The sequence below is a fragment of the Umezawaea sp. genome, from assembly GCF_057122925.1.
The window spans coordinates 1-55951 of record NZ_DBNGPQ010000010.1; the positions used below are offsets into that span (position 1 = coordinate 1).

57 protein-coding genes (1 of these 57 cut by a window edge) are annotated in these 55951 nt (G+C 74.3%); 20 read left to right on the plus strand and 37 right to left on the minus strand.

Annotation, left to right across the window (positions count from 1 at the left end; translation table 11 throughout):
* Positions 1-9 precede the first annotated feature (9 nt).
* The gene (locus AC156L_RS01205; protein ID WP_414719846.1) at positions 10-1599 is read right to left on the minus strand and encodes an outer membrane protein assembly factor BamB family protein; all 1590 of its coding nucleotides are present in this window, start codon (positions 1597-1599) and stop codon (positions 10-12) included.
* A 168-nt stretch (positions 1600-1767) separates the two neighbouring features.
* Between AC156L_RS01205 and AC156L_RS01210 the strand changes: the two genes are divergently transcribed.
* Positions 1768-2211 (plus strand): protein-tyrosine phosphatase family protein, encoded by a 444-nt coding sequence (locus AC156L_RS01210; RefSeq protein ID WP_330875422.1) that lies wholly within the window; start codon positions 1768-1770, stop codon positions 2209-2211.
* On the opposite strand, the gene AC156L_RS01215 is transcribed toward AC156L_RS01210, so the two are convergent.
* The gene (locus tag AC156L_RS01215) at positions 2192-3085 is read right to left on the minus strand and encodes a helix-turn-helix domain-containing protein (protein WP_330875421.1); all 894 of its coding nucleotides are present in this window, start codon (positions 3083-3085) and stop codon (positions 2192-2194) included. The two genes, AC156L_RS01210 and AC156L_RS01215, sit on opposite strands and share 20 nt — an antisense overlap.
* Before the next feature lie 134 nt (positions 3086-3219).
* On the opposite strand from AC156L_RS01215, the gene AC156L_RS01220 reads away from it, so the two are divergent.
* Positions 3220-3708, plus strand: a complete 489-nt coding sequence (locus tag AC156L_RS01220) for an SRPBCC family protein (protein WP_330875420.1) — start codon at positions 3220-3222, stop codon at positions 3706-3708.
* Positions 3709-4019: 311 nt separating this feature from the next.
* Positions 4020-5306 (plus strand): aspartate--tRNA(Asn) ligase, encoded by a 1287-nt coding sequence (aspS, locus tag AC156L_RS01225; protein WP_330875419.1) that lies wholly within the window; start codon positions 4020-4022, stop codon positions 5304-5306.
* A gap of 19 nt (positions 5307-5325) precedes the next feature.
* Here aspS and AC156L_RS01230 read toward each other — a convergent pair whose 3' ends face one another.
* Positions 5326-6195, minus strand: a complete 870-nt coding sequence (locus AC156L_RS01230; protein WP_330875418.1) for a helix-turn-helix transcriptional regulator — start codon at positions 6193-6195, stop codon at positions 5326-5328.
* A gap of 102 nt (positions 6196-6297) precedes the next feature.
* On the opposite strand from AC156L_RS01230, the gene AC156L_RS01235 reads away from it, so the two are divergent.
* Entirely contained in the window at positions 6298-6996 is a 699-nt protein-coding gene (locus tag AC156L_RS01235; protein ID WP_330875417.1) for an SDR family NAD(P)-dependent oxidoreductase, read from the plus strand.
* 45 nt (positions 6997-7041) lie between these two features.
* On the opposite strand, the gene AC156L_RS01240 is transcribed toward AC156L_RS01235, so the two are convergent.
* The 4 genes from AC156L_RS01240 to AC156L_RS01255 form a co-directional block, all read right to left on the minus strand.
* On the minus strand, positions 7042-8253 hold the full coding sequence (locus AC156L_RS01240) for an acyl-CoA dehydrogenase family protein (protein ID WP_330875416.1): 1212 nt from the start codon (positions 8251-8253) through the stop codon (positions 7042-7044).
* 3 nt (positions 8254-8256) lie between these two features.
* Entirely contained in the window at positions 8257-9258 is a 1002-nt protein-coding gene (locus tag AC156L_RS01245; RefSeq protein ID WP_330875415.1) for a phosphotransferase family protein, read from the minus strand.
* Positions 9255-9902, minus strand: coding sequence for an HAD family hydrolase (locus AC156L_RS01250; protein WP_330875414.1), 648 nt, complete (start codon positions 9900-9902; stop codon positions 9255-9257). The genes AC156L_RS01245 and AC156L_RS01250 overlap by 4 nt, the downstream gene beginning before the upstream one ends.
* A 313-nt stretch (positions 9903-10215) precedes the next feature.
* A complete protein-coding gene (locus AC156L_RS01255) occupies positions 10216-13005 on the minus strand; it encodes an AfsR/SARP family transcriptional regulator (protein ID WP_330875413.1) in 2790 nt (929 codons plus the stop codon).
* Between the two features lie 172 nt (positions 13006-13177).
* Between AC156L_RS01255 and AC156L_RS01260 the strand changes: the two genes are divergently transcribed.
* A complete protein-coding gene (locus AC156L_RS01260) occupies positions 13178-13582 on the plus strand; it encodes a hypothetical protein (RefSeq protein ID WP_330875412.1) in 405 nt (134 codons plus the stop codon).
* A gap of 49 nt (positions 13583-13631) precedes the next feature.
* Here the strand turns inward: AC156L_RS01260 and AC156L_RS01265 are convergent, their stop codons facing one another.
* The 6 genes from AC156L_RS01265 to AC156L_RS01290 all read right to left on the minus strand — a co-directional run bounded on the left by AC156L_RS01265 (position 13632) and on the right by AC156L_RS01290 (position 20998).
* The gene (locus AC156L_RS01265) at positions 13632-13844 is read right to left on the minus strand and encodes a hypothetical protein (RefSeq protein ID WP_330875411.1); all 213 of its coding nucleotides are present in this window, start codon (positions 13842-13844) and stop codon (positions 13632-13634) included.
* A 113-nt stretch (positions 13845-13957) separates the two neighbouring features.
* On the minus strand, positions 13958-15724 hold the full coding sequence (locus AC156L_RS01270; RefSeq protein ID WP_330875410.1) for an IucA/IucC family protein: 1767 nt from the start codon (positions 15722-15724) through the stop codon (positions 13958-13960).
* Positions 15725-15787: 63 nt separating this feature from the next.
* A complete protein-coding gene (locus AC156L_RS01275) occupies positions 15788-17356 on the minus strand; it encodes an ABC transporter ATP-binding protein (RefSeq protein WP_330875409.1) in 1569 nt (522 codons plus the stop codon).
* Positions 17353-18237: an ABC transporter permease gene (locus AC156L_RS01280; RefSeq protein ID WP_330875408.1), complete on the minus strand. Its 885-nt coding sequence runs from the start codon at positions 18235-18237 to the stop codon at positions 17353-17355. Before AC156L_RS01280 ends, AC156L_RS01275 begins: the two co-directional genes overlap by 4 nt.
* Positions 18234-19238 (minus strand): ABC transporter permease, encoded by a 1005-nt coding sequence (locus AC156L_RS01285; protein WP_330875407.1) that lies wholly within the window; start codon positions 19236-19238, stop codon positions 18234-18236. Before AC156L_RS01285 ends, AC156L_RS01280 begins: the two co-directional genes overlap by 4 nt.
* Entirely contained in the window at positions 19235-20998 is a 1764-nt protein-coding gene (locus AC156L_RS01290; RefSeq protein WP_330875406.1) for an ABC transporter substrate-binding protein, read from the minus strand. The genes AC156L_RS01285 and AC156L_RS01290 overlap by 4 nt, the downstream gene beginning before the upstream one ends.
* Before the next feature lie 110 nt (positions 20999-21108).
* Between AC156L_RS01290 and AC156L_RS01295 the strand changes: the two genes are divergently transcribed.
* Entirely contained in the window at positions 21109-21924 is an 816-nt protein-coding gene (locus AC156L_RS01295) for a M55 family metallopeptidase (RefSeq protein WP_330875405.1), read from the plus strand.
* The gene (locus tag AC156L_RS01300) at positions 21917-23203 is read left to right on the plus strand and encodes a M20/M25/M40 family metallo-hydrolase (RefSeq protein ID WP_330875404.1); all 1287 of its coding nucleotides are present in this window, start codon (positions 21917-21919) and stop codon (positions 23201-23203) included. Before AC156L_RS01295 ends, AC156L_RS01300 begins: the two co-directional genes overlap by 8 nt.
* Here AC156L_RS01300 and AC156L_RS01305 read toward each other — a convergent pair.
* Positions 23195-23389 (minus strand): carboxylesterase family protein, encoded by a 195-nt coding sequence (locus AC156L_RS01305; protein WP_330875403.1) that lies wholly within the window; start codon positions 23387-23389, stop codon positions 23195-23197. The two genes, AC156L_RS01300 and AC156L_RS01305, sit on opposite strands and share 9 nt — an antisense overlap.
* A gap of 137 nt (positions 23390-23526) precedes the next feature.
* Here AC156L_RS01305 and AC156L_RS01310 point away from each other — a divergent pair, with 137 nt between their 5' ends.
* Positions 23527-24057, plus strand: coding sequence for a hypothetical protein (locus AC156L_RS01310; protein WP_330875402.1), 531 nt, complete (start codon positions 23527-23529; stop codon positions 24055-24057).
* Here the strand turns inward: AC156L_RS01310 and AC156L_RS01315 are convergent.
* Positions 24050-25105 carry an aldo/keto reductase gene (locus AC156L_RS01315; RefSeq protein ID WP_330875401.1) on the minus strand — a complete coding sequence of 352 codons (1056 nt, stop codon included), beginning with the start codon at positions 25103-25105 and terminating at the stop codon, positions 24050-24052. The two genes, AC156L_RS01310 and AC156L_RS01315, sit on opposite strands and share 8 nt — an antisense overlap.
* Before the next feature lie 150 nt (positions 25106-25255).
* On the opposite strand from AC156L_RS01315, the gene AC156L_RS01320 reads away from it, so the two are divergent.
* From AC156L_RS01320 to AC156L_RS01330, 3 genes are all read left to right on the plus strand, one after another.
* Positions 25256-26128, plus strand: a complete 873-nt coding sequence (locus AC156L_RS01320) for an AraC family transcriptional regulator (RefSeq protein ID WP_330875400.1) — start codon at positions 25256-25258, stop codon at positions 26126-26128.
* Between the two features lie 114 nt (positions 26129-26242).
* Positions 26243-27187: an SDR family NAD(P)-dependent oxidoreductase gene (locus AC156L_RS01325; RefSeq protein WP_330875399.1), complete on the plus strand. Its 945-nt coding sequence runs from the start codon at positions 26243-26245 to the stop codon at positions 27185-27187.
* A 76-nt stretch (positions 27188-27263) separates the two neighbouring features.
* Entirely contained in the window at positions 27264-28754 is a 1491-nt protein-coding gene (locus AC156L_RS01330; RefSeq protein WP_330875398.1) for a BTAD domain-containing putative transcriptional regulator, read from the plus strand.
* An 8-nt stretch (positions 28755-28762) separates the two neighbouring features.
* Here the strand turns inward: AC156L_RS01330 and AC156L_RS01335 are convergent, their stop codons facing one another.
* The 4 genes from AC156L_RS01335 to AC156L_RS01350 all read right to left on the minus strand — a co-directional run bounded on the left by AC156L_RS01335 (position 28763) and on the right by AC156L_RS01350 (position 33284).
* On the minus strand, positions 28763-30196 hold the full coding sequence (locus AC156L_RS01335; protein WP_330875397.1) for an aminotransferase class V-fold PLP-dependent enzyme: 1434 nt from the start codon (positions 30194-30196) through the stop codon (positions 28763-28765).
* Positions 30193-31818, minus strand: a complete 1626-nt coding sequence (locus AC156L_RS01340; protein WP_484406513.1) for an ABC transporter ATP-binding protein/permease — start codon at positions 31816-31818, stop codon at positions 30193-30195. Before AC156L_RS01340 ends, AC156L_RS01335 begins: the two co-directional genes overlap by 4 nt.
* A gap of 167 nt (positions 31819-31985) precedes the next feature.
* Positions 31986-32696, minus strand: coding sequence for a helix-turn-helix domain-containing protein (locus AC156L_RS01345; RefSeq protein ID WP_330875395.1), 711 nt, complete (start codon positions 32694-32696; stop codon positions 31986-31988).
* 69 nt (positions 32697-32765) lie between these two features.
* Positions 32766-33284: a hypothetical protein gene (locus tag AC156L_RS01350; RefSeq protein ID WP_330875394.1), complete on the minus strand. Its 519-nt coding sequence runs from the start codon at positions 33282-33284 to the stop codon at positions 32766-32768.
* A 485-nt stretch (positions 33285-33769) separates the two neighbouring features.
* Here AC156L_RS01350 and AC156L_RS01355 point away from each other — a divergent pair, with 485 nt between their 5' ends.
* Complete coding sequence (locus AC156L_RS01355) at positions 33770-36205, plus strand: helix-turn-helix transcriptional regulator (protein ID WP_484406514.1); 2436 nt, start codon at positions 33770-33772, stop codon at positions 36203-36205.
* Here AC156L_RS01355 and AC156L_RS01360 read toward each other — a convergent pair.
* From AC156L_RS01360 to AC156L_RS01385, 6 genes are all read right to left on the minus strand, one after another.
* On the minus strand, positions 36135-37613 hold the full coding sequence (locus tag AC156L_RS01360) for an FAD-binding protein (RefSeq protein WP_330875392.1): 1479 nt from the start codon (positions 37611-37613) through the stop codon (positions 36135-36137). The genes AC156L_RS01355 and AC156L_RS01360 overlap by 71 nt on opposite strands.
* A gap of 90 nt (positions 37614-37703) precedes the next feature.
* Positions 37704-38081: a hypothetical protein gene (locus AC156L_RS01365; RefSeq protein WP_330875391.1), complete on the minus strand. Its 378-nt coding sequence runs from the start codon at positions 38079-38081 to the stop codon at positions 37704-37706.
* The gene (locus AC156L_RS01370; protein WP_330875390.1) at positions 38078-38854 is read right to left on the minus strand and encodes an FHA domain-containing protein; all 777 of its coding nucleotides are present in this window, start codon (positions 38852-38854) and stop codon (positions 38078-38080) included. Before AC156L_RS01370 ends, AC156L_RS01365 begins: the two co-directional genes overlap by 4 nt.
* Positions 38855-39117: 263 nt before the next feature.
* The gene (locus AC156L_RS01375) at positions 39118-40398 is read right to left on the minus strand and encodes a hypothetical protein (protein ID WP_330875389.1); all 1281 of its coding nucleotides are present in this window, start codon (positions 40396-40398) and stop codon (positions 39118-39120) included.
* Positions 40391-41008 carry an RNA polymerase sigma factor gene (locus AC156L_RS01380; protein ID WP_330875388.1) on the minus strand — a complete coding sequence of 206 codons (618 nt, stop codon included), beginning with the start codon at positions 41006-41008 and terminating at the stop codon, positions 40391-40393. Before AC156L_RS01380 ends, AC156L_RS01375 begins: the two co-directional genes overlap by 8 nt.
* A 55-nt stretch (positions 41009-41063) precedes the next feature.
* The gene (locus AC156L_RS01385; RefSeq protein WP_330875387.1) at positions 41064-41405 is read right to left on the minus strand and encodes a nuclear transport factor 2 family protein; all 342 of its coding nucleotides are present in this window, start codon (positions 41403-41405) and stop codon (positions 41064-41066) included.
* 225 nt (positions 41406-41630) lie between these two features.
* Between AC156L_RS01385 and AC156L_RS01390 the strand changes: the two genes are divergently transcribed.
* Positions 41631-41897, plus strand: a complete 267-nt coding sequence (locus AC156L_RS01390) for a hypothetical protein (RefSeq protein ID WP_330875386.1) — start codon at positions 41631-41633, stop codon at positions 41895-41897.
* Positions 41898-41936: 39 nt separating this feature from the next.
* Here the strand turns inward: AC156L_RS01390 and AC156L_RS01395 are convergent, their stop codons facing one another.
* Both AC156L_RS01395 and AC156L_RS01400 read right to left on the minus strand, forming a co-directional pair.
* On the minus strand, positions 41937-42749 hold the full coding sequence (locus AC156L_RS01395; RefSeq protein ID WP_330875385.1) for a nitroreductase/quinone reductase family protein: 813 nt from the start codon (positions 42747-42749) through the stop codon (positions 41937-41939).
* Positions 42750-42972: 223 nt separating this feature from the next.
* A complete protein-coding gene (locus tag AC156L_RS01400; RefSeq protein ID WP_330875384.1) occupies positions 42973-43821 on the minus strand; it encodes an EamA family transporter in 849 nt (282 codons plus the stop codon).
* A gap of 69 nt (positions 43822-43890) precedes the next feature.
* Here AC156L_RS01400 and AC156L_RS01405 point away from each other — a divergent pair, with 69 nt between their 5' ends.
* Together AC156L_RS01405 and AC156L_RS01410 are read left to right on the plus strand one after the other, a co-directional pair.
* Positions 43891-44736 (plus strand): LysR family transcriptional regulator, encoded by an 846-nt coding sequence (locus AC156L_RS01405; RefSeq protein WP_330875383.1) that lies wholly within the window; start codon positions 43891-43893, stop codon positions 44734-44736.
* Positions 44737-44779: 43 nt separating this feature from the next.
* Positions 44780-45532 carry a GNAT family N-acetyltransferase gene (locus AC156L_RS01410; RefSeq protein WP_330875382.1) on the plus strand — a complete coding sequence of 251 codons (753 nt, stop codon included), beginning with the start codon at positions 44780-44782 and terminating at the stop codon, positions 45530-45532.
* Positions 45533-45535: 3 nt separating this feature from the next.
* Here the strand turns inward: AC156L_RS01410 and AC156L_RS01415 are convergent, their stop codons facing one another.
* From AC156L_RS01415 to AC156L_RS01430, 4 genes are read right to left on the minus strand one after another with little or no spacing between them, the layout of a single operon-like run.
* On the minus strand, positions 45536-46198 hold the full coding sequence (locus AC156L_RS01415; protein ID WP_330875381.1) for an RraA family protein: 663 nt from the start codon (positions 46196-46198) through the stop codon (positions 45536-45538).
* Between the two features lie 9 nt (positions 46199-46207).
* Positions 46208-47266 (minus strand): TetR family transcriptional regulator, encoded by a 1059-nt coding sequence (locus AC156L_RS01420; protein WP_330875380.1) that lies wholly within the window; start codon positions 47264-47266, stop codon positions 46208-46210.
* 51 nt (positions 47267-47317) lie between these two features.
* Positions 47318-47452 (minus strand): hypothetical protein, encoded by a 135-nt coding sequence (locus tag AC156L_RS01425; RefSeq protein WP_330875379.1) that lies wholly within the window; start codon positions 47450-47452, stop codon positions 47318-47320.
* Positions 47453-47461: 9 nt separating this feature from the next.
* Positions 47462-47926: a GNAT family N-acetyltransferase gene (locus AC156L_RS01430; protein WP_330875378.1), complete on the minus strand. Its 465-nt coding sequence runs from the start codon at positions 47924-47926 to the stop codon at positions 47462-47464.
* A gap of 96 nt (positions 47927-48022) precedes the next feature.
* On the opposite strand from AC156L_RS01430, the gene AC156L_RS01435 reads away from it, so the two are divergent.
* Genes AC156L_RS01435 through AC156L_RS01450 form a run of 4 tightly spaced genes read left to right on the plus strand, consistent with a single transcriptional unit; the run spans position 48023 to position 50790 of the window.
* On the plus strand, positions 48023-48448 hold the full coding sequence (locus tag AC156L_RS01435) for a helix-turn-helix domain-containing protein (protein WP_330875377.1): 426 nt from the start codon (positions 48023-48025) through the stop codon (positions 48446-48448).
* Positions 48445-49269: an alpha/beta fold hydrolase gene (locus AC156L_RS01440; protein ID WP_330875376.1), complete on the plus strand. Its 825-nt coding sequence runs from the start codon at positions 48445-48447 to the stop codon at positions 49267-49269. Before AC156L_RS01435 ends, AC156L_RS01440 begins: the two co-directional genes overlap by 4 nt.
* Entirely contained in the window at positions 49266-49583 is a 318-nt protein-coding gene (locus AC156L_RS01445; RefSeq protein ID WP_330875375.1) for a DUF4180 domain-containing protein, read from the plus strand. The genes AC156L_RS01440 and AC156L_RS01445 overlap by 4 nt, the downstream gene beginning before the upstream one ends.
* A gap of 40 nt (positions 49584-49623) precedes the next feature.
* The gene (locus AC156L_RS01450; protein WP_330875374.1) at positions 49624-50790 is read left to right on the plus strand and encodes a glycosyltransferase; all 1167 of its coding nucleotides are present in this window, start codon (positions 49624-49626) and stop codon (positions 50788-50790) included.
* Here the strand turns inward: AC156L_RS01450 and AC156L_RS01455 are convergent.
* The 5 genes from AC156L_RS01455 to AC156L_RS01475 form a co-directional block, all read right to left on the minus strand.
* Entirely contained in the window at positions 50779-51039 is a 261-nt protein-coding gene (locus tag AC156L_RS01455; protein WP_330875373.1) for a hypothetical protein, read from the minus strand. The genes AC156L_RS01450 and AC156L_RS01455 overlap by 12 nt on opposite strands.
* Positions 51040-51055: 16 nt before the next feature.
* The gene (locus tag AC156L_RS01460; protein WP_330875372.1) at positions 51056-51268 is read right to left on the minus strand and encodes a hypothetical protein; all 213 of its coding nucleotides are present in this window, start codon (positions 51266-51268) and stop codon (positions 51056-51058) included.
* A gap of 19 nt (positions 51269-51287) precedes the next feature.
* Entirely contained in the window at positions 51288-52997 is a 1710-nt protein-coding gene (locus AC156L_RS01465) for a M6 family metalloprotease domain-containing protein (protein WP_330875371.1), read from the minus strand.
* 223 nt (positions 52998-53220) lie between these two features.
* The gene (locus AC156L_RS01470) at positions 53221-53589 is read right to left on the minus strand and encodes a hypothetical protein (RefSeq protein ID WP_330875370.1); all 369 of its coding nucleotides are present in this window, start codon (positions 53587-53589) and stop codon (positions 53221-53223) included.
* Between the two features lie 264 nt (positions 53590-53853).
* Complete coding sequence (locus AC156L_RS01475; RefSeq protein ID WP_330875369.1) at positions 53854-54579, minus strand: SDR family oxidoreductase; 726 nt, start codon at positions 54577-54579, stop codon at positions 53854-53856.
* 95 nt (positions 54580-54674) lie between these two features.
* Here AC156L_RS01475 and AC156L_RS01480 point away from each other — a divergent pair, with 95 nt between their 5' ends.
* A complete protein-coding gene (locus AC156L_RS01480; RefSeq protein ID WP_330875368.1) occupies positions 54675-55511 on the plus strand; it encodes a LysR family transcriptional regulator in 837 nt (278 codons plus the stop codon).
* Between the two features lie 4 nt (positions 55512-55515).
* Here AC156L_RS01480 and AC156L_RS01485 read toward each other — a convergent pair whose 3' ends face one another.
* A protein-coding gene (locus tag AC156L_RS01485) for an adenosylcobinamide amidohydrolase (protein ID WP_330875367.1) crosses the window boundary here: on the minus strand, positions 55516-55951 show its 3' portion. The gene runs 206 nt beyond the window's last position; only the last 436 of its 642 coding nucleotides appear in the window; its start codon lies beyond the right edge, outside the window; it ends in the stop codon at positions 55516-55518.

A 55951-nucleotide genomic window follows, 5' to 3' on the forward strand; every position in this document is an offset into this window, starting at 1 on the left:
ACCCGGTGTTCACAGGCCGAAGGCGAGCAGGACGTGGCCGCGGTCGGGGTTCGGGTAGGCGGGGGCGTAGCCCGAGTGCACGTAGACCATCCCGTGGGAGATGACCGCTCCCCCGCCGCCGCCCGAGATGGCGCCGCCGCGGCCCGGCAGGCCGTTGACGCCGGTGACGTCGCGGACGGTGTCGTAGGTCCAGAGCACCCGGCCGGTCTTGGCGGAGTAGGCGCGCAGCTTGCCGTCGTTGCCGCCCTCGTAGACGACGCCGGGGCTGCTGCTGACCGCGGGGCCGTGGCCGAGGGTGCAGATGTCGGGGTGGGCGGCGGCGCCGCCGGTGGTGCAGCCGTCCGCGGGGTTGGGGGTCTGCCAGAGGACGGTGCCGGTGGCGGGGTCCACGGCGAAGACCTTGCCCGGGTCGGCGAAGTACGTGGCGATGTAGAGCCGCTCGCCGTCGTAGCTCGAACCCCACTGGATGCCGGAGACGCCGCCGCTGGGCAGCGGGACGCCGAGCTGCCTGCGCCAGACGACCTCACCGGTGCGGGCGTCGAACACGTGGTAGACGCCGAGCTTCTGGCCGACGCCGACCAGGGTGCGGCCGCCGACGGTGAAGATGTTGGGCGTGGCGCCGATGTCGTAGTCCAGCGCCGAACCGTCCTTGAGGCCGGGGCAGTAGCCCTCCGGGTCGGGGTCGTTGCACAGCGAGCGCCACGTGTCGGCCTTCGTGACCTGGTTGCGCCACTTGACCGCGCCGCTGCGCGGGTCGAGGGCGAGCAGCGTGTCGAAGTCGCCCGCGCTGCCGGTGTAGTTCTGGCCGGTGCCGACGTAGAGCGTGCGGGTCCTCGGGTCGATCACCGGTGAACTCCACACCCCGGCGCCCGACGGCTCGTACCTGGTCGCGCCGCTGGGCCACGTGCCGACCGCCTTCGGCTCCGGCACCGTGTGGTGCCGCCACGCCAGCGCGCCGGTGTCGGCGTCCAGGGCGTCGATGTGGCCGCGGAAGGTGCAGCACGGGTAGTCGCGGCCCGCGGTGTTCTCGCCGCTGGACGTCCCGACGTACACGCGGCCCTCGAACACGATCGGCGAGCTGGTCACCGTGGCCGCCGGGTGCGCGTCGACCTGCTTGGCCCACACCAGGTGGCCGTCGCGCTGGTCGAGCGCGTAGACGTACCCGCGGATGTCGCCGAAGTACACCCTGCCGTTGGCGACCGCCGGCCCGTCCCACGGGACGGCGGGGCCCGGGCCGGGCTCGACGCCGCTCAGGTCGAACGTCCACCGCTCGGCGCCGGTGCGGGCGTCGCGGGCGTAGAACCTGCCGTCCGGGCCGCCGAAGTAGGCGACGCCGTCGACGATCGCGGGCTGGCTGCGGACCGGTGCCTCGGTGTGCGGGTACGCGAAGGCCCACTTGAGCTCCAGGCCGCCGACGGTGCGCGGGGTGATCCGCCGCTCGGCGGCGTTGTGCCTGCTCCCCGACAGGTCCTTCTGCCAGGTCGCCCAGTCGCCGCGCCCACCTCCGGCGGTGGTCGTGGCCGGGTCCGCTGTCGCGACGGCCGCGCCCAGCAGCGCGAGGACCGCGGCGGTCGCGAGTGTTGGTCGAATGCCCTTCACAGGAGTCCCCCCTCGTCGTTCGGGCACCCCCACGATGGCAGCGTCCGAACCGCGGGTGGATCCGCTGAAGGTCTCAGCCCGATCGGGAGAAGGTTGACGGCGGCATCAACCGTTCGGTTGACCCGGCCCACCCGGAAGTGGACCGCGCCCGATCGGGAGGATGGAGGCATGACGAGCACGCACCTCACGGGCGCCATCGAACTGCCCGACGGAACACGGGTGAGGGGCCGGGGCCTGCGCGACCCCGCGCCCACCGGACCGGAGCCCGAGCACGGCCTCTACCTGGGCGGGACGCGGCTGCGGAAGCGTCACGACCACACCATCACCTGGCCGCACGAGTGGGTCCGCTGGCCGGACTTCCTGCTGCCGCGCGACAGCGCCGAGGCCGTCGCCCGCATCCGCGAGCTGCACGGGTACGCCCGCGCGGGCCACCGCGTCGAGGTCGCGTGCCACGGCGGCAAGGGCCGCACGGGCACCGTCGTCGCCTGCCTCGCCGTGCTCGCGGGCGTCCCGCGCGAGGAGGCCCTCGCCTGGACCCGCACCCACTACGACCGCCACGCCGCCGAGACCCCGTGGCAGCGCCGCTGGGTGCTCAGGTTCCCGACGGCCTGACCCCGTCGCGCACGCCGGGCCGCGGGGCGATGGACCTCGCGAGCAGGGCGAGGGCGCTCTCCGACGCCGATCCCGGCTCGGGGACGGCCACCACGACGTGGACGCCCCCGCTCCGCGGGCTCCGCAACGTCTGCTGGGTCAGCGTCATCGACCCGACCAGCGGGTGGTGCACGCGGTGGTCGACGGCGTCGCACACGCGCACCCGGTGGTCGGCCCACATGCCCGCGAACTCCGGGCTGCGCACGCACAGGTCGCCGATCAGGCCTGCCAGCAGCGGGTCGTCCGGGTGCAGGCCGACGACCACCCGCAGGTTGCCCACCACGGCCTTCGCCTTCGCGGACCAGTCGGGGTACAGCTCGCGGACGTGGGCGTCGAGGAACACCAGCCTCGCCATGTTCGGCCGCGACGCGGGGTCGTCGGGTGCGGCGGGGTCCAGGTGGCCCGCGAACACCGCGTGCCCCATCCGGTTCCACGCCAGCACGTCGGTCCGCCGTCCCAGCACGATCACGGGCACGTCGCCCACGGCCGCGAGCAGCGCGCGGGTCACCGCGGGCACCTCCTCCGGCGGCGGCCTGCGCACCGGCCTGCGCCGCGCCGCCGGGCTCGCCAGCGCGTGCAGGTGGCCGCGCTCGGAGTCGTCGAGCCGCAGCGCCCCGGCGATGGCGTCGAGCACCTCCGGTGAGGCGTTGTGCGACTGCCCCTGCTCCAGCCGCGCGTAGTAGGGCGCGCTGACGCCCGCGAGCAGCGCCAGCTCCTCGCGCCGCAGTCCGGGGACGCGGCGGCGGTCGCCGTAGGTGGGCAGGCCGACGTCCTCGGGACGCACCCGCGCCCGCCGCGCCTGGAGGAAGTCGCCGAGCCGTCCCTGTCCGTCCATGGTGTCGAGTATCGACGGCCACACCCCGCGGAGCCTCACCCCGGCGGGGTGAGGCTCCGCGGGGTGTGGCACCGGTCGCGCGGCGGCCCGCAGGGTGGACCACGTCAACCCCGACGAGGCCAGGAGAGACCACGATGAGCACCGGACTGGACACCGTCGACGTGACCGGGTTCGCCTTCACCCGCCGGGCCTGGGTCGCGGCCCCGCCCGCCCAGGTCTACGACCTGGTCAGCGACGTGTCGTTGATCGAGCGCTGGAGCCCCAGCGCCGGCGCCGTCGCCTACGACCCCGGCGACGGGCCCCGCGTCGGGGCGTGGTTCAGCGGCCACAACCGGCGCGACGACCGGGAGTGGGCCACCCGCTCGCAGGTCGTGGCGGCGACACCGGGCGAGGAGTTCGCGTTCGTCGTGGGCGGTGAGGAGGACGGGATCGTGCGGTGGCGGTGGACGTTCCGGGAGGACGGCGGCGGCACGGTCGTCGCACAGTCGTGGCGGCTGCTGCGGCACGTCCCCGTGCTGGGCTCGACCCGTGCCGAGGTGGCCTCGCTGCGCGACCACATGGCCGACAGCGCCGAGTCGACGCTGGTGGCGCTGGCCCGGTGGATCTCCACGTCCGGAAAATGACGAGCGCGGGCGGGCCGGAGGCTCCTACGGTGGTGCCAACGCGTCGACGGAGACGAGTAGCCGGGGGACCACGCGGGTCCAGAGAGCCGCCGGCAGCTGGGAAGGCGGCCTCGCGCCCCACGGTGAAGACCCTCCCGAGCGCGGGGAGGAACGGCGGGGACACCCCCGCCCCATGCCCCGCCGGCCCGCCCCCGTCATCGGGCTCGTCGAGGCCGCCGCCCGTTCGCGGGTGGCGGCGAAGGCGCGGTGGTACCGCGAGTTCCCTTTCTCGCCCGCGCCCCCAAAGGATCGCGCACGTCCCCTGGAGTGTGATGATCTCCCGAACCACCGCCGCCGACCTGCCACGGCACGTCGGCGAGCACGTCAGGATCGCCGGGTGGGTCCACCGCCTGCGCGTCCTCAAGTCCGTGTCCTTCCTCGTCGTGCGCGACCGGACCGGCCTGGCCCAGGTCGTGCTGACCGGACCGGCCCCGGACTTCGGCGAGGAGACCGTCGTCGAGGTCCACGGCCTGGTCACCGCCAACGACAAGGCGCCGGGCGGGGCGGAGGTCACCGACCCCGCGATCACCGTGCTCGCCGGGTCGGCGCCCCCGCCGTTCGACCTCTACCGGCCCCACGTCACCGCCACCCTCCCGACGGTCTTGGACAACGCCGCCGTCGCCCTGCGCCACCCGCGGCTGCGCGCGCCGTTCGAGGTCGCCGCCGCGAGCGTGGCCGGGTTCCGCGGCGCGCTGCACGAGCGGGGGTTCACCGAGATCCACACCCCCAAGATCGTCGGGTCGGCCACCGAGTCCGGCGCGAGCGTGTTCGGCGTCGACTACTTCGGCGCGCCCGCGTTCCTCGCCCAGTCGCCGCAGCTGTTCAAGCAGGCCATGGTCGGGGTGTTCGAACGGGTCTACGAGGTCGGGCCGGTGTTCCGGGCCGAACCGCACGACACCACCCGGCACCTGGCGCAGTACACCAGCCTGGACGCCGAGCTCGGGTTCGTCGCCGACCACCACGACGTCATGGCCGTCCTGCGCGAGGCCGTGGCCGGGATGGTCGCCGCCGTCGCCGAACGCGCCCCGGCCGCGGTGGCGCTGCTGGGGGCGGAGCTGCCGGACGTGCCCGCGGAGGTCCCGGAGATCCACTTCACCGACGCCCAGGCCCTGCTGGCCCGGCACACCGACCAGGACCCGCGCGGCGAGCCGGACCTCGCTCCCGCGCACGAGCGGTGGCTCTCGGGGTGGGCGCGCGCCGAGCACGGTTCGGAGTTCCTGTTCGTCACCGGCTACCCGATGGTCAAGCGCCCCTTCTACACCCACCCCGACCCGGACCGCCCGGCGTCGTCCAACAGCTTCGACCTGCTCTTCCGCGGTCTGGAACTCGTGACGGGCGGTCAACGGCTGCACCGGCACGCCGACTACCTGGCCGCGCTGGAGCACCGGGGCGAGGACCCGGCCGCGCACGCGGACCACCTGGACGTCTTCGCCCACGGCATGCCGCCGCACGGCGGGTTCGCCATCGGCCTGGAACGGTGGACCGCCCGGCTGCTGGGCCTGGACAACGTCCGCCGCGCCGCGCTGTTCCCGCGCGACCGGCAGCGCCTGCACCCGTGACCGGTGGCGGTGGGCCCACCTAGTCCCGACCGGGCGGGCCCACCGCCACCGGTGGCCCGGCGATGTCGGCGAGCCGCAGCCTGGTCTCGTCGTCGCTGCCGGGCGCGGCGGTCATGACCACGATCTTGAGTTCGGAGTCGCCGTCGGTGAGCACGTCGCAGTCGACCTCCACCGGCCCCACCGAGGGGTGGTCGATCGTCTTGTGGTCCTCCCGGTGCGCCGCGACCGCGCCGGTCGCCCACAGCTCGGCGAACCGCTCGTTGCCCGCGGTCAGCGCGCGGATCAGCTCCGCCAGGCGCGCGTCACCGGGGAACCGGCCGCTCACGCGGCGCAGGTCGGACACCACGGCGGCGTCGGTGGCGTCGCCGTCCTGCTCGGCGACGGGCCACCGCGCGAGGTGAGGCGGACCGGGGGTCAGCGGGAACCGGTCGCGGGCGAAGTTGCGCAGCCGCGGCGGCGAGGACGCGGGGTCGCCCAGCAGCGCGGCCCACCCGCGGTTCCACCAGACCAGCTGCCAGTCCGCCGCGAACACGGCGACCGCGACGTCCCCGAGCCGGGTCAGCACGCGGTGCACGCCGGGCGGGATGTGGTCGGAGATCACGCCGTCGGCGGGCGGCACCAGGTTGGCCAGCCGGTAGAGGTGGTCGCGTTCGGCCGCGGTCAGTTGCAGTGCGCGCGCCAGTGACGCCACCACCTGCGCCGACGGGGACGTGGCGCGGCCCTGCTCCAGGCGCACGACGTAGTCGACCGACATCCCGGCGAGGTCGGCCAACTCCTCGCGGCGCAGCCCGGTCGCGCGCCGGGCCCGGCCCACCGGCAGCGCGGCGGCCGAGGGTGGCAGGCGGTCGCGCCACGTGCGGATCATCGCGCCCAACCCGGCTGTGCTCATGCCCCCATCCTCCGGCAGATCGCGGCGCTGGGGGTGGTACTGCCGTTCCCACCGTCGAAGCGTCCCTGGTCGGGTCCACGGGATCGGCCCAGGATCGACGGCATGACGATCACCTTCATCACCGGGGCGAACAAGGGGCTCGGCCGCGAGACCGCCCGCCGCCTCGTCGACCTCGGCCACACCGTGCTGGTCGGGGCCCGCGACACCGAGCAGGGCGAGCGGACGGCCGCGGCGCTGGGCGCGCGGTTCGTCCGCATCGACGTGACCGACGACGCCTCCGTCGCCGCGGCGGCGCGGGACGTCGCGGACCGCGAGGGCGTCGTCGACGTCCTGGTCAACAACGCGGGGATCCACGGCCCCTCCGGCGACGCCGCCGCGCTGACCGGTGCCGACGCGCTCGCCGTGTTCGACGTCAACGTCGCGGGCGTGGTGCGCACGACCACCGCGTTCCTGCCGCTGCTGCGCCGGTCGGCGGACCCGGTCGTGATCAACGTCAGCAGCGGGACGGGTTCGCTCGCCCACACCCACGACCCGGCGCGGCCGGAGTCGTCGGTGGTCGTCCCGCTCTACACCGCCTCCAAGGCGGCGCTCACGATGCTGACCACGCAGTACGCCAAGGCGCTGCCGGACGTCCGGGTCAACGCCGCCGACCCCGGCTACACGGCCACCGACCTCAACGGCCACAGCGGTCCGCAGACCGTCACCGAGGGCACGGACGCCGTCGTCGGCCTCGCGACCGAGCCGCCCGGCTCGGGGTCCGGGCGGTTCGTCGACCGGAGCGGTGAGATCGCCTGGTCCTGACCCCGTGAGCGGAGGCGCGGGGGAACTCCCGCGCCTCCCGAGGGGCTAGCGGTACTTCTTCAGCTCGCGCTTGGCGAGCGACATGCGGTGCACCTCGTCGGGACCGTCGGCCAGCCGCAGCGTGCGCGCCGCCGCCCAGAGGTTCGCCAGCGGGAAGTCCTGGCTCACGCCACCCGCGCCGTGGGCCTGGATCGCCTTGTCCAGCACCCACTCCGCCATCAGCGGCACCCCGATCTTGATCGCCTGGATCTCGGTGTGGGCGCCCTTGTTGCCGACGGTGTCCATCAGCCACGCCGTCTTGAGCACCAGCAGCCTCGCCTGCTCGATCCGCACGCGCGACTCGGCGATCCACTCCTGCACGACGCCCTGCGCGGCGATCGGCTTGCCGAAGGCGACGCGCTCGTTGGCGCGCTTGCACATCAGCTCCAGCGCCCGCTCGGCCATGCCGATCAGCCGCATGCAGTGGTGGATGCGGCCGGGACCCAGCCGGGCCTGGGCGATGGCGAAGCCCTGGCCCTCACCGGCGATGAGGTGGTCGACGGGCACGCGCACGTCGGTGAAGACGACCTCGGCGTGACCGCCGTGCGGGCCGTCGGTGTAGCCGAAGACCGTCATGCCGCGCTTGACCTCGACACCGGGGGTGTCGCGCGGGACCAGGATCATCGCCTGCTGCTGGTGGCGCTCGGCCTCCGGGTTGGTCTTGCCCATCACGATGAAGATCGCGCAGTTCGGGTTCATCGCGCCCGAGGACCACCACTTGGTCCCGTTGATCACGTATTCGTCGCCGTCCCGCTCGATGCGGGTCGCGATGTTCGTCGCGTCCGAGGACGCCACGTCGGGCTCGGTCATGCAGAACGCCGAGCGGATCTCGCCGTCCAGCAGGGGCCGCAGCCACTGCTTCTTCTGCTCCTCGGTGCCGAACATCGCCAGCACCTCCATGTTCCCGGTGTCCGGCGCGGCGCAGTTGAACGCCTCCGGGGCCAGGTGGGGGCTGCGGCCGGTGATCTCCGCGAGCGGCGCGTACTGGAGGTTCGTCAGGCCCGCGCCGTGCTCGGCGTCGGGCAGGAACAGGTTCCACAGCCCGGCCTCGCGGGCGCGGGCCTTCAGCTCGTCGACGACCGGCTTGCGCGTCCACTCGTCGTCGGAGGCCGCGAGCTGCTCCTCCAGCACCGCCTCGGCGGGGTAGACGAACTCGTCCATGAACGACAGCAGCCGGGTGCGGAAGTCTTCCGTCTTGGCGTCGTACGCGAAGTCCATCGGTCAGTACTCCTTGATCGCGAGCAGGCCCTGGCGCACGAGCGGCAGGGTGAACGAGCCGAGCTGGGAGAACCCCGCGCCCACCGTCTTGCCCGTGGTGTAGCGGTAGTGGATCCCTTCGAGGATCACGGCGAGCTTGAAGTAGCCGAACGCGACGTACCAGCCGAGGTTCGACACGTCGGCGCCGGTGCGGGCGGCGTAGCGGGCGACCAGTTCCCCGGCGCCGGGGAAGCCGGGCAGCGACGGGACGGTGCCGGTGATCGGGTCCTGGTCGATGCCGAGGCCGTGCCAGTAGACGTGCAGCAGGCCGACGTCGGCGAGCGGGTCGCCCAGCGTGGCCATCTCCCAGTCCAGCACCGCGCTGATGCCCAGGGGGTCGCGGGTGACCAGCACGTTGTCCAGCCGGTAGTCGCCGTGGATGATCGTCGCCCGCGCCGAGTCGGGGACGCGGTCGCCCAGCCTGTCGCGCAGGTCGTCGATGCCCTCCAGGTCGCGGCTGCGCGAGGCGTCGAGCTGCTTGCCCCACCGCTTCACCTGCCGCGCCAGGAAGCCCTCCGGGCGGCCGAAGTCGCCGAGGCCCACCGAGTCGGGGTCGACGGCGTGCAGGTCGGCCAGCACGTCCACCAGGCGGTTCGCCAGCACCGCCGCGGCGTCGGGGGTGAGCCAGTCGCACTGGGCGCGGTCGCGCAGGGCCGCGCCCGCGACCTCCTCCATCAGGTAGAACGGCGCGCCGATCACCTCGGGGTCGGTGCACAGCAGCTCCGCGCGCGGCACGGGCACGGCGGTGTCGGCCAGCGCGGAGATCACCCGGTGCTCGCGGGTCATGTCGTGCGCGGTGGCCAGCACGTGGCCCAGCGGCGGGCGGCGCAGCACCCAGCGGTCCCGCCCGTCGGTCACCCGGTAGGTGAGGTTCGAGCGGCCACCGGGGATCAGCTCGCCGGTCAGCGGGCCCGTGCCCAGGTGGGCGGCGAGCTTGTCGAGGTCCAGGCCCGGCAGGTCGGTCACGGCTTCACTCCCAGGTCGGCCAGCGCGGCACGGGTGCTGTCCGCGTCGGTGTGCAGGTGCGCGTGCAGGCCCACGGCCCTGGCGCCGTCCACGTTGACCTGCATGTCGTCGAAGAAGACGCACCGGTCGGCCGGCAGGTCCAGCAGGTCGAGGGTGTGCGTGAAGATCGCGGGGTCGGGCTTGCGCAGCCCGATGCGACCGCTGATGACGAGCGTGTCGAACAGCTCCAGCAGCAGGTCCTCGGGGTAGCCCTCGCCCCAGCTGTTGGACAGCAGCACGGTCCGGACGCCGCTCGCGCGGACCTCGCGGACCAGCTCCACCATCGCCGGGTCGGTGTTCGCGGTGCCGAACATGCGGCGCAGCAGGCCCGACGCGGCGATCTCGCCGCCGTCGACGGTGACCAGCTCGGCGGCCAGCAGCCGTTCGAACTCCGCGACCGGCAGCTGACCGGTCTCCAGGCGGGCGACCGGGTTGTCCGGGAGCGCGTCGCGCCCCATCCAGGCCCGGATCGTCACCCCGTAGCGCTCGCGGTCGATGTTCTCGCTGTGCAGCCAGTCCTCGACGAACCGCGGCACCGACACCGTGAGCACCCCGCCCCAGTCCAGCACCACCGCGTCGATCTGCCGTTCGTCGTCGTTGCCCACGACCAGGAGCGTACCGACCAGTTGGTATGTCAGCAATGGGAACCCGTCCCGGAACGCGGTCCGGCGGGCGCTGGACGGGTCGCGGCGGCCCATCACGTGCTCGGCGAGCACCTGCGCGGGAGCGTGCGGACCGGGATGAGGTGCGGCTACCGGCCATGGCGGGCCGCCGGGTCGTCCGCGGTGGTGGGTGCGCCGGGGCCCCGTGGGTTGCTCGTCGCGCCGCCACCGGGTTCGGGCGACGCGGTTCTGCCGCTCGTGCGGTTCCAGGGCCTGTCCGCGTCGACGGGTGCGCTGACGGTGGGCGGGTGGCCCGTCAGGCGGGCGCCCGGTCCAGGTCCTCCAGCTGTCGTCGGGTTCGGGCGGCGTCCGTGGTGCGGTGCTGCCGCTCGTAGAGGTCCAGGGCCTCCAGCCAGGCCTCGCGGGCCTGCTCCGGGCGGTCCAGGGCGGCGTGGGCCTGGCCGACCCACTCCAGGCACACCGGTTCGTGGTGGGCGTCGCCCGTCTGGCGGAGGAGGACCAGGCACGTCCGGTAGTGGTCGAGGGCGTGTTCGTGCCTGCCGGTGCGGTGGGCGAAGTAGCCGAGGTTGCCCAGGGTGGCCGCCTCGCCCGCGAGGTCGTGGTGCCTGCGGTTCAGGACCAGGGCGGCCTCGCAGTGGACCGCGGCGGTCTCGTGGTCGCCCAGGCGGGCGGCGAACCAGCCGACCACGTTGAGCGTGCGCGCCTCGTCGACCGGCTGGTCGAGGGCGCGGTAGAGGTCGAGGGCTCGGCGGGCGTGCTCCAGGGCCTGCCGGTCGTCGCCCTGCCAGCCGCGGGCGCGTGCGAGGTCGTAGTGGGTGTGGGCCTGCTCGACGGGGTCGCCGTGCTGGTCGGCCAGGGTGAGGGCCTCGCGCAGGTGCCCGGTGGCCTCCTCGTGCAGGCCCAGCCCGGACCAGGCGCGGCCGAGGAGCCGGTGGGCCAGGGTGCGCGGGGTGGGGTCGGGCAGGTGGGCGGCGGCGTCGGCGGCGGTCTGCCACACGGCCAGCTCGTCGTCGTGGTGCCCGCGCCGGGCGTGGAAGGTGGTCAGGGTCCAGGCCAGCTGCCACACGGCCTCGTGGCCGTGGTGCGCCGCGGCGGTGCGCTGGGCCGCCAGCAGGTGGGGGTGGTGGACGTCCAGCCACGCCAGCGCGGCGCCGGGGTCCGGCAGCTCCTGGGGTCGCACGCCGGGAACGGGCGGGGTGAGGTCCACCGGCGGGCGGTGCGGGGAGAGGAGGAGCGCGGCGGTGTGGGCGGTGTGCAGGTAGAAGTCGACCACCCGCTCCAGCGCCGCCCGCCGCGCGGGCTCCGGCAGGTCGGCGACCGCGGTGGTGGCGGCGTAGGCGCGGACCAGGTCGGGCATGGCGTACCGGCCGCCCGGCGCGTCCGCGACCAGCGAGGTGTCCGCCAGCGCCCGCAGCGCGGCGCGCGCGTCCCGTGCGGGCAGCCCGGTGAGGCTGGTGGCGGCGGGCAGGTCGGTGTCCGGTCCCGGTGCGATGCCCAGCAGGCCGAACACGGTCCGCTGCTCGGCGGTGAGGTGGCGCAGCGACCAGGACAGGACGGCGGGCAGGCTGGCGTCGGGGTCGTCGGAGTCCAGGGCGTCCAGGCCGAGGTCGCGCAGGTCGGCCAGGACGTCCTCGATGAGGGCGGGGCGGGTGCGGATGCGGGCGGCGATCAGGCCCAGCGCCAGCGGGAACCCGCCGCACAGCCCGACCAGCTCGGTGACGGCCCGCTCGGCGGTGGCGCGGGCGTCGCCGAGCGCCGCGTCGAGCAGGGTGCGGGCCTCGGGCTCGGTGAGCACGTCGAGGTGGACGGGCAGGGCGCCGTGGCGGGTCAGCAGGGCGGGCAGCCGGTGGCGGCTGGTGATCAGCACGGTGCACGTGGTGCCGCCGGGCAGCAGGGGGACGACCTGCTCGGTGGTGGCGGCGTTGTCCAGCAGCACCAGCAGGTGCTTGCCCGCGGTGCGGGTGCGGTAGAGCGCGGCGCGGGCGTCGAGGTCCTGCGGCTGGTGGTCGCGGTCGACCCCGAGCGCGGTGAGGAAGTCGGCCAGCACGCCCGCCGCCTGCTTCGGCTCGTCGGGGCCGAAGCCCCGCAGGTTCACGAACAGCTGCCCGTCGGGGAAGCGGTGCAGGTTGCGGTGGGCCCAGGTCAGGGCGAGCCACGTCTTGCCGATCCCGCCGGTGCCACCGATCGCGGAGATCACCGCCGTCACGCCCGCGTGCTGGGCGCCGTCGGGGGCGAGGGCTCGGTCCAGTTCGGCCAGTTCGGTGACGCGCCCGGTGAACGGGCCCGGCGCGGTGGGCAGCTGGAGGGGCACGGCGGCGGAGCCGTCCGCCGGGGTGCCCGCCAGACCGGGGTCGGCGGCCAGCACCCGGCGGTGCAGGTCCCGCAGCGCGGGACCGGGGTCGGTGCCCAGCTCCTCGACGAGCCGTTCCCGCAGCCGCCGGTAGTGCTCCAGGGCGTCGGCGGTGCGCCCGGCCTGGTGCAGGGCCAGCAGGTACTGGCCCGCGACCCGCTCGTCCAGCGGGTGCGCGGCGGCCCGTCCGGCCAGCTCCACCACGAGGTCGCCGCCCTCGCCCAGGCGCAGCCGGGTGTCGGCCAGGTCGTGCTGGGCGGCCAGCCGCTCCCCCTCCAGCAGGGCCCGCTCGGTCTCGGCCCACTCGCCGTCCAGCCCGGTCATCGCCGGGCCGCGCCACAGCAGCAGCGCCTCGGTCAGCACCCGTGCCGCCACGGCGTCGTCGGTCTCCCCCCGTGCACGGGCGCACAGGTCGCGGAAGCGGTGCACGTCGACCACCTGGTCGGGCCGGTCCACCAGCAGGGCGTAGCCACCGGCCCGGCTGACGACCTCCGCGGCGCCGACGGCCGACAGCGCCTGGCGGAGCCGCGAGACGTGGCTGTACAGCGTCTTGCGGCCCCGGCGCGGCACGTCCACGCCCCAGACCCGCTCGACCAGCCTGTCCGCGGGCACGAGCCGGGGCGCGTCCACCGCCAGCGCCGCCAGCACGCACCGCTGCTTGGCAGGCCCCAGGTCCCCGGTCCGACCGTCGACGCGCACGGTCACCTCACCGAGCAGACCGAACTCCACCCCCACGACCGCCTCCCCCGTTCCCCCGCCCATGCATAACCCCGTGACCAGCGCGATGCAGGAATCTCGCAACCAATTCACACGATCGGCCGCGCACCCTGCCACCGAGGCGGTACGAGGGGTCCGCCTCACCGCGGCCCTCGGGGCCGACCGTCCACCGATCCGGGGAGAACAGACCATGCGTGAACCGAGCAAGCGCCTGTCCGCCACGAAGTCGTTCACGCTCGCGGGAGCCGTCGCCGCGAGCCTGCTGGGAACGGCGGTGACCGCGTCGGCCGCGCCGGGGGCGGCGCCCGCCGACCCGTTCGCCGCCTGCACCCAGCCGGTGAACCCGGTCCGGGCCGGGTCGGCGACCGTCCACCTGTTCAGCTGCTCGGACGGCTGGCACGGGCAGATCACCGGCGCCACGCCCGGTGACGAGATCTGGGTGACGAACGCGTCGGGCAGGGTGACCGGGTGGCGGACCGTGCCGACCGGCGCGTCCTCGGCCAACAGCGGCACGGTCGGCACCTTCGGGTCGCCGTGGCGCGCCTGCGGCAAGGACATCAGCGCCGGTGCCATCGGGTGCACCGCGTACAACTGATCCGATCGGCGCCCCTCCACCGCGTCCCGCGCGGTGGAGGGGCCGCCCGTCACCGGATCCCCGCCACCTCCCGCAGGCAGGCCGAGTTGACGGTCATGACCTCGTCGACGCCCTTCACCGGGCCGGTGAGGGAGTTCGGGTCGGCGTCGGTCAGGTCGAGGCGCTGCCGCGGCCGTTCGGCCGGGGGCGGCGTCGGGAGGCCGCGGAGGAGGACGCGGTCGTGAGGGAGGCGACGCCGGTGGGCCGGGCCGGTGCCGAGCACGCGGCCAGGACCAGGAGCGCGCCCAGGACCAGGAGCGGGGAGGACCTCGTACCGGTGGGGCGTGGCCGGGCGGTGTCAGGAACCCGTTCGGCCGCCGTGGTCCCCCTGTGGTCTCACCAGCCGTCGGGGGGTTCGACGGCCGTCACCGCTGCCAGCGGGTTCGGCACCTCCCCCGAGGGCCGCACCGACCGGTGGCCGGGCTGCTCGGCGTACCCGGTCACGAGCAGCCGGTCGCCGTTGAGCGGGTAGTGCGGGAACGACGGCCCCAGCAGGTCGGCCGCGTCGATCCGCTCCGCGAGCGCGGGGAAGCGCCGCCGGTAGGCCTCGACCTCGCCGCGCACCCGCCGCCACAGCTCGGCCCTGGGCAGCAGCAGGTCGAGCGGCTGGCCTACGCCGACCAGGAACGCGTTGACCAGGTAGGACCGCAGTGCGGGCCAGTCCCGGCGCGGCAGCACGGGGGCGTGCTCGTCGGGCGCGGGACCGCGCTGCGGCACGGGCTCCAGCGACAGGCTGACGTCGTCGATCAGGTCCTTCACCGCGATCCGCGCGGGCAGCCCGTCCGGTCCCTCGACGACCAGGATGTTCTGCCCGTGCGGGTTCACCGTGACGCCGTAGTGGAACAGCAGGTGCAGCAGCGGCCGGAGCAGCGCCGCGAGCAGCGCCGACACCCACGTCCGCTGGTCGACCCCGGCCCGTGCGACGAACTCCTCCACCAGCGGCTGCCCGTGGTGGTCGACGTGCAGCACGGCGGCCAGCGGCCAGACCCGCTCCCCCGCGGCCAGTCGCGGTTCGACCGGTTCGCGCCACACGCACGCCAGCGTCTCGCGCAGCCGGTAGGGCGAGCCGTCGATCCCGTCGATCCGGGGGTGCGCGACCGCGACCGAGGCGACCTCGCCGAGCAGTTCCGCGCGCCACCCGGCCAGCAGCTCGTCGGAGGCCCACAGGCCCTTGAGCCACTGGGTGACCACGGGCGCGGCCACGGCGATCTCCGGCAGCACACCGCGCCAGACGGTGGTGTTGAGGATCCGCAGCGGCAGCTTCACCTGGAGGCGGTCGACCCGGTCGACGTTGGACAGCGTGCGGATCGACTGCGTCGGCAGGTACTCGTCCGGTGCCTCGCCCAGCGGCACGATCCGGTCGCCCGCCACCTCGGGGGCCCACATCGTGCGCACCACGTTGTCGAGCTGCCACGGGTGCACCGGCATCCACACGTAGGCGTCCGGGTCCAGGCCGCGGTCGCGCAGCACGGCCGTGAACGCCGCCACCGTGTCCTGGTCCAGCTCGGCGGCGCGCAGCGCGTGCTCCGAGAGCGCCGGGACGCAGCGGAACTCGCCGAGGCCGCGGTGCACCGCCAGCCACGGCAGCCGCAGCACGCGCCGCGACTCCGGCGCGTAGGCGGCCACGTCGGAGGCGGAGAAGCCGATCCGGCCCTTGTTCGCCACCAGCCTCGGGTGGCCGGTCAGGTGGCCCTCCAGCTCGCCGTGGTCGAGCTTCGCCAGCTCGGCCGCGGGCAGCGCGGTCGCCGCGAGCGCCACGTCCGCGGCCAGGGTCGAGGTGATCTCCAGCAGGTAGTTCGCGAGCGTCACCGGGGCGATGCCCAACCCGTCGGCGGCCTCCACCAGGAACAGCTGGACGTCGTCGGCCGGACCGGGGGCGCCGGGGCCGTAGCGGCCGACCGGGACGCGCCGCAGGCTCGCCGGGTCCAGCCGCCAGCCGCCGAACGCGCCGCGCGCGGCGGTGAACGAGTACCGCGAGGCACCGAGGTCGAGCAGGTAGCCGTCACCGTCCGGCTCGGGGTGCAGCAGCGCCTCGAACGCCAGCTCGCCGATCAGCTTGCCCAGCAGGGCTGTGGACGCGGTGCTCCAACGCGCACGGCTCATGTACACCTCTCCGGCCGGGACCAAGATCAGTGTTCACCGCCGGTGACGGTTTCCGCTACGGCCTCACGGGGTGGTGCTCGGCACTGCCGCGAGCAGCCTGCGGGTGTACTCGTGCCGCGGGGTGAGCAGCACCTCCTCCACGGTCCCCTGCTCGACCAGCACGCCCTCGTACATCACCGCGACCCGGTCCGCGATGCTCCACGCCAGCCCCAGGTCGTGGGTGATGATCAACGCGGCCAGGCCGAGGTCGCGGCGCAGCCGGAGCAGCAGCGCCAGGATCTCGCCGCGCACCGACGCGTCGAGCGAGGCCACCGGTTCGTCGGCCACCAGCAGCCGGGGGCCGAGGGCCAGGGCGCCCGCGATCACCACCCGCTGCCGCTGGCCGCCGGACAGCTCGTGCGGCAGCACCGGGAAGAACGACTCGGGCGGGCGCATCTCGGCCTTGGCCAGCGCGTCGGCGACCAGCTCGGCCTCGTCGCCGGGCACCCGGTGGATGCGCAGGCCCTCGGCGACCGACTCGTACACCGTGTGGCGGGGGTTGAGCGCGCTGGTCGGGTCCTGGAGGACCAGCTGCACCTGCCGCCGGTACTCGCGCAGGCCCTTCGCCGACGTGGGCAGCTCGGCGCCCTCGAACAGCACCCGCCCGGCGGTCGGCGCGCGCAGTCCGAGCAGCGTGCGGGCGGTGGTGGTCTTGCCGGAGCCGGACTCGCCGACCAGCGCCACGATCTCGCCGGTGCCGATCTCCAGGTCGACGCCCCGCACCGCCCGCACGACCCCGGCGCGGCCCCGGTAGTCGACCCGCAGGCCCTCGGCGCGCAGCAGCGGCGCGGACTCCCGCACCTCGTCCGGCCGCACCTGCCGGAACGCCGGGTCGCCGACGACGGGGAACGCCGCGGCGAGCGCCTGGGTGTGCGGGTGGGTGGGTGCGGCGATGACCTCCCGCGCCGGACCCTGCTCGACGATGGCGCCGTGCCGCATGACCGCGAGCCGGTCGCACGTGCTGGCGAGCACCGACAGGTCGTGGCTGATCATGACCAGCCCGATGCCCTGCTCGGCGACCAGCCTGCTCAGCACGCCGAGGACCTGGGCCTGCACGATCACGTCCAGCGCCGTCGTCGGCTCGTCGGCGATCACCAGCCTCGGGTCGCAGGCCAGCGCCATCGCGATCATGATCCGCTGCTTCTGCCCGCCGGACAGCTCGTGCGGGTAGGCCCGCGCCTTCGCGGCGGGCAGTTCGACCTGGTCGAGCAGGTCGGCGACGCGGGCCGAGCCGCCGTGCAGCCGGATCGGCTCGGCGATCTGGTCGCCGACCCGCCGCACGGGGTTGAGGGCGTGCATGGCGCCCTGGAACACCACCGACGCCCGCGCCCAGCGCACCGCGCGCAGCCTGCCCCAGGTCATCGTGGTGACGTCCTCGCCGTCGAGCAGGATCTCCCCGTCGACGCGCGCGGACTTCGGCAGCAGCCGCAGCACCGACATGGCCACGGTCGACTTGCCGCACCCCGACTCCCCCGCCAGGCCCAGCGTCTGCCCGGCCTCCAGGGTGAGGTCCACGTCCCGGACGGCCGTGACCTCGCCGCGGTCGGTGCGGTAGCGCACCCCCAGACCGCGCAACTCCAGCAGCGGGCTCACCGGTCTCCCCTCAGCCTCGGGTTCAACACCGTCTCCAGCGCCCGCCCGACGAGCGTGAACGTCAGCACGACCACCACCACGCCCAGGCCGGGCGGCAGCAGGAACCACCACGCCCGCTGCGACACCGCGCCGTGCAGGTTCGCCGCGCGCAGCATCGACCCCCACGACACCGCCGCCGGGTCGCCCAGCCCCAGGAACGACAGGGTCGCCTCGGCGACGATCGCGTTCGCCACGGTCAGGGTCGTGTTCACGAACACCAGCGGCAGCACGGCGGGCAGGACGTGCCGCCCGATCACGTGCGCGTGCCCGCCGCCGAGCACCCTGGCGCGCTCGATGTAGGGCCGGGCCTCCACGCTCAGCGTCTGCGCCCGCACCAGCCGCGCGGTCGACGCCCACGACGTCACGGCGATCGCCAGCACGATCGTCCAGATGCCGCGCGGCAGCACCGAGGACAGCGCGATGGCGAGCACCAGCGACGGGAGGACGAGGAAGAAGCTCGTCACCCACATCAGCCCCGCCGACGGCCACCCGCCGAAGTGCGCGGCCGTGATGCCGACCAGGGTGCCGATCATCACCGACAGCACGGTCGCGGTGAGCCCGACCAGCAGCGAGATGCGGCTGCCCCACCACGTCAGCAGCAGCACGGACCGGCCGGTGTGGTCGGTGCCGAACCAGTACTCGCCGCTGGGCGGCTGCCAGCGCTCCCCGGCGGCCTTCGTCACGTCCAGGGCGGCGGGATCGGTGACCAGGGGCGCGAGCAGCGCCAGCACCACGACGGCGCCGAGCACCACCAGGCCGATCAGGCCGCCGCGGTCGCGGGTGAAGTCCCGCCAGGTCGAGCCGACCGCCGCCCGGCGGCGCTGCCACACGATGCTCGTCACGACGCACGCACCCTCGGGTCGAGGACCTGGTAGAGCAGGTCCGCCAGCACGTTCATCACGATCACCGAGCCCGCGAGGACCACGAACGTGCCCTGGAGCAGCGGCAGGTCCGGTCCGGCGAGGGCCTCGTAGGTCAGCAGGCCGAGACCGGGCCAGGAGAACACCGTCTCCACGGTGATCGCGCCGGTGACGACGAGCCCGATGTGCAGGAACACCAGCGTCACCGTCGGCAGCAGCGCGTTGGGCACGGCGTGGCGGCGGCGCACCTGGTCGTCGCGCAGGCCCTTGGCGCGCGCGGTGGTCAGGTAGTCGGCGTTCATCTCCTCCAGCAGGGAGGAGCGCATCACCAGCTGGTACTGGGCGTAGACGACGGCGATGAGGGTCAGGCACGGCAGCACCATGTGGTGGGCGACGTCCAGCGCCTGCGACCAGAAGTCCGGCGGGGTGTTGGAGAACCGCATCCCGCCGCTGGGGAACAGGTTCCCGGTGGCCATCGACAGCAGCATCCCCAGCCAGAACGCGGGCATCGCCCACCCGACCAGCGCCACGCCCGTGGAGGCCCGGTCGAACGGGCTGTCGCGCCGCCACGCGCCGCGGATGCCCAGCCACAGGCCCAGCGTCACCGCGATCAGCGTGGACGTGCCGACCAGCAGCAGCGTCGGCCAGACCCGTTCGGCGATCAGCTCCGCCACCGTGCGCCGGTAGAACAGCGAGGTGCCCATGTCGCCGTGCAGCAGCCCGCCGACGTACTGGCCGAACTGCTCGACGATCGGCCGGTCGTAGCCGTGCAGGGCGCGCAGCTCGGCGATCTGCGCCTCGTCGACCTGGCGGCCCCTGGTCATCGTGACCGTCGGGTCGCCGGGGATGAGCCGGAACAGGAAGAACCCCAGCACCACCACGCCCGCGAGGCCCGCCAGTGCGCCGCCGAGCTTCCCCGCGACGTGGCGCAGGACGCCGCCGCCCCGTCGCGGGGAGGACTCGGCCAGGGGCGGAGCGGTCACTCCCGGTCCCCGGCGGTCGCGCCGCGACGCCTGGCCAGCAGCCACACGCCGCCGCCCACCAGCAGGACGACCACGACGGCACCCGCGACCAGGAGCCCCTTCGGCCCCGAGGAGCCCGTCGAGGCCGCCACGGGCACCGCGCCGTAGTAGCCCCACACGCCGTTCTGCGCCATGATCACGCCGCCGGGGTCGGGCTGGATCGTGAAGCTCGCGAAGGTGTCGTTGCGGTAGGCCTCCAGGGCGTTGTCGTGGCCGAGGATGATCGCCGGGACCTCGTCGTAGAACCGCTGCTGCATCCGCTTGACCAGCTCGGACCGCTTGGCCGGGTCGAGTTCGGCGCCCTGCTGCCGGTACAGCTCGTCGTAGGTGGCGTCGCAGAAGAACGAGTCTGTCGTGCCGGTCGCGGTCGGCGAGGCGGGCCGGGCGTCGCAGGTGTGCAGCGACAGGATGAAGTCCGGGTCCGGGTTGGTGCCCCACCCGCTGAAGATCAGGTCGAACTTGCCCGCGACGCCGTACTCGTCGAGCAGCGTGTCCGCCACGAGCTGCACGTCGACCGCGATGCCGACGTCGGCGAGCGACCCCTTGACGTACTCGCCGGCCTGCTCGTCGTAGGCGCGGCTGGTGTGGCCGATCAGCCGGAAGCGCAGCGGGGTGCCGTCGGGGCCGACCCTGGTGCCGTCGGCGCCCCTCGGGTAGCCCGCCTGGTCGAGTTCGGTGTTCGCCGCCGCCGGGTCGAACGGCCGCACGGTCTCCGGTGTGAGGTGGAAGTCCGGGAACACCGGCGGGATCGGCCCGGTGCCGCGCTCGGCGTAGCCGCCGTTGACCCGCGCGATGATCGCGTCCTGGTCGATGGCCTTCGCCACCGCCCGGCGCACCCTCACGTCCTTGAGGGCCGGGTGCCCGTCGCCGATCGGCTCACCGGTCCTGGTGGCGGCGCCGGAGTTGAGCACCAGCTCGTTGAAGCGCCTCCCCTGGGCCTTGTTGAGGGTGATGCCCGACTTGCCCTTCAGCGAGTCGAACTGCGCCGGGCCCATCCGGTTGACCAGGTCCAGCTCGCCCCTGTCCAGCGCCTGCACGGCGGCGTCGACGGTCTTGTAGTAGACGAAGTGCAGCTCGTCGTACTTCGGCGCGCCCCGCCAGTAGTTCTTGTTGGCCTTGAGCTTGATGAACTCGTTCGCCCGGTACTCCGAGAGGACGAACGGGCCGCTGCCCACGACCGGCGGGGTGTCGTTCTTGTAGTCGGCGATCTTCCCGACGCCCTTCCAGACGTGCTCGGGCACGATCGGCACGTCCAGCGCCAGCATGCTCGCCTGCGGCGCCCTGGTCTTGATCACGACCGTGCGGTCGTCCGGCGCCGTCACCGACTCGAAGCCCGCCACGAAGCTGCCGTTGGCGGTGGCGGCCTCCTTGTCGGTCATCATGAGGTTGTAGGTGAAGGCGACGTCCCCGGCCGTGATCGGCTGGTCGTCGGACCACTTCTTGCCGTCCGGGACGGTGAACGTCCAGGTGAGGTTGTCGGCCGACTTCTCCCACGACTTCGCCAGGGCCTCGACCGGCCGCTGGTCCTTCGCGTCGTAGGCCGTCAGGTAGTCGTACATCAGCCGCCCGACCTCGGTGCTCGCCTGGTAGGTGGCGAGGAACGGGTTGAGCGAGTCGACCTGCTGGACGATGGCCACCCTCAGGGTGACCGGTTGTTGTGCCTGTGCCGACGGGGCGAGCGACGACGCCGCCAACCCCACCGCCCCCACGATCGAGGCCACACGCCTGATGGTTCCCACTGGCCCTACCTCTCCCCAGAGTGCTGCCGCGCGAAAGTAACCATTTACTCCATCAACTCGACAAAGACCACCCAAGCCCTACGCTGACGACCATGCGGATCATGATCTCGGCGGACATGGAGGGCGCGACCGGCGTCACCTGCCCCGCCGACGTCGAGCCCGGCACCGAGCAGTGGCAGCGCTTCCGCCGCCTGTTCACCGGCGACGTCAACGCCACCGTCGCCGGGCTCGGCACCGAAGTCCTCGTCAACGAGGCCCACAACAGCCAGCGCAACCTCCTGCTGGAACACCTCGACCCGCGCGCCCGGATGCTCACCGGACGGCACAAGCCGCTCTCGATGATGCAGGGGATCGACAGCGGTGTGGAGGGGGTCGTGTTCCTCGGTTACCACACCGGCGCGGGCGAGGACGGCGTGCTCGCCCACACCTACCTGGAGAACTCGATCACCCAGGTCCGCCTCGACGGCGTGCCCGCGAGCGAGGGCAGGCTCAACGCCGCGGTGGCCGCGGAACACGGTGTTCCGGTGCTCCTGGTGTCCGGTGACGACAAGACCTGCGAGGACGCCGCCGACTACGCGCCGGGGGCGGAACTCGTGCCGGTCAAGGAGTGCGTCAGCCGCTACGCCGCGATCTGCGACCCGCCCGAGGTCACCGCCGCGCGCCTCACCGCCGCCGCGGGGCGCGCCGTCCGCCGCGCGGGCCTGGTGACCCCGGTGACCGGCGAGCACTGGGTCGAGGTCGACTTCGACGCCACGCACCTCGCGCACGCCGCCGCCGTCATCCCCACCGTGGAGCTGATCGGCACCCGCACGGTCGGGTTCGACGCGGCCACCATGACCGACGCCATGAAGGCGTTCAAGATCGTCACCGCCGTCGCGGCGGGAGCCGTGGAGGACGTGTATGGCTGAGGACGTCGTCGACCTGTGCGCGTCGCTGATCAGGATCGACACCACCAACCGGGGCGGCGGGGACGCCGAGGGCGAGCGCGAGGCGGCCGAGTTCGTCGCCGCGCACCTGTCCGCGCTGGGCGTCGAGCCGACGGTGTACGAACCGGCGCCGCGCCGCACCAACGTGGTGGCGCGCGTGCCGGGTGGCGACCCGGCGCTGCCCGCGCTGCTGGTGCAGGCGCACCTGGACGTGGTGCCCGCCGACCCGGCCGAGTGGACCGTGCCGCCGTTCTCCGGCGAGCTGCGCGACGGCTACCTGTGGGGCCGGGGCGCGGTGGACATGAAGGACATGGTCGCGATGGTCCTGTCCGTGCTGTCGACCTGGTCGCGCGAGGGCCGGGGTCCGCGCCGCGACCTCGTGCTGGCGTTCGTCGCAGACGAGGAGGACCAGGGCGAACTCGGGGCGCAGTGGCTCGTCGACCGCCAGCCGCACCTGTTCGCCGACTGCGCCGCCGCCATCAGCGAGTCCGGCGGCTACTCCTACCGGGTCGGCGACAAGCGCGTGTACCCCATCGGCACCGCGGAGCGCGGCAGCTCGCACCTCAGGCTCACCGCCCGCGGTCGCGCGGGCCACGGCTCGCGGCGCAACGACGACAACGCCGTGGTCACGCTGGCCAACGCCCTCGCGCGGCTGGCCGCCCACCGCCACCCCGTCCGGCTCACGCCGACCGTGGAGGCGTTCCTCGTCCGCACCGGCGAGGCGCTGGGCGTCGAGGTGGACCTGGACGACGTCGACGCCACGCTCGCCCGGCTCGGCCCGGCGGGCGCGCTGGCCGAGTCGACGGTCCGCAACAGCACCACGCCGACCATGCTGTCGGCCGGGTACAAGGTCAACGTCATCCCCGGCACCGCGACCGCGCACGTCGACGTCCGGACCCTGCCCGGCACCGTGGACGAGCTGATGAGCACCGTCGACAGCCTCATCGGCCCGGACGTGACCCGCGAGTTCGTGGAGCACCTGCCGCCCGTGCAGGCGCCGATCGACTCGCCGTGGTTCACCGCGATGGCCGACGCCCTGCGCGCCGAGGACCCCGAGGCCGTCGTCGTCCCGTACTGCCTGGGCGGCGGCACCGACGCCAAGGCGTTCAGCGCGCTGGGCATCGACTGCTACGGCTTCGCCCCGCTGCTGCTGCCCGAGGGCTACGACTACCGGGCGATGGCGCACGGCGTGGACGAGCGCGTGCCCGTGGAGGGGCTGCGGTTCGGCGCGCGGGTGCTGGACCACCTGCTGTCACGCTAGCTCCGCCCCGCCGTCGAAGCCGGGGTGGCCGGTGGTGGCGAACCGGGTCCACACGGTCACCGGTTGAGACGCGGCGAAGCGGTGTAGGCCGAACGGTGGGTCCGCGAACGGGATCCCGAGGTGCGCGACGACCTCCGGGCCCGCTCGGAAGCCCCTGACCCGGCCGGTGCTGATCGTGACGTCCACCGTGGTCACCGTGCCCGAAAACGGTACTCAGCGCGTCCGGATTGTGCCCGTTTCAGCTCACTATCCGCACATGGTGAACTGATCGTCACCTGCTGTAACACCTTCCCATCCGCTGAAAGGTGCCTATAGTTGTCACGATGGGTCACATTTCGGAAGTCATCGACCGGCTGCGCCAGGCCGCCTCCGACGGCCGGATCGATCTCGTCGTGACCGAGCGGGCTCCGGGGGCCCCGGCGCCCGCGGGACCGCCCGGCTACACCGCCCTGCTGACCGAGGTGGGCCGCGTGTCGTGCCACCGCGAGTTCGCGGGGGTGACGCTCCGGTTCGCCGTGGTGGACGAGAAGGGCGCCACCGCCCTCAACGGCGAACTGGTCCACCCGCTGCGCGACGGCGTGTCCACGGCCCACCTGGTCGCCTTCGCCGAGGCCGGTGACGACGCGGCCTGGTGCTTCGACATCACCGACGAGACCTACCCCGTGTACTACGTGCACCGCGACGAGCCCAGGGCCAGGCTGGCCGACACCGGCGAGTGGGAGAACCCGGCCGACGCGCCGCCGGACTTCCCGTCGTTCGACGCCTGGCTGGACGCCATGGCCGACGCGTTCACCGCCGACCCGCCGCCGCGCTGGTTCCCCTACCTCGGCCAGCCCGGCCTGGCGTTCACCTGATCGAGGCCGACCGCCGCCGCAGGGAGGGGTCGACCAGCGCGGGCGGCCACCAGCCGACGTCCTCCGGGTTGACGTCGGTCCCCGGCGGCACGATCCGGTCGATCCGGTCCAGCACGGCGGGCTCCAGCCGCACGTCGGGTGCCGACAGCTGCGCCTCCAGCTGCTCCATCGTGCGCGGGCCGATGATCGCGGCGCTCACGGCGGGGTGTTCGAGCACGAACGCGAGCGCCATCTCCACCATCGTCAGACCCGCGTCGGCGGCGACCCCGGCCAGCTCGGTGACGATCTCCAGCTTGCGCTGGTTGACCGGCACCGCGAGGTCGAAGCGGCCACCGGCTCCCGGCCGCCCGGGCAGCCGCCGGTCGCGCTCGCTGGTGTTGGCCCTGCCCGCCCCGAACCCGCCGGACAGCCAGCCGCCCGCCAGCGGGCTCCACGGGATCACGCCCATGCCGTAGGACCGCGCCGTCGGGAGCACGTGGGCCTCCGCGCCGCGCACCAGCATCGAGTAGGGCGGCTGCTCGGTCCGGAACCGCTCCCGCCCGCGCCGCTGGGCCACCCACTGGGCCTCGACGATCTGCTCGGCGGGGAAGGTCGAGCTGCCGAAGGCCCGGATCTTGCCCGCGTGGACCAGGTCGCCGAGCACGCCGAGGGTCTCGTCGACGTCGGTCGTCCCGTCCGGTCGGTGCACCTGGTAGAGGTCGAGGTAGTCGGTCCCCAGCCTGCGCAGGCTGGCCTCGCACGCGGCCGTGATCCAGCGCCGCGACGCCCCGCGCGCGTTGGGGTCGGCGCTCATCGGCGAGCCGACCTTGGTGGCCAGCACGACGCTCGACCGGTCCACGGCCGCGAGGGCCTTGCCCACGATGACCTCGGACTCGCCCGCCGAGTAGACGTCGGCGGTGTCGATGAAGTTGATCCCGGCGTCCAGCGCCCGGTGGACGATGGCGACCGACTCGTCGTGGTCGCCGTTGCCCCAGGCCCCGAACATCATGGTGCCGAGGCACAGCGGGCTGACCCTGATCCCGGTCGTGCCGAGGGTGTGCGTGTCCATGCCGTCTTCCCCGTGTTCCGTTGGCGGACCTCCACCAGACCACGGGCGCGGCGCGGGCCGTGACGCCGATGCGGGCGCGGTCGTGCCCGATCCGGTCGACCTCGACCGGATCGCGCGGCACCGCCGCACCCGGCGTGCTTGGCTCGGGCCGTGGACCTCCTGGACGAACTGCGCACCCTGGTGCCCGCGCGCACCCGCGCCGAGGGGCGGCGGAAGGTGCGCGTGCTCGACGGCGTCTCGCTGACCGCGGTCGACGAGCCGACCCCGCCGGTCAGCGCGATGTCGGAGCCCTCGTTCGCCGTCGTCGCCCAGGGCGTGAAGCGCACGACGCTGAACGGCACGCCGCACGACTACCGCGCGGGCCAGTACCTCGTGGTCACGGTCGACCTCCCGGTGACCGGCCAGGCGGTCGAGGCCAGCCCGGACGCGCCGCTGGTGGTCTTCAGCATGACGCTGACGCCGCGGGCCATCGCGCCGCTGCTGCTGGAGACCGCGGCGGCCCCGCGCAGGCCGGGGTTCACCGGCCTCGCCACGAGCACCGCGCCGCCGGAGCTGCTCGACCCGATCGTGCGGCTGCTGCGCCTGCTCGACCACCCGGACGACCTCCGCGTGCTCGCGCCCGGCATCCGGCGGGAGATCCTGTGGCGCCTGGTGACCGGTGAGCAGGGCGCGCTCGTCCGCCAGATCGGCATCGCCGACGGCAACCTCGCCCACGTCTCCCGCGCGATCCGGTGGATCCGCCGCCACTACGACCAGCCGGTGCACGTCCCCGACCTCGCGCGCACGGCGGGCATGAGCGTGTCCACCTTCCAGCGCCACTTCCGCGCGGCGACGACGATGACCCCGATCGAGTTCCGCAGGCAGATCCGCCTCCAGGAGGCGCGCGTCCTGCTCAGGGCCCGCGCGGCCACCGTCGCCGAGGTGGCGTACCTGGTGGGCTACGAGAGCCCGTCGCAGTTCAACCGCGAGTACCGGAGGACCTTCGGCGCGTCCCCCGGCCGGGACGCCGCCGTTCCCGACTGAGGCGCGTTCGTCCCCGTGTCCCCGAGGTGGCTAACCGGAGTTCGTTCCGGTTATGGTGGAACTAAGCGGAACAAGCTCCGGTTAACTTCGCCAGAATTCGGAACGAGGACCACGGTGACCACTCCCACCCGCATCACCACACCCTTCACCCGCGAGAGCACCGCGGCGGACGTCGTCGGCGGGACCGACCTGACCGGCAGGCGGATCGTCGTCACCGGTGCCGCCTCCGGCATCGGCGTCGAGACCGCCCGCGCCCTGGCCGAGGCCGGCGCCGAGGTGACCCTGGCCGTCCGCGACGTCGACGCGGGCCACCGCACGGTCGCCGACATCACCGCGACCACGGGCACCGCCGCGCTGTCCGTCGCCAGGCTCGACCTGTCCGACCTGGGCTCGGTCGCCGCGTTCACCGACGCCTGGACCGGCCCGCTGCACGTGCTGGTGAACAACGCCGGGGTGATGGCGACGCCCGAGACCCGCACCCGGCGGGGCTGGGAGCTCCAGTTCGCCACCAACCACCTCGGCCACTTCGCCCTCGCGCTGGGCCTGCACGACGCCCTCGCGCTGGCCGACGACGCCCGTGTCGTCTCCGTCAGCTCCAGCTCCCACCTCCGGTCGCCGGTCGTGCTCGACGACCTGCACTTCCGCGAGCGCCCGTACGACCCGTGGCAGGCCTACGGCCAGTCCAAGACCGCCAACGTGCTGTTCGCGGTGGAGGGCACCCGCCGCTGGGCAGCCGACGGGATCACCGTCAACGCCCTCATGCCGGGCGCCATCCGGACCGGCCTCCAGCGCCACCAGACCAAGGAGCAGATGGACGCCCTGCTCGCCGCCGCGAGCGGCGCGGGCGTCCAGTGGAAGACGCCGGAGCAGGGCGCGTCGACGTCCGTGCTGCTGGCGACGTCCCCGCTGCTCACGGGCATCGGCGGGCGCTGCTTCGAGGACAACGCCGAGGCGCTGCCCCACACCCCGCCGGCCCGCTCCGGTGTGGCCGCCTACGCGCTGGACCCCGACGTCGCCGCGACGCTGTGGGAGGTCTCGACCGACCTGGTCGCCCGCTAGCCGGAGCAGGACCGCGCCGCGGGGAATCCGCCGGATGCGCGTTGAACCTCCCGCCCCGGATCGGTATCCAGGAAGGGTGGAGGGGGACGACGACGGAACCCGGCGGCCGGATGTCGTGGTGGGGGTGCTGGGCGGTCTGGAGGTCCGGCGCGGCGACGAGCTGGTCCCGGTGGGGCACGCCCGCCAGCGGTCCGTGCTGGCGGCGCTCGCCGCGGACGCCAACCGGGTGGTGCCGGTCGACGGCCTGCTGGACCGCGTGTGGGGCGAGCGGCCACCGAGCAGGGCGCGCTCGGCGCTGCGCACCTACCTGTCCCACCTGCGCCGGGCGCTCGCACCGGTCGGGATCACGATCACCCGCCAGGGCGTCGGCTACCTGCTGGCCACCGAACCCGAGACCGTGGACGCGCACCGCTTCCACCGGCTGCTGGCCGCGGCCCGCGCGCGGCAGGACCCCCAGCTCGCCCTGGACCTGGTGCAGGACGCGCTGGCGCTGTGGCGCGGGGAGCCGCTGGCCGAGCTGGACACCCCGTGGGCGCTCCGGGTGCGGGAGCGGTGGCGGCAGGAGCGCGCCGCCGCCGAGGCCGACCGGATCGACTGGCGGATGGCGTGCGGCCTGCACGGGGAACTGCTCCCGGAACTGGCCGCCCGCGCCAACGCCCACCCGTTCGACGAGCGCGCCGCGGGCCAGCACATGCTCGCCCTCTACCGCAGCGGTCGCCAGGCCGAGGCCCTGGAGCAGTACCGGCGGACGCGCCACCGCCTGGCCGACGCGCTCGGCACCGACCCCGCCCCGCCGCTGCGGGAGGTGCACCAGCGCATCCTCACCGCCGACCCGACGCTGATCGGCCCCCTGCCGAGCCCCGCCGTGCCCCGGCAGGACCCTCCCACGCCGATCGGGGGTGCCGGGCCGCCCGTCCGGGACGGCGCCGGTCCCCCACCGGCCGCGGGCGGCCGTCTGCGCCGCGGGACGGGCGCCGTGCTGCTGGTCTGCTCCCTGCTCGCCGCGGTGACGGCCGCCGACGCCGGCCTGTCGTCGGCGCCCCCGCCCGATCCGTGTCCGGCCGCGGTGCGGACGGGCGACGTGGGCGCGTGCGTGGAGGAGGTGCAGTCGCTGCTGGTGCGGGCCGGGCTGGCGATGCCCGTGGACGGTGTCTACGGGCCGTTCACCAAGATGCGGGTGGCCGTCTTCCAGCTCCACGCGGGCATGGCGGGCACCGGCGTCGTGGACGGGGACACGCTGCGCGCCCTCCGCGCGGGTACCACCCGGATCGACGTCTGGCCTGCCGAGCGGGTGGAGCGCAGGCTGCGCGAGGTCTTCCCGGAGGAACCCGACCGCGTGGTCGACCTGGTGCGGTGCCTGTCCCACCTCGACCCGGTCTGGATGATCAGGTACGCCGACGGGACGAGGACGTGGGGGCTGTTCCAGCTCACGGACCGGGAGGTCGTCTTCGAGCAGCGGGGCGGCTACCTCGCCGCGCTGGACCCGGAGTGGAACGTCCTGGCCGCCCGCGCGATCCGCGACCGCACCGGCGGCCTCGACCGGTGGACGTGCCCGCCCGCGGGCTGAGTCCCGCGTCAGCACTGCTCGCGCGGCGCCAACCCGGAGACGTCCGGGACGCGGTCGCGGTACGCGGCCTCGGCGAACGCGACGAACCGCTCCACGTCCCCCACCGTGGACGCCACCCCGAACGACACCCGCACGGCGCCCGCGGTCGGCAGTCCGACCAGCCGCAGGTACTCGTCCAGCGTGCGCACCCGCGCCCCGCGCAGGCCCCGCAGCGCCCGCTCGTCCACCCCGAACGCGTTCTCCCCGGCTCCGGGGTTGCAGAAGCAGCCCGTGCGCAGCGAGATCCCGTGCCGCGCGGACTCGGCGGCCACCAGCCGCTCGTCGACCACGTCGCCGTCGGGGGTGAGGAAGTTGAACGTGACCGTGCCGCCGCGGGCAGGCGTCGTGAGCGGCCCGTACACCCGGACCAGCGGCTCGCCGTTGGTGTGCCGCAACGCCGTGAGCCGCTCCAGGGTCCAGCCGGTCAGTGCCCGGACCCGCCGCTCGACGGTGTCCACCCCGATCCCGGCCAGCCACTCCAGCCCCACCCGCACGTCCGGGATGGCCAGGAAGTTGACCGTCCCGTCCTCGAACGCGGCCTCCGCCGCCGCCATCACGTGCCACCGCGCCCGGACGCTGACGGCCTTGATCGTGCCGCCCGAGAACCAGGGCCTGCGCAGCCGCGCCAGCGCGTCGCGGCGCGCGACCAGGCTGCCGACGCCCGTGGGGTAGCCGAACAGCTTGTACCAGCTCACCAGCACGAAGTCCGGCCGCACGACGCTCAGGTCCAGCCGGTTGGTCGGCAGGAACGCCGCGCAGTCCAGCAGCACGTCGTACCCGCGCGCCCGTGCCAGGTCGACCCACTCCAGCGGGTGCCGCACGCCGGTGAAGTTGCTCTGGGCCGGGTACGCGAACAGGCCCCTCCCCCGGCGCAGCGCCCCGGTCACCGCCGCCGTCGACGCCCGCAGGTCCGGTGGCTCCATCGGCACGTACGTCGTCCGCGCGCGACCGGCCCGCGCGAACTCGCGGATGCCGTTGACGGAGTTGTGGTTGTCGAACGTGAGCACGAACCGGGTGCCGCGCCGGAACGGGTACGCCTCGCCGACCAGCCGGGCCGCCGCGGTGGCGTTGGCCGTGAAGACCACCGCGTACTCGTCCGGGTCCGCGTGGAGGTACCGCAGCACCTCCCGCCGCGCGCCCTCCACCAGTGCGGTGGACGCGGCGGACGTCGGGTTCACGGAGTGCGGGTTGCCGAAGACCCCGCTGTCGAGCCGCTCCCGGTGGGCCCGGTACTGCGCTCGCGCGGCCAGCCCGGCACCGGTGTAGTCCAGGTAGGTGTGGCCGTGCTCGTCGAGGTAGGAGTACTCGGTGGCGCGCAGCCGGTCCAGGACGCGGGTCCGCGCGTAGTCCGGGTGGCGCCGCAGGAACTCGGCGGGCTCGACCCCGGTCCGCGCGGTGCTCATCGCCGCACCCCCACCTTGCGCCGCAGCACCGCGACCGCGCCCACGGCGAACGCGACCGCGAAGGCGGCCAGGACCACCCAGTTCCGCCCCGGCGGGCCGTCGAAGGAGTCCCCGTAGGACGCCAGCAGGGGCGGCCCGAGCGGCGAACCGCCGTGCGCCCACAGCTCCGGGAGTCCCGCGATGGCGCCCAGCGCCTCGAACGCCCACCGGTTGGTCATCGCGGCGCTCAGCCACCGGCCGACGTCGGCCATGACCGGGACCGGCAGGAACGCGCCGACGAACAGCACCTGCGGGAAGCTCAGCACCGGCACCATCAGCGCCGCCTGCGACGGGGTGTCCACGGCGGCGGCGCACAGCAGCCCGAGGGTCAGCGCGCACAGCGAGGTCAGCGCGAGGGTCAGGAACAGCGCGCCCGCGTCCGCGTTCGACGGCAGGCGGTCGGTCACGCGCAGCAGCACCAGCAGCAGCGCGTCGACCGCGCACAGCGGCGGGAGCAGCGCGGTGATCTTCGACAGCACGTACGGCACCAGCCGCAGCCCGGCCCGCCGTTCGGCGCGCAGGATCGGGAACTCGTCGCAGATCTGCGACAGCCCGTAGGTGAGGCCGAAGAAGAAGCCGCCGAACGCGATCCAGAACAGGATCATCACCGTCGTGCTCGGGCTCGGGTTCGCGGCGTCGAACGCCCGGGGGCGGAACAGCATCAGGAACATCACCGCGATCACCACCGGCGAGCCGACGAGGATCGCCGCCGTCAACCGGTTGCGCACCAGCAGTTCCACGGTGCGCTGGGTCAGCAGCCACCACTGGCGGACCGCGCCGGAACCGCCCGCCTGCCGCCGGGGGTCGGCCACCGGGACGGCGGCGCCGGTGGCCTCCCACACCAGGTCCTCGTCGGACAGCCGGTCGTAGATCTCCTCCACCGACGTCGCCGAGAAGTGCTCCAGCGCCCGTGCCGGCGGGCCGGTGAACGCGAGCCTGCCGCCGGGGGCGACCGCGATCAGGTGCTCGCACCACGCCGTGTCCGCCGGGTTGTGCGTGGTGAAGACGACCGTGCTGCCGCGAGCGGCGATGGCCTTGAGGTGCCGCACCAGTTCCCGGCCGGTCGCGGGGTCGAGGCCGCTGGTCGGCTCGTCCAGGAACAGCACCGGCGGCCGGCCGACGAGTTCCACCGCGATGCTGGCGCGCTTGCGCTCGCCGCCGCTGAGACCGCCGACCGGCCGGGTCGCGCGGTGCGCGAGGCCGAGCACGGCCAGCACGTCGGTGACGGCCCGGTCGACCTCGGCCGCGTCGAGCCGCCGGGCCGAGCGCAGGCGGGTGGCGCAGGCGAGGGTGCGGTCCAGCGGGAGCCTCGGGTGGACGAGGTCGTCCTGCGGCACGAACCCGATGCCCGGCGACGTCCCGGCGGGGTCCGCGCACTCGTGCCGGACCTGCCCCGCGCTCGGCACCCTGATCCCCGCCAGGATCTCCAGCAGCGTCGTCTTGCCCGCGCCGCTGGGTCCGATGATCGCCACCGGCTGACCGGCCCCGATGTCCACCGAGGTCGGTCGCAGGACGGTTCCGCCCTTCCTGGCGACCCACGACGCGTCCGTCGACCTGATCCGCAGTCCGGTGACCACTCGCACCTTCCCACTGGTAGAAGTCCTACGACCTCCATGGTGAGCACGAGTCGACCGAACGCCCGCCAGCGGCGACGACAATGGCGACAAGACGCCATATCAATTCGCACCCGGCCCAAAATCCCTTGTCCGACAATTCTGCCGGTGCTGTGTTCGCGAGGTGGAGCAGATCCTCACGGCTTGCTGTGCAGGATCTCGCGGGCCTGTTCCGCGGCGCGGACGATGCTCTCGGAGACGAAGTCGACGAACCGGGCGATGTTCTCCAGGCGGACGCCTGCGGGGGTGCCGGAGCCGAGCACGCCGACGCCCTGCCGCGCGATCCGGACGAGGTGGGCGGACGCGCGGGCGCTTGCCATCATCGACTCGTACCAGACGTCGTCGTCGACGACGTAGCGCTCGCGGCGGCGGTCGTCGCGCTCCCGGCGGACGAGGCCCTGCTCCTCCAGGAACGCGATGGCCTTGGAGATGGACGCCGGGCTGACCTGGAGGCGCTGGGCGAGTTCGGCCGCCGTCAGGCTGCCCGAGTCGGTGATCGAGAGGCAGACCAGCACCCTGGACATCATCTTGGGCGTGCCCGCCCGCATGAGGACGGTGGTGAACACCTCCTCGTACTCGCGCACGGCCTCGGCGTCGCGCCCGTGGTCCTGCGGGAGTTCACCGACCCCGGCGGGCGCGGCCTGCCTGCGCCGGTGGGTGCGGCGCTCGGTGGCGCGGTGGGCCAGGTCGGCGCGGTAGGCCGAGACGCCGCCGTTGCGCATCACCTCGCGCGTGACCGTCGAGGTGGGGCGGTCGAGCCGCCTGGCGATCTCCGCGTAGGCGAGGCCGTCGGCCAGACCCAGCGCGATCTGCTGGCGTTCCTGCTGGGTGAGCCTGCCGCCCGGCATCGCGCATCTCCTCCGCCCCTCGCTCGAAGCGTGGAGCGTAGCGTTTCCCCGGCTCGAAAGCGGCGACCGCTACCCCTGGCGGGCGTGCTCGCGCACCGCGGCGTAGTAGGCGTCGACCGTGTCGCCGTCCACGCCGACGAAGCCGTCCACCCGCGCGGCGGCGGCGCGGACGAGGACGAGCAGGATGTCCAGGCCCTTCGGCCCGCGCAGGGCGTGGAGAACGGGCGCCGCCAGGTCGCCGTCGTCGGACGCGATGGCGGTGATCAGGTCGGTCGCCAGGTGCACCGCCCGCCTGCCCCGCGCGTCGTCCGGCGCGGCGGTGACGTCCAGGGTGATGCGGGCGCCGCGGCGCAGGCCGCCGTGCGGGAACCCGTTCAGCAGGATCCCGCTGAGCAGGTCGACCGCCGCCATCGTGGAGTCGTGGTCGCGCAGGGCGTGCTGGACCGCGGTGATGGCGACCCGCACGTCGCGCCGGTTGAGCGCGCCTACCGCGGCCGACGCCCACTCCCCTGGGGTGAGCACCGCGACGGGGTCCGCGGCCGGCACCGCGGGGATGGAGGGGCCGTCGTCCTCGGCCGTGCTGCTCATGGGGAACGCGCTCTCCTCGGCCGAACTCCGCGTCGTGAGCGTGCGAGTGCCCGTTCACCTGGTGCAGAGAAAATACCGGCGGGCCGGTGGGCGTGCACGATGAACGGACGAAAGGTTTTCCAGGCCCCGATAATTGCGGCGTTTCGAATCGTGTGGAATAGCCCGAACGTGTCAGCGGACCCGCCGTGTCGCTGATGAAGTCCCAGCTCAACATCCATGAACGAATCCGTGAATTCTTTTTCGCTCCTTTGTCCCGCAGGCGCGAACCGAGAGGTCCAACCATCGATCGAACAGGTGACGCGGGCATTCGCGGCACGGGTTTCCACGGTCGACCGGCGGTGTCGCCCGGCACCCGCGCGTCGACGGCGGTCCCGCCCACCGCCGGATCCGGAGGAGATCGTGCGGGACACCGCCGCGAGCCTCGACGCACGCGCTGCCACCAGCGTCGCGGGCAGAACCGGTCCGAAGTGAATTACGGTACGAAAATGGCGGGTAGCGGAGCGCGCAGGGCCACCTCGGCGGGGAACCTCCCGCCGGGCGGGCCCGCGCTGTCCCGGTTCATCGGCCGCCGGTCCCTGATCGCCGAGGTCCGGGAACGCCTCGGCCACCGGCGGCTGGTGACGCTGACCGGTCCCGGTGGCACGGGCAAGACGCGCCTGGCCTACGCCGTGGGCGACCGGGTGCGCGCCGCCTACCCGCGCGGGGTGTACGTGGTGGAGCTGGCGGCGCTGCGGGACGTCCCGGTCGAGCAGCACGACGTCGTGCTCTACCGCGAGCTGGCCCAGGCGTTCGGGATCCGCGACCTGTCGCAGTCCGAGCCCGTCGACCAGGTGCTGGAGCACCTGCGGCAGGGCGACGACATGCTCGTGATCGTCGACAACGCCGAGCACATGCGCGACGCCGTCGCCCTGCTGGCCGCGACCCTGCTCCAGAAGACGCCGCACCTGCGGATCATGACCACGAGCCGCGAGATGCTCGGCGTGCCGGGGGAAGCACTGGTGCTGGTGCCGCCGCTGACCGTGTCGCCCTCGGCGCACCTGCCGGTGCAGCTCCACCACGAGGCGGTCGCGCTGCTGCTCGACCGCGCCGCCGACAGCGCGCCGCGGTGGACGATCACCGACGCGAACTGGCCGCACGTGGTCACCCTGCTCCAGCGCTGCGCGGGTCTGCCCCTGGCCATCGAGCTGGCCGCCGGGCGCCTGCGGCACATGCCCGTCGAGGTCATCACCGCCCGCCTGGACGAGATGTTCCGGGTGCTCACCGGCAACGGCAGGACCGTGCAGCTCAGCCACCAGTCCCTCCGGCAGGTCATGGACTGGAGCCACGACCTGTGCACGCCCGCGGAGCGGACGCTGTGGGCGCGGCTGTCGGTGTTCGCCCGCGGCTGGACGCTGCACGCGGCCGAGGAGGTGTGCTCCTGCGAGGAGATCGACCGCTACGACGTCGCCGACCTGCTCGCCGCGCTGGTCGACAAGTCGATCGTGCGCACCAGCGCGGACCTGTCGCGCTACGAGCTGCTCGAACCGCTCCAGCAGTACGCCCACGGCCACCTGGTCGCCTCGGGCGAGGAGCCGGTGCTGCGCCGCAGGCACCGCGACTGGGTGGTCGCGATGTTCGCCACCGCGACGGCGACCTGGAGCGGTCCCCGCGAGCTGGACGTGCTGCGGGAGGTGCGGCTGGAGCTGGACAACGTGCGCGCCGCCGCCGCGTGGACCGCCCGCACCGACCCCGAGTCGGAGATCGGGCTGGCCATCGCGGTGGACTTCCTGCGCCTGCGGACGCCGTACTTCTTCGGGCTGCTCTACGAGGCCTCGGCGCTGCTGGACGAGATGCTGCACGCCGCGCCGGACACCCCGACGCCGATGCGGGTGTCCGCGATGTCCATGGCGACCTGGCTGCTGCTGTGCCAGGGCGACGCGGAGGCCGCGGGCCGCGGGCTCCACGACGCGGTCCGGACCCACGCGCGGCTGCCCGGCACCCCCGTGCTGCCCGCGCTGGAGATGGCCAAGGGCGCGTACATGATGCTGGCGCGGGCCGAACCGGAGGCGCTGCCCGTGCTGCGGAGGTCCCGCGACCTGTTCGCCGACGCGGGCGCCCACGGCGACGCGCTCATGGCAGAACTGCTGCTGGCGCTGGGGCACGCGCTCATGGGCGACGACGAGCGGACGACGTTCGCCGAGGTGACCGGCCACCTGCACCACACCCGCGGCCTCGGCGCCCCGTGGATGATCGCCTGGTCGCAGATGGCCTACGCCATCGCCTGCCTGCGGTTCGGCCGGTGCGCCGAGGCGCAGGAGCACGTCCGGGCCTGCGTCCGCGAGCAGCGGGCGATGGACGAGCGCTGGGGCACGATGTGGGGCGTCGAGGTCCAGGCGTGGCTGTCCGCGCACTCGACGCTGTGCGCCGAGTCCGGGGGCGACCTGCCCGCCGTGGCGACCAGGGCGGCCACGCTGCTGGGCGCGGCCACCCGGCTCCAGCGGATCACCGGCCTGGACATCGCCGGGCTCGGCCCGTTCCACCACCAGCGGCGGGTGGCGATCGACCTGGTCCGCGCGGTGCTGTCCGAGCAGGACTTCGACGCGGCGTTCGCCGCCGGGCTGGCCACCGAGTCCTACGAGCACGCCCTCGCGCTGGCCCTGGACGAGCCCCGCGGTGACGCGCCCGCCGGTCCCGCGGCCCGCGCCCTGCTCACCCCGGCCCAGTGGAACGTCGCACTGCACGCGGCCACCGGTTTGACCAGCAAGGACATCGCCGCCCGGCTGACGATCTCCCCCCACACCGTCAACTCCCACCTGGAGGCGATCTACAGCAGGCTGGGGATCACCAAGCGGGTGGAGCTGGCCCGGTGGGTCAACGAGCAGAACGGGCCCGGTCCGCGTCCTCGACCGGCACCGGGTGGACGCCCGCGCCGCGCGTCATGATCCGGCGGGGGTCGTAGCGGTCCTTGGCGGCCACCACCCGCTCCCACTGCGGCCCGTAGTGCCGCGCCCACTTCTCCGGGGACCGGTCCGAGGTGCCGATCTGGTAGAGCAGGCCGCCCACCGGTTCGGCCGCCGCCTCCAGCGCGCGGTTGCGCTCGCGCATCCTGGCCGCGAAGTCGGCGTCGCCCGGCCACACGGTGAGGACGTCGAACAGCCAGAACCACCCCGAGTCGCTCTCGGGCACCCGCAGCAGCGGCCGGGTGACGGTCGCCGTGCGCTGGGGGTGCAGGAGCACGAAGCTGGTGGGCGGGCCGTCGAACTCCTCCCGCGACAGTGCCCCGACCACCGGTTCGACGAACGCGCGCACCGCCTCGTCCGGCAGGAACACGTCGAACCACGGTTTCGCCCTGTCGTCCCAGTCCTCCCGCGCCCGCACGCCGTCGATCATGTGCGTGGCGGCCTCGGCCTGCTCCAGGTAGGACGTCGTCATCGCCGACGTCGGCGCGACGGCGAGGCCCCGCAGCAGCACCGCGTCCTCGACGGCGGCCTCGCCCGGCGCGGTGAACCTGGTGGCGTTGAGCTGGTAGACCGGCGCCCCGCCCGCGACGGCGGCCGGGTGCACCATGCAGAACACCTCGTCGAACTCGTCGCGGTCGAGCACCAGCCCGGCGTCGCGGAAGAACCCCTCGGCGTCGGGGTAGTCGAGCTGGAACACGCGCGCGGTCGCGGGCGCCGGTTCGACGGCGATCCGGAAGCGGGTGATCACCCCGACCTGGCCCAGCCCGGCCAGCGCGGCGTCGAACAGGTCGGGGTGCTCGGTCTCCGAGCACCACAGCCGCCCGTGCGCGGGGGTGACGACCTCCAGCCCGCGGACCCCGCCGACCTGGCAGCCGCGCCCGTAGTCCGCGCCGATCCCGCCCACGCTGAGCGTCCCGCCGAGCGTCAGCCGCAGGTAGCCGGTCAGCGCGCACGCCACCCGCAGCCCCTGCGTGGCCAGCGCGCGCACGAGGTCGATCCACTGCGCGCCCGCCTCGACGTCGACCACGCCCGCGTCCAGGTCGAGGCCGACGAGGCGGTTCAGCGGGCCCGTGGTGATGACCAGGCCGTCGGTGAGGCCCTGGCCGTCGGTGGTGTGCGCCTCGCCGCGCGCGCTCACCGCGATGCCGCGGGCCGCGCAGAACGCGACCATCGCCTCGACGTCGGCGACGGACGCGGGGTGCAGGACCGCGCCGGGGCGGCGGGTCACGAGCCGCCCCAGGTCGCGGGAGGCGCGGTCCAGCGCGGCCGGATCGGCCGTGAGGGTGCCCGCCAGGTCGGGGACCGCGTGGTCGGGATCGGCGAGACCGGTCGTCCAGGCCTGGGCGGCAGGGGCGTAGCCGCGGATTCGGTGCGTGTTCCCACTGGTCATGGCCAACTCCCGGAGGTCCGGCGACGGTGCGCCCCCAGTGTCGGCCGGTCCGTCCGGGGAGGCCATCGGAAGGTCTTCCCAGACGGGTGGTTACAGCCCGAGCCCGACGGCCGCGGCGAGCGCCTCCAGCGCCGACCAGAGGGTGCCGCCCGCCGTGACGACGCCGCCCGCGCCGGTGATGACGTCGCGGACCGAGCGGACCCGGTCGGCGAGCCCGCGCGGCTCGCCGCTCGCGACGTCGCGGTCCACCTCGTCGAGCGCGTCGTGCGCCGCGTCCCTCGTCCGCCGGTCCAGCGGGGCGGCGTCCAGCTCGTCGCGGAGCGCGCGCACCAGGGCCGCCACCCGCCGGGGGTCGACACCCCCGGTGACGTGCTGGTGGTGGCCGTGGTTGTTGTTGATGTCGCCCTGGGCGGCGGTGTTCATCGTGCCCGCCGTGACGTTGCCGTGGAAGTGCACCCCACCGCTCATCGGGGCCTCCTCTCCCTCCGTGCTCGTGCGGACCTGGACACCACCAGGCCGATGCCGTTGACGACCATGCCGAGGACGAACAGCCCGAAGCCCACCACCCCGAGCGGCACGCCGTCGAGGACGGGCGGGCCCAGGAGTTCGGGCGGGGTGAAGTCCGCCGACGGGGCGGAGACCGTGCTGGAGATCGACGCGATGAACCGGAGGATGACGGCCGCCCAGATGCCGAAGCCCGCCAGGATCATCACCAGGCCCAGCAGCATCACGGCACGGCCCGCGCCGCGACCGGTGGCCAGTTCCTCCAGCGCCTGGCCCTCGGGGGTGGTGAACTCGAACCGGTTGTGCCGGCTCTGGTCGTAGGAGTTGTTGACGTCGCGGCCCGCGTGGTTGAACGTCCCGGCGGTGACGTCGCCGTAGGACGTGCCCGGTGCCGGACGCCTGCTGACCCGCGTGCGCGGGTGGTGGGTGTCGCCGCGCGCCGGATCCCGGTAGACCACCCCGACCGACCCGAACTCGACCCGGTCGCAGTGGCGCAGCTCCCGTTCGCGGCCCTCGGCCAGCCTGCTGCCGTTGAGCCACGTCCCGTTGGTGGAGTTCGCGTCGGTGATCCAGGTGCCGCGGCCGTCCCGGCGGATCCACGCGTGCCGCGCGCTGACCTCCGGGGACGGGAGCCGCAGGTCCGCGTCGTCGGCCCGGCCGACGAGCACCATGCCGCGGGGTAGTTCCAGCCGACCTCCGTCGGCGACTTCGATGAAGGGAGCGCCTGTCGCTTCCATGGTGGCCACCTCCACAGTGCCCTCCCCCACTAGAGCCGCGAGCGGGCCGGTGGATACCACGACGTCGCCGCACGGGCGCCGTGCGGCGGCGGCCAGCTCCAGGGCCGTCCGGCCGTGCGCGACCGGTGCCGAGCCGCGCGGCGACCCGGACGGCCACCGGGGCGGCGAGGTCGGCCGGGTCGCGGATCGAGGGTGGTCGAGGCCCCGCCCCTCGAACCCGTCGGCGGTGGTGGGGCCCCGACGCGGCACGTGCGCGCGCCCGGTCAGCGGCCGACCGGAAGCTCCTCCACCACGGCTCCCGCCGCGTCGCGGACGACCACCGCGGCCCCGTCGAAGTCGCTCGGCGATCCCGTCGTCGCGGGCCCCCCGAGCACGAACGTGCCGTTCTCCACCACGGCCACCGCGTCCGGGAACCCCGCGCGGGTCAGCGTGATCGTCGCGACCCGGTCGTCGAGGACGAGACCGGCGTAGGTGAAGGCGTCGGCCACCGTGCCCCCGGTCGGCGTGGACCGGAAGTCGTGGAGCCGCACGGCGGCCCAGACGGACCTGCCGACCAGGTTCAGGTCGGTGGCGTTCGTCCCCGTCAGGTCCGCCAGGTCGATGACGTCGAAGAACGGTGATCCGTCCTCGCGGGTGGCGCACGCGCCGAGCAGGTCGCCGTACCGGCCGAGCTGGAACCCGCCGTGCGCACCGACCCCCGCGTGCGCGCCCGGCGTCCAGTTGGCCGGGTCCGGAGCACCGTCCGGGCCCGCGTCCAGGCACGCGCCCAGTCGCCGACCCGCCTCGCTCGCGCGGTCGCCGCCCGGCCTCGGTCGGTCGACGGTGGGCTCGCTCGGGCGCGGCAGGTCCCGTGCCGGGAACTCCTGGTCGCGGCCGACGGTGAACACCACGCCGTCCTCGACGCCGCGGAACCCCTCGGGGGTCAGGAAGACGTCGCCGGTGACGACCGGGAACGCGGCGGTGGTGGCGCCGGGCGCGTGCAGGCGGAGCTGCTCGACCCCCGGTCGCACGAAGCCCGCCACGGACCCGCGCGAGGAGAGGAACCGGATGCTCGCGGGCGCTCCCCCGGTGTCCGGTGCGGCGGGCCGGGACACCGAGACCGACGCCGGGGTGGTCTCGCAGAAGAACACGCCGTCCGGTCCGGTGCTGAACGCCGACAGCGTGGTCCCGTGGACCACGCTCGTCACCAGGGGCGTCCACCCCTCCTTCGGCGGCAGGTCCCCGGCGACGGCCGCGCAGCGGTCGACCACGTCGGGCGGGGCCCAGCCGTCGCGCGCGTGGAGCTGGTCGTGCAGGTCCGGCGGCGGCGCGGGCACCGGCGAGGAGGTGGCGGGAGCCGTGGCCGCCGCCCCGCCGCCCGCGGCGTCCCTGGTGACGACGGCACCCGCGCCCGCGAGCAGCACGACCGCCGCGGCGATCACCACGGGTGCGCGCCGCGTCGGGCGGTGGGGGTCGGCCATGCCCTCGGACAGGCGGCGGCGGGCCCGGTCTCGGACGGTCTCGGGCAGCGGGCGGGGCGGCGGGAAGTCCAGGGGGTCACTCATCGTGGGTCCTCGTGGTCAGGTCGCGGAGCTTCGTGCGGGCGCGGGACACGCGGGAGCGCACGCTCGCCTCGGCGATGCCGAGGAGTGCGGCGGCGTCCGCGACGGGCATCTCGCCCAGCAGGCAGAGCTGGGCGACCTCGCGTTCGGAGCGGGGCAGGCGTTCGACGGCCGCGACCACCAGGCGCAGCCGGTCCCTGGCCTCCGACCGGGCCGCCAGGTCCTCGGCGTGGTCGGTCACGGTGGTGTCCGCGGCGGAGGTGAGCCGGGCCAGGACCCGCCGCCTGCGCCGACCGGCCCGCCACTCGGTGCGGGCGAGGTTGGCCGCCACGGTGCAGAGCCACGGCAGGGCCGACTCGCGGACCAGGACGCCGTCGCCGCGCTTGCGCCACGCGGCGAGGAAGGTCGCGGACAGCAGGTCCTCCGCCGTCGACCACGACGCGGTGAGCCGGTAGGCGTAGTTCCACACGCGCTCGGCGTGCCGTTCGAACAGGGCGGTGAAGGCCGCGTGGTCGTCGTCGCCGATCAGCCGCCACAGCGTCGCGTCGGACGGCGGCGGCTCGCCGGGGCGCGACGCCGCCACCCCCGTGGTGGTGCTCCTGGTGCTCGTCACACCCGCTCAGGGCCGGCCGGGCCGGATCGTTGCGTGATGTGGGTCACATTGGTGGTCAGACGACGAACCAGACGCGCTCGATCTTCTCCCGGCCCACCTCGTACATGGCCACGGTGGCCCTGGACTCGCCCGCGCCCACCCCCGTGACCAGCTCGTGGTCGATCACGATCCGGCCGTGCACCACCCGCGTCACGAGCTTGGCGTGCAGGTCGGGGTAGGAGTCGAACAGCTCCCGGTACCGCTCGCGGAACGCGGCGCCGGAGCGGTCGGCCAGCACCTCCCCGGCCGGGAAGGTCGCCACCGGAACGTCGTCGACGTAGAAGCCGAGGAACCGGTCGAGGTCGCGGGCGTTGTAGGCGGCCAGTTGGCCGGCGACGATCTCCTCGGGAGACAACAAGGACCCCTTTCCTCGAAGCCCGCGGGTACGGGACGTCGGAATTTTCCCCGTGATCATGCCGGCGCGGAGGGCCGTTCCGGGCACCTGTTCGCTCCGGGCTCCCCCGGCGTCGAAGGTGACGCTGCGCCGCGATGTCGACAGCGGTGGGTGATGTGCGATGTTGACGTCATGAGCAGTCCTCCGGCCCGACCGTCCACACGGCACACTCCTGACCCGACGAGGCAGGTGGAGGCATCGCAGCACGGCGGCGAACCGTACCGTGCCGGTGCCACCGGCTGGGTCGTCCACGCCGTCCAGGCGATGGGCGGTCCGTCGTTCTGGTGCGGTCCCGACTACGGCGACGGCACGGCGGCGGGCCCGTTGGAGAGCGCGCTGTACTGGCCCGACCGCCGGTCGACCTACCGCGCGCTCATGCAGGCGTTCGGCTCGGTCGCCAACGCGAGCGCCAAGGGGTTCTCCCCCATCGAGCTGCCCGACCAGTCCGGCCGCTGACCCGTCGTGGGTGGGCGGACGGCCCACCCACGACGCCGGTCACCTCGGTGGCCAGGGCACGTCGCCGAGCACGGGCAGCAGCCACCCCTCCTCGCGGTCGAGGTGCGCCTCCAGCTCCTCCGCGAGCCGGTCCAGCTCGGCCCGGAAGCCGTCGGCGTCGGAGGCGGCCAGCAGCGCGAGCAGGTCGCCCTTGATCCGCGCCACGACCCGGTGCTCCTCGCGGAGCCGGTGCAGCGCGCCCGCCAGGTGCGGGTGGTGGACCTCGACGCCGGGGAAGACGTGCTCGTCCTCGCTCGTGTGGTGGAACGTCAGCGCCTCGCAGAAGGTCAGGCAGTGCTGCCGCAGCTCCAGCCCGAGCGCGCCGGGCGGTCCGGACTCGGCCCGGATCTGCCGCACCTGCTCGCGCAGCCAGGTGTGGACCTCCACGAGCTTGTCCGCCAGCGTGGTGACCCGCGCCGTGCGCGTGAGCACCACGACGGGCGGGGTCCGGGTGGTCCGGCGCTGGTGGTCGGCGTAGCCGGGCGCGGCCCGGACGACCAGCGCGAACAGCTCGTCCCGCCGCGCGCCCTCCGCGGGCGTCGCGACGGCGGTGAACGACTCGGTGCCCAGCTCGACCCGCACGGCGGGGTCGGCGAGGACGTCGTGGAACCAGTCGGGGTGGTGGTCCGCCCCGTCCGCGGAGCCGACGACCAGCAGGTGGTCGCCGTCGCGGACGAAGCCGAGCGGAACGGTGCGGTCGGGTCCGGACCGCGCGCCGGTGGTGGTGAGCAGGAGGAGGTCGCCGTCGGGGAAGGAGGCGACCTCGCCGCCGTTGGCGCGGAACTCGTCGATGACGGAACGGGTGAAGGACACGGTTGTGCTCCAGGAACGGGTGCGGTGCAGCTGGGGACGGAACCGGACGCACGCGCCGAGGTGCGGTCACTCGGGGTGCGTGGAGCGGTTACGTCGGACGCGGGAGGCTCATGGCGTGGTCCCGTGGGTGAAGGGGTGTCGCCCGGTCTCCGACCCGCCCACAGCTCTTCGGTCGGGACCACGCGCACCGCGCCACCATTAGAGCGAGCCCGCGATCCCCGTGTCAAACCACGGGTCCCCCCGCGCTCCGCACCGCGCCCACCCCGGCGACGACGACCAGGGCGACGGCGGCGACGTCCAGCGGGCCGAGGCGCTGGCCGAGGACGAGGTGGCCCGCCACCGCGGCGACGGCCGGTGAGAGGCTCATGAGGACCGCGAACGTCGACTGGCGCAGCGTCCGCAGGGACAGCAGCTCCAGGCTGTAGGGCAGTGCCGACGACAGCAGGGCCACGGCCGCGCCGAGCCCGAGCGCCACGGGGTGCAGCAGCGCGGTGCTCGCCCCGAACGGCAGGCTGATCACGGCGCTGACGGCCATGGCCAGCGCGAGGCCGTCGGCCTTGGGGAACCGGCTGCCCGTGCGGGCCGAGCACAGGATGTAGACCGCCCACATCGCGCCCGCGCCCAGCGCGAAACCGGCGCCCACGAGGTCCAGCCCGCCGAGCCCGCCGCGCCCGAGCAGCGCGACGCCCGCCAGGGCGAGGGCGGCCCACAGCCAGCTCGACGCGCGCCGGGCCGCGACGACCGACAGGGCCAGCGGACCCAGCACCTCCAGGGTGACCGCCGCGCCCAGCGGGATGCGGGCGACGGCCTGGTAGAACATCATGTTCATCGCGGCCAGCGCCACGCCGAACGCCCCGATGACGGCCCAGTCGGCCGGGCGGTGCCCGCGCAGCCGGGGCCTGCACACGGCGACCATGACCGCCGCGGAGATCGTCAGCCTCAGCGTCACGACCCCGAGGGGCCCGGCGAGCGGGAACACGAGCGCGGCCACGGCGGCGCCGAACTGCTGGGAGACGACACCGCCGAGGACCAGGCCGACGGGGACGGTCGCACGGGGCGCGGTGGTGGTCACGCACGCCACGCTACGAACGCAGGGAACGCCTGTGAAATGCCTGTCCTCCAGCGGTTATGCTTGCCGGACATGACCGTTGAGCTGCGTCACCTGCGCTGCTTCCTGGCCATCGCCGAGGAAGCGAACATCACCCGCGCCGCCGCCGTGCTGCACGTGGGGCAGCCCGCGCTGTCCCGCACGCTCCGGCAGCTGGAAGAGCACCTCGGTGTGCGGCTGGTCGACCGCTCGACCCACCACCTGCGCCTCACCGAGGCCGGGCACGCGTTCCGGACCAGGGCGGCGGCCGCCGTCGCCGCCGTGGACGACGCGCTGGACCCGGCCCGCGTCGGCACGTGGCCGCTGCGCCTCGGGCACGCGTGGGCCGCGCTCGGCGACCGCACGACGACGTTGCTGCGGCGCTGGCGGGAGACCCACCCGGACACCCCGCTGGAGCTGCTGCGGATCACCGACCCGACCTCGGGCCTGGCGGCGGGCAAGACCGACGTGGCGGTGGTGCGCGGGCGGACCGACGGGCCCGGAGCGCCGCTGACGACCGAGCCCCGGCTGGCGGCCGTGCCCACCGGCGGCGACCTGGCGGAGCGCTCGACGCTGGAGCTGGCCGACCTCGTCGACCAGGTGGTCACCCTGAACCCGCCGACCGGCACCACGACGATGGCGCTGTGGCCCGCGGCGGCGCGGCCGAGCCGGACGCTGGTCGTGGCCAACACCGACGACTGGCTGGCCGCCATCGCGGCGGGCCGCGGCGTCGGCGTCACGACGACCGCCGTGGCGGGCATCCACGCCTACCCCGGCGTCACCTACGTCCCGCTCACCGACGCGCCGCCCGTGCCGGTCCACCTGGTGTGGACCGACCCGCCGCGCCACCCGGCGATCCCGGCGCTGCTCGCGCTGGCCCGCGAGGTCCTCGCGGGCTGAAACCCGGTTGCCCCCGCGCCGCCGGTCGTGGTCGGCTGCCGCGATGGACAAGCAGGCGGTGCTGGCCGCGTTCGACCACCAGGTCCGCAGGCACCCGACGACCGACGGCGAGGTCGAGCGCGACCCCGACGTCATCCGCACGATCAGCCCCGGCTGGACCGGCGTGGAGTGGTCCTCCGTGGACGCCTCCCGAGCCGACGCCGTGATCGCCGCCCAGGTGCGGCGGTTCGCGGGCACGCCCTGGGAGTGGAAGCACTACTCCTACGACTCCCCCGCCGACCTGCCCGACCGACTCGCCGCCGCCGGGTTCACCCCGGAGCCGCCGGAGACCCTGCTGGTCGCCGAGATCGCGGACCTGCGCCTGGACGTGGCGCCGCCGGAGGGCGTGGAGCTGGTGCCGGTCGTCGACCGGGCCGGGGTCGACGCGCTGGTGGCCGTGCACGACGAGGTGTTCGGCGGCGACCACGCGGCCGTCGGGGACCTCGTGCTGGCCGGGCTGGACCGCGACCCGAGCACGCTCGCGGCCGTGGTCGCGGTGGCCGGGGGCACGCCGGTGTCCGCCGCGCGGGTGGAGTTCCACCTCGGCACCGAGTTCGCGAGCCTGTGGGGCGGCGGCACGCTGCCGGGGTGGCGCGGGCGGGGCGTGTTCCGGGCGCTCGTGGCGTTCCGGGCGGCGCGGGCGGCGGCACGCGGGTTCCGCTACCTCCAGGTCGACGCCACCGCCGACAGCCTGCCGATCCTGCGGAGGCTGGGGTTCGTCGACCTCGCGACCACCACGCCGTTCACCCACCCCTGACCGTCAGACGATGAACCCGAGCCTGCTCGGGGTCCCGTTGAGGACGTTCTCGCGGTGGGTGCGGAAGTTCATCGCCGAGAACAGGCTGCCGCCGTCGGCCAGCATCGCGAGCACGGCCTCCTCGCTCGCGTTGATCGCCTCGGCGGTGGCCACGGCGGCGGTGAGGCGCTCGACGGACGTCACCAGCACCCCGTCGTCGTCGCCGAGCACGAGCGCGCCGGGGCGGATGTTCACGCCGCCGCAGCGGATCGGCACCTGCGTGCGCGGCGGCACGAGCGCGGTGCCGGACCGCGGGCAGCTTCCGCGCGCGTAGACGGTGAACCCCAGGGCCTTCAGGGTGTCGAGGTCGCGGACCAGTCCGTCGACCACGATGGCGGACAGGCCCCTGCGGTGGGCCTCGGTGGCGAACAGGCCCCCGGCGACGGCGACCACCGGGGTCGTGGACGCGTCGACGACGAGCACGTCACCGGCCTGCGCGAACTCCAGGCCCTCCAGGACCGAGAGCAGGTCGCCGTCGGAGTGGACGGTCACCGCGCGGCCGGCGACGGTGCCCGTCCCCGAGACCCGGCGGATGCCGTGGTCCATCGTCGGGAGGCTCTTGTCGGCGTCGCTGACCACGGAGACGGGCAGGAGGCGGGCGCGGGTCAACAGGGTGTCGAGGTCCATGGGGGAACCCTAGGGCGACCGGTCGGCCCCCGCGGGGGTCGCGACGGCGTCGCCCGCGCCGAAACCGGTGGCACGGGCCACGATCCGGCCCGCTTCCACCCGGACGGCGGACTCGGTGGTGTCGCCGACCGAGGGCACGCCCGCCGCGGCGGCGAGGAACCCGCGGTCGTCGACGACGACCCGCAGCCGCGGCCACGCCGAGCGCGGGAACGCCCCGCGCAGGTGGTTGCGGAGTTCGGTGACGGTGAGCCGGACCAGCGGCGCCAGCTCGTCGGGCTGCCCGGTGACCACCACGGCGGTGACGGCGGCGCCCGCGCGCAGGGCGGCCTCGACCGCGGCGACCCGGTGCGTGCCCAGCACCAGCACCACGCCGTCGAGCGGCGCGGGCTCGCCGGTGAGCAGGTCGGTCGCGGGCACCGGCTCCCACGGCTCGTCCACGACGTGCGCGGCGGCGGCGAGGTGCGGGTCGAACCACCGGTCGTCCAGGTCGAGGTCCGCGAGCTGCTCGCAGGCGCGGACGACGTTGAAGATCTCGCCGAAGCCGGGCGCGGCGGCGGCCAGCGCGGTCGCGCCGTGCAGCGCGGTCAGCGCGGCCTCGGCGACCCGGACCAGCCGTCCGGCGGTCGGGTCCAGCCGTTCCAGCGCGAGGCCGAGCACGATGGCGTCCAGCATCAGCAGCTGGGCGTACGGGAGGCGCGTGACCTCGTCGGCCATGACCTCCGGGACCAGGTCCACGCCGAGGCGGGCGGCACCGTGGGCGGGGTCGGTCGCCATCGGCAGCCCGGCGACCCACGTGCGGGCGAGCAGGCCGAGCGCCTCGCGGACCGTGCGGCCGGGTTCGGTCGACGGCTCGGGGGCGCGGGCGGCGGCGTCGGCCAGCACGGCGAAGTACAGGGACCGCTTGCCGGGGAAGTTGGAGTAGACGGCGCCGCGGGTGAGGTCGGCGCGGTCGGCGATGCCGTCGACCTTGGCGTCCCGGAAACCGCGTTCGGCGAACTCGGCCCTGGCGGCGGCCAACACCCTGGCGCGGTTGCGCTCCTGCGTCTCCGCCCTGGTCAGCCGGGCCATCGTCCTCCTGCCGTGGTCACGGCCCCCAAGATACCGCGATCACGCGCACGGTCACGTCGTCCGGGCCCGCCCCTGGACGGCGTCCCGCCGAGCCCGGCGGGCTGGAGCCCGACGCCGCCCGGAGGTGATCGGGACCAGCGGGAACAGGTGGCCCGGCGAGGGCGGGGACACGAACGGCACGCGCACGGGAACCTCCTAGCGGGAGAAGAGGGTCATCGTCACGCCGGGGGCGAGGTCGCGGAGGCCGGTCGGGGCGAACCCCCGGCGGCGGTACAGGGCCACGGCGGGCAGGTTCGCCGTGCCGGTGGCGACCACGGTCCGGGCGGCGGGTTCCAGCCGGTCCAGCTCGTCGAGCAGCGCGCTCGCGACGCCGGTCCGGTGCGCCCTCGGGTGCACCACCAGCCGGCAGATGTCGAGCGTGCCGTCGTCGAGCCTGACCCACGACACCGCGCCGGTCAGGCCCTCGGTGCCGAGGAACGACTCGCCGCACGAGCGCAGGTCGTCCGGCGACTCGTGCAGCGGCGGGATCGCGTCGAACCCGATCAGCTCCGCCTCCACGGCGTACGCGGCGCGCTGCAACTCCCACAGGCCGCGCAGGGTGTCGGGGTCGGACAGGTCGAGTCGGCGGATCACGGCGGGGTGTGCGGACGGGGTCACCACCCTCCCACCGTAGCCGGCGATCCAGGATCACGTCGTCGAGCGCCCATTATTCCCTATCTTCCACTCACTGAAATCAGATAGGGTAGTTTGCGGAACATGTCCGCAGAGCTCTACTCCGTCGAGCAGGTCGCCGAGAAGCTCGGCCTGCACGTCCGCACGGTCCGCAACTACGTGCGGGACGGGCGGCTGAAGGCCGTCCGGATCGGCAAGCAGTACCGGATCGCGCGGGAGGACCTCGACGAACTGGTGGGGCAGGCGCCCTCGGCGTCGCCGCCCGCGTCCCGGCACGTGGAGGTGTCCAGCGTCGTGCGCGTGGACGGGATCTCCGCCCGCGACGCCGATCGGATCATCACGCTGCTCATGGCGCTGGTCAACGGACCTCGGGACGGTGACGGGCCGCTGCGCGTCGAGACGATGCACGATCCGGAGCGGTCGAACCTGAAGATCATCGTGCTGGGGAGCGCCGACACGACGAGCGAGCTGCTGAAGGGCATCGGAATGATCACGGGGGAGGACGGATGAGCGAGATCTACCGCACGGCCGCGGGTGGTGAGGCCGTGCGCGAGCGGTACCGGACCGCGCTGGACGAGTGGCCGGTGCCCGCGACGCGCCTGCGGCTGGACACCCGTGCGGGCGAGACGTTCGTGCTGGTCAGCGGGCCCGTCGACGGGCCGCCCGTGGTGGCGCTGCACGGCTCCGGCGGGAACGCGACGACGTGGATGGCCGACATCGCCGTCTGGGCCCCGCACCTGCGGGTGCACGCGGTCGACGTGATCGGCGAACCGGGGCTGAGCGCTCCGGTCCGGCCCGAGCTGGGCTCGTCCGCGCACGTGGAGTGGCTGGACGACGTCGTCGACGGGCTGGGCCTGGACCCGACCGCCCTGCTGGGGATGTCGCTGGGCGGCTGGCTCGCGACGGAGTACGCGAGCAGGCGACCCGAACGGGTCTCGCGGCTGGTCCTGCTCGCGCCGGGCGGCTTCGGGCGGCGAACGTTCGGCTGGGTCCCCCGCGCCCTGCCGTTCCTCGCGCTGGGCGCGTGGGGGCGGCGGCGGGTCGTGCGGATCGTGACCGGCGCCGACCTCGGCCCGGTGGCGACGTCGATCGGCGCCACCTTCGGGGAGTTCCGGCCCCGCAGGGAGATCCCGGTGTTCCCGGACGCGGTGCTGGAGCGGTTGACGATGCCCGTGCTGGTGGTCGTCGGCGACCGGGATGCGATGATCGACTCCGCCGGGACCGTCCGCCGGGTGGCTGCGCTGGTGCCGCACGCCGACGTCCGGGTCGTCGACGGTGCCGGGCACCTGCTGCTGGGGCAGGCCGGAGCGGTGCTGGAGTTCCTGCGATGACCGGGGTGCTGAGGCTGTCACCGGACGGCCCGCGGCTGCGGGTCGAGCAGGACGCCGCCGACGTGATCGGCGAGGCGTGGTCGGTGTCCGCGCACACGGTGGTGGTTCCGGTGGAACGGCTGGACGAGGGGTTCTGGACGTTGAGCACGCGGGTCGCGGGCGCGGTCGTCGGGAAGTTCGCCACCTACCGGCTGCGGCTGGTCGTCGTCGGGGACATCTCCGAGCGTCTCGCCGCCAGCGCGACGCTGCGGGCGTTCGTCGACGAGGCGAACCGGGGACGCGAGGTGGCGTTCGTGGAATCGTTCGAGGGGTGACCCCGGCGGGGACGTCGGGCGGACGCGGGGGGTGGGGGCGATGAGGGTCCTGTTCAGCTTCGTCGGGGGCGGCGGGCACTTCCAGCCGATGGTGCCGCTGGCGCGGGCCGCGGCGGCGGCGGGTCACGCGGTGGCGTGCACGGGTGCGGCGGCGTTGCTGCCGCTGGTCGAGCGGGAGGGGTTCACGGCGTTCGCGTCCGGGCCGAGCCGGGTGGCCGCCGCCGAACGGCGACCGCTGCTGCCGCTGGACCGGGAGCGCGAGGAGCGGGACGTGCGGGAGGGGTTCGCGCGCAGGACCGCCCCGGAGCGGGCGGACGCGGTGCTGGAGCTGATCGGGCGGTGGCGGCCGGACGTGGTGGTGTGCGACGAGATGGACTTCGGGGCCATGGTCGCGGCCGAGCGGGCGGGGATCCCGCACGTGCCGGTGCTGGTCATCGCGTCCGGGTCGTTCCTGCGGCCGGACGTCGTGGCCGAGCCCCTGGAGGGGCTGCGGGCCGCCCACGGGCTGCCCGCCGATCCGACCATGACGATGCTGAGCCGCGACCTGGTGCTGTCGCCGTTCCCGCCGTCGTTCCGCGACCCGGCGTTCCCGCTGCCGCCCACGGCGTTCTCCTTCCGGGCGGCGGTCGACGGCCCTCCGCCCGCGCCGATCGCCGTGCCGGAGGACGTGCCGACGGTGTACTTCACCCTGGGCACGATCTTCAACATGGAGTCCGGCGACCTGTTCACGCGGGTGCTGGACGGGCTGCGGGAACTGCCCGCCCACGTCGTGGTGACCGTGGGCGGGCAGATCGACCCGGCGGAGTTCGGCCCGCAGCCGCCGCACGTGCGGATCGAGTCGTACCTCCCGCAGGACACGGTGCTGCCCCGCTGCTCCGTCGTCGTGTCGCACGGCGGTTCCGGCACCGTCCTGGGCTCGCTGGCCCACGGCGTGCCGTCCGTGCTGATCCCGATGGGCGCCGACCAGCCGCACAACGCCGACCGGTGCGCGGCGCTCGGTGTCGGCGTGTCGCTGCACGCCGAGCACGCGACGTCGGCGGAGATCCGGGACGCGGTCGCGACCGTGCTCACCGACCCGGCCTACCGGCGGGCGGCGCGGCGGGTGCGCGACGACATCGCCGCGCTGCCCGACCAGACCGCCGCGCTGGCGCTGCTGGAGGACCTGGTGGCCTCCCGGACGGGCAGGCGCCCGACGTCAGGTCCCTGAACCCGGTCCGGCGCCGGGGGGTTCCGGCAGCTCCGCCAGGGGGCGCGGTTCGGGGGCCGACGCGTCCGGGAGCGCGAGCGCGTCGACCGGCAGCGGGCTCGGGCCGTCCCCGGACGGCGCGCCCGCGGGGCCCGGCCGTCCCAGGACGTCCAGCGGCAGCGGGCGCGGTGCCTCACCGCCCGCGGCCGCCCCGGCGGGCGGCGACTCGTCTGCGCTGCCCGAGATGTGGATGGTCACGCTGGTTCCCATGGGAGTCTCCCGCCGGTCAGAGGTAGGCCTGGGTGATGTTGTCGCCGCCGTCCAGGACGACGAACGCCTGCTTGTCGTTCGCCTTCGCGGCGGTCAGCACCAGGTGGACGTTGGTCGTCCCGTCGGTGGCGTTGGGCAGGATCTTGTGCCAGGCCGAGGTGCTCGCCAGGTGCGCCCAGGCGTTCTGCGAGTGGTGGCTGGCGAAGATCTGGTTGATGGTCGTCCACATCGGAGGGTCACCTTCCCGCTCAGAGGAGATACGCGTCGTAGACCGACGTGGCGTCGGCTGTGATCGAGACCTTCTTGCCGTTGGCGCGCGCTTCGGTGAGGACCGCCAACATGTTCGTGACGCCGTCGGGGTTCCCGGCCCGCACCTGGCGCCAGCCGAGGCCGGCGAGCGCGGCCCACGCGTTGCCCGAGTGGTGGCTGGCGAAGACCATGTCGACGGCGAGGTCGCCGTACCACTGCGGTCCCGTCGCCTTCGTCCGCACGGTCATGGTGGCGCCGGGCGCGGAGATCTCCTCGATCTCCAGCCCCGACGCGCTGCCGTCCCACCAGTTGCTGTTCGGCGCGGTCGCGCTGCCGAACGCCGGGGCCGCGGGTCCGCCGTGCAGGTCCTCGCTGTCGCCCGCGTTGGCCCGGTGCTCCAGGTCGAAGCGGTTGTCGGCCTGCTCCAGCGAGAGCTCGTAGTGCAGGGCCGGGGTCATCTGCTCGTTGCTGTTGTCGCCCGTCTCGTCGACGTGCCAGATGGCCAGCCCCGCGTCCGGCACCGCCGTGTCGCGGCCCGCCTGCCGCCGGTTCTCCATGATGAAGTACTCGGTGGCCGACCTCCGGTGGACGAGGAAGTCGTTGCTGCCCGCGGCGATCGACGTGGTCGTGCCGGGGGTCAGGGTGGTGAGCCTCGACGTCCACCCGGCCGCGTTCTTCAGGTAGGCGTCGACCTGCACCGGGTTGGTGTCCGATCCCCCGAAGCACATGAGGCAGTAGTGGCCGACGCCGTTGCCGACGAGGACGCTGTCGTAGTCGTAGAGGTCGGGGAAGTCGCAGACCATGTGGCCGTTCTCGTGGCAGAACGTCCGCAGCGTCAGCCTGGTCCCGAGGTCGGTGATCTGGTAGTCGGAGAACGTCCTGGTCGCCGAGGCCGCGTACGGCGTCGCCAGCGCCCACGAGTGCGGCCAGAGGCCTTCGGACCAGTTGTTCACCCGGTCCCCCGCGTAGAACAGGCTCAGCGCGTGGACGAAGCCGCCGCTGTCGCTGCTGAGGACCGAGAAGTCGAACCCGCTCGCCTTGAGGTGGTCGAGCGCCTCCTTGATCAGCTCCTGCGCGCGGGTGCCGTACGGGATGGCCCGGTCCGTGTAGTGCGCGCGGGGGTGCTCCGCGCGGTGGTAGGCCGCCACCCGGTTGCGGTACCGGAGCTTGCCGTCGGACACCGCGAGGAAGTAGTCGTAGGCGGACCCGTTGTTGCCGAAACCGGTGAAGCCGACCTGGTTGCAGAAGTTGTCGACGTCGTTCCTCGTGATCGTCGCGGGCACGTCCGGGAACTCCACGAGGAGCACCAGCCCCGTGTAGTCGCCGACGGTCGCCGCGGGCGGCGGGGCACCGGCCGGACCGTCGGCCGCGCCGCGCTGGGCGAGCCTGGCCCGTCGCCGGACCTGCCAGCGGGGCTCGCCGCCCAGTTCCTCGCGGACGGTCCGCGCGCGGGCGGTCACGGCGGAGCGGGCGGCGCGCAGGTGCGGCGGCAGGGCGAGCGCCCGCGCGTCGGCGGCCACCGTCTCGCCGCTCGGGACGAGGTCACCGCTGTCGGTGTCGAGCGCGGCGAAGTGGTAGAAACCGCTGTCGGGATCCGGGACGACCGTGTAGCCGTCGGTGGTCTCGAAAACGGCGCTGAACTGGTTCCCCCAGCCGCGGACCTGGAATTCCGATCCGTCCGGATTGCGAAAGGTGAACTGTTCACCCACGAATGGACTGGGCATGTCTTCGGCCCTCCCCGGTCGAGTGGTATCGGCTTCCCCCGCGTCGTCGCCGAGCCGTGAGGAGCCTCTGCTGGGGTAATCGGCGGTCGCGGGGAAAGCGCGCCGGCCTCCGGGCCAGGTTCAGCCGAACGGAGCAGTCACGCTGGCCGAACGCCGCACCCGCTCGGCCGTCGCCGGGAGGACGGGCGCACCGGGTCCCGGCGGTCGGTCACCACCCGCTGCCGGGCCACCAGGTCTGGGCGTCGATCTCGCGCTGGTCGGCTTCCCGTTCGCGCCGACGCACCTGGCGTTCCTGCTGGTCGAGCAGGTGGGCGACCTGGTCCTGCTCGGCCTGGCGCCTCCCCAGTTCGGCCGCGCGGGAGTCCAGTCCCCGCTCGCGCTCGTCGTTGCGCGTCTCGCACCGGTGGAGCCAGCGCTCCCGTTCGTCCCCCTCGGGCCGGTGCGTGGTTCGGCCGTGGCACAGGGCAGCGGCCGACACGGCCGACTCCCGGTCGACCAGGTCCTGCTGCCGGGCCTTCTCGCCGTCCTCGACCGAGCCGGTCATGTCATCGCCCCACCTCGTCCACCTGTCGAGCATGGCAGCACTCCGCATTTCGCGACGATTCCGAAGCCCCGATCCGCACCTCGGCTGAAAGGAATTCGCGAACCGCCCTCGGTCGGCCGCTCCGACGCCCACCGGTCGTCGCGGCGGATTGTCCAGCGGTGGCAAGGCGATCGAAAACGCGTCGGCATCCGGTTCGCGATCGCGTCCCGGAACCCGCCCCCGGTAGTACCACCCCACTGGCATCGAATCGGATCGATTGGGAATCGATTGCGCTGGTCCCGACCGAGCGGCGGCCCGTCACCAGGGCACGGCGCCGTCGGCGTCGAACAGCCCTCCGGTCGGGCCGTCGTCCGGCAGCGTGGCGAGCCGGATCGCGACCCTGGCGCCGTCCGCGGGCGTGCTCGTCCCCCGGAAGCCGTTGAGGTCGGTCGCCACGTAGCCGGGGCAGGCGCCGTTGACCTTGACGGCGGTGCCGGCCAACTCCTTGGCGTACTGGACGGTGAGCGCGGTGAGGTAGGTCTTCGACGGCGAGTAGGCCGCGCTGACGCCGCCGAAGTCGACACCGGGGGTGGACTGGAGGGTCAGGGAGCCGACGTGGCTGGACTGGTTGACGATCCTCGGGTGTTCGGAGCGGCGCAGCAGCGGCAGCATCGCGTTGGTGACCCGGATGACGCCGACGACGTTGGTCTCCAGCACCGCCCGGACGTCGTCCGGGGTGGCGGTCGAGGGCGTGTCCGGCCACGCCCCGGCGACACCCGCGTTGTTGACCAGCACGTCCAGCCGCCCGGCCCGCTCCTCCAGCAGCACGGCGGCGGCCCGCACGCTCGCGTCGTCGGTGACGTCCAGCGGCACGCCGAACGCGTCGACGCCCGCCGCCCGCAGCGCCGCCACGGCGTCCTCGCGCCGCCGCTCGTCCCTCGCCCCGATCCCGACGCTCCAGCCCAGCGCGCCGAGCCCGGCCGCGATCTCGTACCCGATCCCCTTGTTCGCGCCGGTGATCAACGCGGTCGTCCGTTCGTTCATGCCGTTGATCGTGGCCGCGCGGCGGCCGGGCACCAACACCGTCTGGGTGGTGCGTCGATACCCTGGCGGTATCGATCGGCCGGTAGGCTGGAGCCGTGGAGACGCGGGAGCTGCGGTACTTCGTCGCGGTCGCCGAGGAGCTGCACTTCGGCCGTGCCGCCCAGCGCCTCGGCATCGCCCAGCCGCCGCTGTCGCGGACGATCGCCCAGCTCGAACACCGGCTCGGCGTCGCGCTGCTGGACCGCACGAGCCGCAGGGTGGCGCTCACCGGAGCCGGGTCGGTCCTGCTGGCCGAGGGGCGGGCGGTCCTCGGGGCGCTGGCCGCGGCCGAGCGGCGGACCCGGCACGCCGCGACGAGCACGCCCGCGCTCGTGCTGGCCGCCAAGACCGGCGCGTCGGGCGACCTGCTGGCGAAGCTGCTCGACGCCTACGCCGCCGAGCCGGGCGCGGTGGCCGTGGACCTGCTGCTGTGCGAGTCCCAGCCCCAGCGCCCGCTGCACGACGGCCGGGCCGACGTCGCGCTGCTGCACCTGCCGTACGACTCGACGGCCGACCTGGACACCGAGGTCCTGACCACCGAGGGCCAGGTCGCCGTCCTGCCGACCTCGCACCCGCTCGCCCGCCGGTCCCACGTCCGGACGGCGGAGGTCGGCTCGCTGCCGGGCCTCCCGATGGCCCGCTGGCCCGGCCCCGACGGCACCTACCCCGACGGTCCCGGCGCCGAGGTCCGCAACCAGACGCAGCTCTTCCAGCTGATCGCGCTCGGCCGCACCACGGTGGTCCTGCCGGAGTCCTGCCGCGCCGCCCTGCTCGACGGCCTGACCGCCGTGCCGGTCGTGGACGCGCCGCCCGTGACGACCGTCGTCGCCTGGCCGCCGCACAGCCGGTCCCGAGCGCTCGCCGACCTGGTCCGCACGGCCACCCTCCTCTGAGCGCTCACTCCCCCGGCCGGTCGGCCCAGGTCATCGGCGACGTGCGCAGGCCGGCCCGCACGGCGGCGTGCACGGCGCGCGCCAGCCGGGCGCCCTGCACGGACCGGGGCCCGCCGTAGGGCTCGGTCGGACCCGTCGTCGGGCACAGCAGCACGGTGGCGTCGGTCGGGGTGCCGGTGCCGGGCACACCGCCCTCCAGCAGCGCCTGGGCCTTGGCCTCCGCGACGGTCGCCACGGCGTTGACCAGCGCCGCGGGCGTCAGCCGCACGGGGAACCAGCCCACGACGTTGATCGTGCCCGGCAGCCACGCCAACTCCTCGTCGCCCGCCGCCCAGGTCGGGTGGGCGCCGATCCCGGTCGTCGCCGTGACGGTCACCCCCCGGTCGGTCACGGTCTCCGCCCGGTGCACGTCCAACGCCGTGAGCACTCCGGTGCCGGGT

Coding starts and splice junctions, on each gene's coding strand:
- AC156L_RS01230 (WP_330875418.1), bottom strand. CDS start 6,195: ATGAGCACAGCCGGGTTGGGCGCGATGATCCGCACGTGGCGCGACCGC.
- AC156L_RS01215 (WP_330875421.1), bottom strand. CDS start 3,085: ATGGACGGACAGGGACGGCTCGGCGACTTCCTCCAGGCGCGGCGGGCG.
- AC156L_RS01420 (WP_330875380.1), bottom strand. CDS start 47,266: ATGGCCCGGCTGACCAGGGCGGAGACGCAGGAGCGCAACCGCGCCAGG.
- AC156L_RS01315 (WP_330875401.1), bottom strand. CDS start 25,105: ATGGACACGCACACCCTCGGCACGACCGGGATCAGGGTCAGCCCGCTG.
- AC156L_RS01375 (WP_330875389.1), bottom strand. CDS start 40,398: ATGAGTGACCCCCTGGACTTCCCGCCGCCCCGCCCGCTGCCCGAGACC.
- AC156L_RS01435 (WP_330875377.1), top strand. CDS start 48,023: ATGTCCGCAGAGCTCTACTCCGTCGAGCAGGTCGCCGAGAAGCTCGGC.
- AC156L_RS01355 (WP_484406514.1), top strand. CDS start 33,770: ATGGCGGGTAGCGGAGCGCGCAGGGCCACCTCGGCGGGGAACCTCCCG.
- AC156L_RS01470 (WP_330875370.1), bottom strand. CDS start 53,589: ATGCTCGACAGGTGGACGAGGTGGGGCGATGACATGACCGGCTCGGTC.
- AC156L_RS01210 (WP_330875422.1), top strand. CDS start 1,768: ATGACGAGCACGCACCTCACGGGCGCCATCGAACTGCCCGACGGAACA.
- AC156L_RS01235 (WP_330875417.1), top strand. CDS start 6,298: ATGACGATCACCTTCATCACCGGGGCGAACAAGGGGCTCGGCCGCGAG.
- AC156L_RS01220 (WP_330875420.1), top strand. CDS start 3,220: ATGAGCACCGGACTGGACACCGTCGACGTGACCGGGTTCGCCTTCACC.
- AC156L_RS01405 (WP_330875383.1), top strand. CDS start 43,891: ATGACCGTTGAGCTGCGTCACCTGCGCTGCTTCCTGGCCATCGCCGAG.
- AC156L_RS01410 (WP_330875382.1), top strand. CDS start 44,780: ATGGACAAGCAGGCGGTGCTGGCCGCGTTCGACCACCAGGTCCGCAGG.
- AC156L_RS01240 (WP_330875416.1), bottom strand. CDS start 8,253: ATGGACTTCGCGTACGACGCCAAGACGGAAGACTTCCGCACCCGGCTG.
- AC156L_RS01350 (WP_330875394.1), bottom strand. CDS start 33,284: ATGAGCAGCACGGCCGAGGACGACGGCCCCTCCATCCCCGCGGTGCCG.
- AC156L_RS01310 (WP_330875402.1), top strand. CDS start 23,527: ATGGGTCACATTTCGGAAGTCATCGACCGGCTGCGCCAGGCCGCCTCC.
- AC156L_RS01440 (WP_330875376.1), top strand. CDS start 48,445: ATGAGCGAGATCTACCGCACGGCCGCGGGTGGTGAGGCCGTGCGCGAG.
- AC156L_RS01335 (WP_330875397.1), bottom strand. CDS start 30,196: ATGAGCACCGCGCGGACCGGGGTCGAGCCCGCCGAGTTCCTGCGGCGC.
- AC156L_RS01300 (WP_330875404.1), top strand. CDS start 21,917: ATGGCTGAGGACGTCGTCGACCTGTGCGCGTCGCTGATCAGGATCGAC.
- AC156L_RS01460 (WP_330875372.1), bottom strand. CDS start 51,268: ATGTGGACGACCATCAACCAGATCTTCGCCAGCCACCACTCGCAGAAC.
- AC156L_RS01445 (WP_330875375.1), top strand. CDS start 49,266: ATGACCGGGGTGCTGAGGCTGTCACCGGACGGCCCGCGGCTGCGGGTC.
- AC156L_RS01370 (WP_330875390.1), bottom strand. CDS start 38,854: ATGGAAGCGACAGGCGCTCCCTTCATCGAAGTCGCCGACGGAGGTCGG.
- AC156L_RS01270 (WP_330875410.1), bottom strand. CDS start 15,724: ATGAGCCGTGCGCGTTGGAGCACCGCGTCCACAGCCCTGCTGGGCAAG.
- AC156L_RS01260 (WP_330875412.1), top strand. CDS start 13,178: ATGCGTGAACCGAGCAAGCGCCTGTCCGCCACGAAGTCGTTCACGCTC.
- AC156L_RS01360 (WP_330875392.1), bottom strand. CDS start 37,613: ATGACCAGTGGGAACACGCACCGAATCCGCGGCTACGCCCCTGCCGCC.
- AC156L_RS01475 (WP_330875369.1), bottom strand. CDS start 54,579: ATGAACGAACGGACGACCGCGTTGATCACCGGCGCGAACAAGGGGATC.
- AC156L_RS01345 (WP_330875395.1), bottom strand. CDS start 32,696: ATGCCGGGCGGCAGGCTCACCCAGCAGGAACGCCAGCAGATCGCGCTG.
- aspS (WP_330875419.1), top strand. CDS start 4,020: ATGATCTCCCGAACCACCGCCGCCGACCTGCCACGGCACGTCGGCGAG.
- AC156L_RS01415 (WP_330875381.1), bottom strand. CDS start 46,198: ATGGACCTCGACACCCTGTTGACCCGCGCCCGCCTCCTGCCCGTCTCC.
- AC156L_RS01450 (WP_330875374.1), top strand. CDS start 49,624: ATGAGGGTCCTGTTCAGCTTCGTCGGGGGCGGCGGGCACTTCCAGCCG.
- AC156L_RS01365 (WP_330875391.1), bottom strand. CDS start 38,081: ATGAGCGGTGGGGTGCACTTCCACGGCAACGTCACGGCGGGCACGATG.
- AC156L_RS01455 (WP_330875373.1), bottom strand. CDS start 51,039: ATGGGAACCAGCGTGACCATCCACATCTCGGGCAGCGCAGACGAGTCG.
- AC156L_RS01295 (WP_330875405.1), top strand. CDS start 21,109: ATGCGGATCATGATCTCGGCGGACATGGAGGGCGCGACCGGCGTCACC.